Source organism: Streptomyces sp. HUAS TT11 (assembly GCF_051553595.1).
In the GTDB taxonomy this organism is placed as follows: Bacteria; Actinomycetota; Actinomycetes; order Streptomycetales; family Streptomycetaceae; genus Streptomyces.
Map to the genome: position 1 here is coordinate 4,962,906 of NZ_CP196184.1, position 54,689 is coordinate 5,017,594.

The window sequence follows — 54,689 nt, forward strand, 5'->3', positions numbered from 1 at the left end:
TGACCGACACCCCGGACGTGTCCATCAAGGGCTTCCCCTTCCTCACCCAGGTGGCCGGCGGGGAGCTGGACGACATCGAGGTCGGTATCAAGAACTACGAGGCTCCCGGCGGCGACGGCGGCGAGAAGATCCGTATAGACGACCTGAACGCCGACATGAAGGGCGTGAAGTTCACCGGCGACTACAGCTCCGCGACCGCGGCCACCGCCACCGGAACGGCGCTCATCTCCTACGACGAACTGCTCAGGACCGCCAAGGCCGAACCCACCCAGGTGGCGCCGGGTGTCACCGCCCGGGTCGTCGGCCTCTCGGACGGCGGCAACGGCAAGATCAAGGTCGCGGTCGAGGCGACGGTCCTCGGCAAGACGCTGCCGGACCCGGTCACCGTGCTCAGCTCGGTGACGGTGCAGGGCAAGACCGTGAAGGTGCACGCCGACACACTGCCGAAGTTCGGGGGCGTCCGGCCGGCCGAGGGCCGGGTGCGGGCCGTCACCGACTTCCAGCAGGCCGTCGACCAGCTGCCCGGCGGCATCCGGATCGACTCGGTGCAGGCGGCCGAGAAGGGCGTGGAGGTCACGGTGAAGGGTTCGGACGTCAGGCTGGCCGGGTAGGACGGAGTCCTCGGCACCGGGCGTCCGAAAGGCGAGACGTCTGGTCCGTACCGCAGATGCGACCGGGCGCCCGGAGACCCGGGGCCCCGCGTCGGCAGGCTCGGCGGCCCGTTCTTCTCAAAATGCGGACGGTCGTATCTCACCATTCGACACCCCGGTGACATGTCCGGCGATCCGTCCCTACGATCGACCCCATGCAGCGACAGGCGGATCTCACGAAGCGGCGGGCAGTAGACCTGTGCCGCGTCGCCGCCATGCTCTGTCGCACTTCCTGAGCGGGAGACCCGACTCCCGCATCGCCGGCCCTGGTCCTGACGCAGGGCCACCCGTGCGCCGTGTACGCCGGCCTGAAGCCGCACACCCGCACCCCACCCCGACTCGCAGACCCCGCCGCAACTGCCCCGGAGGAGATAGAGCATGAGCCGCAGCGACGTCCTGGTCGACGCCGACTGGCTGCAGGAGCGCCTGGACGACTCGACGATCGCCATCGTCGAGGTCGACGAGGACACCTCCGCCTACGACAAGAACCACATCAAGAACGCCATCCGGATCGACTGGACCAAGGACCTCCAGGACCCGGTCCGCCGTGACTTCATCGACCAGGCCGGCTTCGAGGAGCTCCTGTCGGGGAAGGGCATCGCCAACGACCACACGGTGGTCCTGTACGGCGGCAACAACAACTGGTTCGCCTCCTACGCCTACTGGTACTTCAAGCTGTACGGCCACGAGAACGTCAAGCTGCTCGACGGCGGCCGCAAGAAGTGGGAGCTGGACGCGCGCGAGCTGGTCGACGGCACCGAGGTTCCCGAGCGGGCGGCCACCGAGTACCGGGCCAAGGCGCAGAACACGGCCATCCGCGCGTTCCGCGACGACGTGGTCGACGCGATCGGCGTGCAGAACCTGGTCGACGTCCGTTCGCCCGACGAGTTCTCCGGCAAGCTCCTGGCCCCCGCGCATCTGCCGCAGGAGCAGTCGCAGCGTCCCGGTCACGTGCCGAGCGCCCGCAACATCCCCTGGTCGAAGAACGCCAACGACGACGGCACCTTCAAGTCGGACGACGAGCTGAAGGCGCTCTACGCCGAGGAGGACGTCGACCTGGCCAAGGACACCATCGCGTACTGCCGTATCGGTGAGCGCTCCGCGCTGACCTGGTTCGTCCTGCACGAGCTGCTCGAGGTCCCGAACGTCAAGAACTACGACGGTTCCTGGACCGAGTACGGCTCCCTCGTCGGCGTCCCGATCGAGCTCGGCGCCGCCAAGTAACCCCGGATCCCCGGACCTACCCCGAAGGAAGAGCCATGTGTGGAGCGAAGGCCGGCGGTCCCGACGCCTCGACGATCAAGCCCGGTGAGACCACGATCCAGGGTCAGGTGACCCGCGACGGCGAGCCCGTGGTGGGTTACGTGCGCCTGCTCGACGCGACCGGTGAGTTCACCGCCGAGGTCCCGACCTCGGCGACCGGACAGTTCCGCTTCTACGCGGCCGAGGGGACCTGGACCGTCCGGGCCCTGGTGCCGGGCGCCACCGCGGACCGCACGGTCGTCGCGCAGACGGGCGGCCTCGCGGAGGTCGCGATCGCCGTCTGACGATCACTCCACGACGGTCCGAGGGCCCGTACGTGCACGGCTGAAGGGCCGCATCCCGGGGCAGGACACCTGCCGGCAGGGGTGGGGCCCTTCGGCGTGTCCGGGCATAGCCTGGAGGTATGTACGCGCGGCGGCGGCACGTCTACTTCGCCATGATGGGGACCTGCATCGGTCTGTTCGTCCTGGCCTGGGGGGTCGTGCGGCTCTGGTCGATCCCCGCGGCCGTCGGGATGTGCCTGCTCGCCATGGTGATCCCGCCGCTGGCGGCCATGGTGGCGAACCGGCGGGGTCCCGAGGACCGCTGGTGGGACGACCCGTCCGGGGACCCCAAGTCCGACGAGTGGTGGGACGAGCTGGACGGGAAGAAGCGGCACTAGGTCCGCGTCCTCGCCGGGCACGCCTCAGTACACGAGTGCCTGGGTCTCGTCCGCCAGCGCCTCCTGGACGAACACCTGTGCGCCGGCGATCCGGATGCCGGCGATGACGTCCTGCTGCGTGATGTCCCGGCGGGCCGCGCACTGGGTGCACAGGGTGATCCGTCCGGCCGCCATGATCGCCTCGATCAGATCGGGCAGCGGCGCCGCGTGCGGCAGCTCGAACTCCGCGGCCCGGCCCGGCAGCGCGAACCACGAGGACTCACCGGTCAGCCAGAGCGAGACGTCGACTCCACTGGCAACGGCCACGGAAGCGACGGTGAACGCCTGAGAACAGCGCTCGGGGGCATCCGCACCGGCCGTCACCTTGATCACGAGCTTCTTCGACATGCTCGAATCGTAGTCCGAATCGTGATCAACTCCCGCGCAACTCCGTGCAGTAGCCATGTGTCTCCTGTGTGCGCGGATACGGAATCCGTGCTTCTCGTTCCGTGGGGGGACGTCTTGGAACTACCTGATGTGCCCGATGTGTCTGAAGAGCTCGAAGGCCCTGAAGCCCCTGAACCCCCTGGCTCACCCGAGCCGCCCGCACCCCGCGTGCGGCGCCGTGGACGTACGGTCCTGCTGCTGGCCACGGCCGCGGTGCTCGGGCTGGTCGCCGGCACCTGCACCGGCTACCTGATCCAGGCCGACCGTGAGCCCACCGCGCTGCCGCCGCTGTCGCAGCCGGTGGTCGCTCAGGCCAAGGGGCCGGCACCGGAGCCCCTGGCCGCCGCCCAGGACCGCGAGGTGAAGACCGACGGCGACCTGCGCAAGCTGCTGATCGAACGGCCGAAGGGGGCGCGGGAGCCCGACTACGTGCCCGGCAACGACGGCTGGTTGAACATGGCTGAGTACGCGGAGCAACTCAAGGACGCCGACAGGGAATTCGTCTCGCTCGCGACGGCCGAGTACCGCCGTGCGGCCGAGTCCGTCTGGACCGAACACGACACGGAGTCCGTCGATGTACGGCTCGTGCAGTACCACCAGGAGGAAAACCTGTCCGCGGCCGACCGGGCCGGCAACTGGGACGTCGACGGCACCCGGAGCTGGCCCATTCCGGGCACCGGCGACGGCATGGTCTACATCACCGCCAAGCCCGAGACGCAGGCGGGTTACCTGCCTGTCTACAAGGCGCAGGCGGCTGCCTGGCGAGGTGACATCGCCATGGAGATCTGGATCTTCGATACCAAGCCGATCTCCAAGTCGAAGATCATGGACCTGGCCGAGCGGCAGATGGAGCGGCTGTGACCGAGCAACCGAGAGACGAAGCGGCCGTGAGCGTGCAGCCCGGTGACGAAGCCACCGGGAGCGGCCGGCCGGCTGCCGGCGCCGAGCAGACGGCCCCCGGGACCGGGCAGCAGCCCGAGCCGAATGGCTCCACCGCCCCGCCGGAAGCCCCCGTGAAGAAGCGCGTGCGTCGCGGCCGTATCGCCGCCGTCGCCGCCTCCGTCGTGCTCGCCGGGGCCGTCGTCGGCCTCGTGACCACCACGGCCGTGATCGTCCAGGGCGCCGACCGTGACCCGGGCGCGCCCACCTGGAAGTTCCCTCCGGCCCCGAAGGACGAGGCGAAGCAGCCGAAGGCGGCCTCGCCGCTCGCCGCCATGCTCGTCCCGTACGGCACGGGCGACTGGGGCCGTGGGCCGGACATCGCCGAGTTCGGTTCCGACGCCGCCCTCAGCGGCAACGAGGCCGCGGCCCTGCGCAAGGAGGCGATCCGCGATCTGCCGCGCACCCAGCGGCGCCGGCTGGAGCAGCAGATCGACAAGCAGCACACCAAGGGCATGGCGATGCGCAGCTACATGAACACCTCTGCGGACGGGAGCGACAGCTTCACCGTGAGCGTCGAGCTCGTCCAGATCGAGGACAAGGCCGCGGTGCGGAACATTTCTCAATTCCAGAACGGGTTCCTGGAAGCGCTCCGGATCTTCCGCAAGGGACCGAAGATCAAGGGCTACAAGAACGCGGAGTGCTTCCTCCCGCCCGCGGAGAAGAAGGAGAAGCTCGACATGATGCTCTGCTCCGCCTACCGGGGCGACGTCCTGGTCACCGCCACCGCCTACGGGGTCAAGCCACTGCACACCGACACGGTCGCCGAGCTGCTGCGCGAGCAGCTCGACCGCGTCGCCGGGACGGGGGAGGCGGTATGACCGAGCAGAGAGCACCGGTCGGGTCGGTCGAGCGGGACGAGCGGACTGTGTCGCCGCCGCCGTCACCCGTGACGTCGTCCGAGCCCGCCGAAGCCCAGACGCTCCCAGGGGGGCTCCAGGAGCTTGCGGCACCGCAGGTGAAGAAGGACCGCCGGGTCCTGCGCGCCGTCCTGCGCTGGACCGCCGCCGTCGTGGTCTTCGGCGTCGTGGGCGCGTCCGCCGCGTACGGCGTCTCACGTATGGAGCGCACGGACGTACCGGGGCTGGCGACGGAGTCCGACGGGCGCTGGGACTACCCGACGATCACCAGGCCGCCGCTGCCGGTCGGCCGCCCGGCCCCGTTCGCCGGGGTCAACAAGGCCGGTGCCCACTACGCGGACCTGCGCCGACTGCTCCTGCCCGCCCCCAGAGGCGCCAAGGCCGACGCGGCGCTGCGGGGGAAGGACGGCTGGCTGGAGACGAAGACCTTCCTGGCGGAGTACGCCGTCAAGAAGGACCAGACGAAGATCCGGCAACTGCTGACCGACTACGGCCTGCGGCACACCGCCGCCCGCGGCTGGACCACGCCGGACGGCACCCACACGCGGATCTACCTGCTCCAGTTCAACACCGCCGTGGTCTCGGAGGAACTGGTCGCCACGGAGCTGACCACCTACGGCTCCCCGGTGTACCCGCTGCGCGGCACCACCGTGGCCGAAAGGGACGACGATTTCCCGGGCGACGCGGCGCTCGAGAATGCCACGAGCTTCACCTACACGGAGAGCAAGCCGTACGGCGCCGAGCAGGTCCGGCACGCGTACATCACGGCCGGGGACACCATCGGGCTCGTCGTCCAGTCCCGCAAGGGCACCGCGGACGCCATCCCGTTCCAGCAGACCGTGACGCTGGAGTGCCAGCTGCTCGACTGACGGCCGGGACGGAGTACCTCGAAGGGAGGGCCGGACCCCGGCCGCGTAAGCTGGGGTCCGGCCCTTACGTACGTACCTCCGCTCCCGAAGGCTCGAGCGGGGAGATCGCATCGCTCACCAAGGAGCACCCGTGGAGATCTTCTTCGAAACCCTGCTGGTCCTGGTCTGCGTCGGCGTGCTCGCCTTCGCCGGACTGACCGTGAAGAAGCTGTACCAGGGCCAGCGCTGAGCCCCGCACCCACCACGTACGCGACCGCCACGACTCCCGCGAGAAGCTGCTCATGATCGAGATCCCGTCCGACCTCCACAAGGACCTCGTGCCCCTGGTGTTCCTGCTCGGCGACTGGGCCGGCGCGGGCGTGCACGACTTCCCCGGTTCCGAGAAGTGCAACTTCGGCCAGGAGGTGTCCTTCACCCACGACGGGCGGGACTTCCTGGAGTACCGCTCGCACAGCTGGGTGCTGGACAGCGAGGGGAACAAGGTCAGGCCGCTGGAGACCGAGGCCGGGTTCTGGCGGATCGACGCCGACCGCAAGGTCGAGGTCACCATGGTCCGCAACGACGGGGTCGTCGAGGTCTGGTACGGCGAGCTGGCCCAGAAGAAGCCGCAGATCGAGCTGGCCACGGACGCCGTCGCCCGGACGGCCGCATCGGGTCCCTACAGCGGCGGCAAGCGGCTGTACGGGTACGTCAACAGCGACCTGATGTGGGTGGGTGAGAAGCAGACCCCCGAGGTGCCGCTGCGTCCCTACATGTCGGCGCACCTGAAGAAGGTCGTCACGCCGGAGGACGTGGAGCGCTGGGCGAAGGCTCTCCCGGACGACCTTCCGGACGACGGGATCGCATTCTTCAAGTAGTTCTAGACTTTCCGGTGTGGTGAGCACCGATTGGAAGAGCGATCTGCGGCAGCGCGGCTACCGGCTGACCCCGCAGCGGCAACTTGTGCTCGAAGCCGTGGACACCCTGGAGCACGCGACCCCGGACGACATCCTCTGCGAGGTGCGGAAGACGGCGTCGGGGGTCAACATCTCCACCGTCTACCGGACCCTGGAGCTTCTCGAGGAGCTCGGACTGGTCAGTCACGCCCACCTCGGGCACGGCGCGCCGACCTACCACCTCGCGGACCGGCACCACCACATCCATCTGGTGTGCCGTGACTGCACGAACGTCATCGAGGCCGATCTCGACGTGGCCGCCGAGTTCACCGCCAAGCTCCGCGACACGTTCGGCTTCGAGACGGACATGAAGCATTTCGCGATCTTCGGCCGCTGCCAGGACTGCTCGCTCAAGGGTTCAACTACCCCGTCGTAGGGTGGACACATGAAGAGTCCCCTGCTGGCCCTGCCCGGCGCCGTTCCCGCCGAAGGCGTGGACGAAGGCGTCGCCGCCCACTACGGCGACCTGTTCCGCGAGCAGCGTGCCCTTGCCGACGGCTCCGGGTTCGTGGACCTCTCGCACCGCGGCGTCGTCACCGTCAGCGGTGAGGACCGCCTGAGCTGGCTGCATCTGCTGCTCACCCAGCACGTCAGCGACCTGCCTCCGCACCAGGCCACCGAGGCGCTCGTCCTCTCCGCGCACGGCCACATCGAGCACGCGCTGTATCTGGTGGACGACGGCGAGACGGTCTGGGCCCATGTCGAGCCGGGCACCCAGGACGCGCTCGTCGCGTATCTGGAATCGATGAAGTTCTTCTACCGCGTCGAAGTCGCCGACCGGACGGAGGACGTCGCGGTGGTGCATCTGCCGGCCGGTTCGATCGCCGAGCCGCCCGAGGGCGTCGTGGTCCGCGAGACGCCGTACGGCCGTGACCTCTTCCTGCCGCGCGCGGACCTCGAGGCCTACGCGCACAAGAGCGGCCCCGCGGCAGGACTGCTGGCCTACGAGGCGCTGCGGGTCGAGCACCACCGCCCCCGCGTCGGCTTCGAGACCGACCACCGCACCATCCCGCACGAGCTGGGCTGGATCGGCACGGCCGTGCACCTTCAGAAGGGCTGCTACCGCGGCCAGGAGACGGTCGCCCGGGTGGAGAACCTGGGCAAGCCGCCGCGCCGGCTGGTCTTCCTCCACCTGGACGGCAGCGAGGTGCACCTGCCGCCGCACGGCACCGAACTGCGTCTGGCGGACGAAGGGCCCGACGGCCGCAAGATCGGCGTGGTGACGACCTCGGTGCGCCACCACGAGCTGGGTCCGGTGGCCCTCGCCCTGGTCAAGCGGAACGTGCCGCTCGACGCCCGTCTGGTCGCCGACACGACGGCGGCGGCCCAGGAAGTGATCGTGGCGCCGTAGGGCTCAGATCTCCAGCAGCACGGTGAACGGGCCGTCGTTCGTCAGCGATACGCGCATCTGCGCACCGAACCGGCCCGTCGCCACCGTCGCACCCAGCGAGCGGAGCCGGGCGACCACCTCGTCGACGAGGGGCTCGGCGACATCGCCCGGGGCCGCCGCGTTCCAGGTGGGGCGGCGGCCCTTGCGGGCGTCGCCGTAGAGCGTGAACTGGCTGATCACCAGCAGGGGCGCGTCGACGTCGGAGCACGACCTCTCGTCGTGCAGCATGCGGATCGACCAGAGCTTGCGGGCCAGTTGGGCCGCCTTCTCCTTGGTGTCCTCGTGGGTGACCCCGACGAGCACACACAGCCCCTCGCCGCTGATCTCGCCGACCGTCTCGCCGTCCACGACGACGCTCGCGCCGTCCACCCTCTGCACCACCGCACGCATGAGGACCATCATGCCGTGCCTCCCGGCGGCCCCGGGAAGGGGCCGACAGCGCCCGTTCGACCGGCCGTCCGGGGCATTGCGCGCCTCTGTTTGTCCTCTCTTACGAGAGCATTCTTATCGGCCCGTAACCCTCCATCCGGGGCAGATCAGGGGCACTCGGTCACATTGGGACCACTCCGGGTGGCACGATGCCTGTGTTGCGGCGCATCCGTGGGGGGTGCCGCGCCGGTCGAGGGGACGGTTGAGGACATGAGCACAGTGGGTACCGGGCGACGACCCGGGGTTGCGGCGCCCGCCCGATCGGGGAGCGCCGGGGAGTGCCGGGCTCCCGTGCAGCGCACGGACAGCCCGATGCCCGCGGACGGGGCCGGGCAGGACCTGTCCACGCTGCGGCTGACCGAACTGCGCGGACTGCGCCGTGACGCCCAGCGGGACGAAGCCGATCTCAGCTATGTACGACGGCTGCTCCAGGGCCGTATCGACATCCTCCGGGCGGAACTGGCCCGGCGCGGCGGACGGATGCCCGAGGAGGTCGTGACGCGGCTGCCGGAGATCCTCAGGGACGCACCCGCCCGCCACCGCTCCTCCGCCCGTCATGTGACGGTCGGCACACCGCAGAGCGAGGAGTTCCGGCGGCTGGCGGCGGAGATGCTCGCCGAGGTCGAGCTGTCGGACCTCCAGGCGCGTACGGACGACGAGTTGGGGGCGGGCATGAAGCGCCTCGTGCGGTACGAGCGGCAGGTCTCGCGGCGGCGGCAGCGGTTGCAGCGCACGGCGGACGATTGCAGCGCCGAGATCGCCCGCAGGTACCGTGAGGGAGAAGCACAAGTAGACGACCTGCTCATGTGACGCGGAGGGCCCCGGCGAACCCGGGGCCCCTGGGTGTGCGCGGCGGCCCCGGTACCCCGGTGGCATCCGGGCGAAGGGCGGGTCCCCGTCGCGAAGGCAAGCACCCATGTCGACTTCCGCCCAGACCGTCCTGCCCGCCGGATCCGACCACTGCGCCATTCCCCCGATACTCGCCGAGGTGGTGCGGTCCGGGTTCGTCGAGGGCCGGCACCGGGGGAACCTGGTCCTGCTCGGCGCGGACGGTTCGGTGGAGTTCGCGCTCGGAGACGTCTCGGCGCCGGTCTTCCCCCGCTCGTCCAACAAGCCCATGCAGGCGGCCGGTGTGCTGCGGGCGGGCCTGGACCTGGCCGGGGAGCGACTGGCGATCGCCGCAGCGAGCCACTCGGGCGAGGCGTTCCATCTGGATCTGGTGCGCACCATGCTGACCGAGCACGGCCTGAGCGCGGAGGACCTCCAGTGCCCGCCGGACCTGCCGCTGGACCCGGCCGAGGCGGAGGCCTACCTGGGGTCCGGTGCCGTGCGCGAGCGGGTGACGATGAACTGCTCGGGCAAGCACACGGCGATGCTGGCGGTGTGCGCGCTGCGGGGCTGGCCGCTCGACTCCTACCTCGACCCCGGCCACCCGCTGCAGCGGCTGATCCACTCGGTGGTGGAGGAGACGGCCGGTGAGCCGGTCGCGGCGGTCGGAACGGACGGCTGCGGCGCCCCGCTCATGGCGATCAGCCTCACCGGCCTGGCCCGTGCCTTCCGGTCCTTCGTGCTCGCCCAGCCGGGCACGGCGGAACGGCGCGTGGCCGACGCGATGCGGGCGCATCCGGAGTACGTGGCGGGCACCCGCCGTCCCGACACCTGGCTCATGCGGGAGATCCCCGGCGCCCTGTCGAAGATGGGCGCGGAGGCGGTCCAGGCGGTGGCACTCCCGGACGGCCGGGCCCTGGCGTTCAAGGTGGACGACGGCGCGACCCGGTCGCTCGGGCCGATACTGTCCCGCGCCCTGACCCTGATGGGTGTGGAGGCCCCGGTGGTGGACCGCATCGGCCGGGCGCCGCTGCTGGGCGGGGACCGCGAAGTGGGCGAGATACGCGCGGTGTTCTAGGGCGTTTCCTCTTCCTGCCGCCGACCGCCACGTCTCGGCGTTCGGTCCGGCAGCAACGGCTCGATCCGCGCCCACCCCGCGTCGGTCAGCGACACACGTCCCCCAAGGATCGGATGATCCCCCGGAGACGGCCCTGTGCCGCAGCTCGTCAGGCCGGCTCGAAGCCGCTCCGGAAGACGCCGTACTCCCCGCGAGTCTCCCAGCACGTGTAGTGGCGGCCGGGAAGATCGGGCAGGTCGATCCCCAGTTGCGCCGCCAGGCCGGCGGCACCGGTCCTGCGCGTCCGAGAGGGGTCATCGACAGCTTGATAGACGGCCAAGGCGCCGCGCAGTCCGATCACCACGTACTCCACACGCCTCCCCGCGCCGAGCACCGACTCCTCGTGGCGCTGCTCGTGCCGGGCATCCCCGACCTGCCCGCAGAGCCCGCATCGCAGGTCGTCCGGTGAGGTGTCCACGGCAGGCATCGTACGGTTCCCCCGAACACGGGCGGCCACCCGCCGGCCCCGCTTCGGAGCCTCCGGGCATCGGCTCGCCCGGCGGCCCTCCGGCCGGGGTCGGGCAGGGGGGCCGGGGAGGAGCGTCCCGGGGGGCGGCCTCGTGGCGGCGGGGCCGCGAAAATCCGCGCGACACCCGATTCGCCGTACCCCTAGCGTGGGGCCATGAGCCGCCGCGCCGAAGACATCGAGGTACGCCCGATCACCGAACCCGAGATCCGGGACTGGAGCCGTGCGCTGAGCACGGGCTTCCTGCGTTCCCCGGCCCTCTCGGACCACGACGTCGCCGACCTCGGCACGTACGTCGTTCCGTCCCGTACGCTCGCCGCCTTCGACCGCGGCCAGGCCCGCATCGTGGGTACCTTCCGCTCCTTCGCCCAGGAGCTCACCGCCGTCGGCGGGGCGGCCGTCCCCGCCGACGCCATCACCAACGTCACCGTCACGGCCACCCACCGCCGCCGCGGCATCCTCAGCCGCATGATGGCACTGGACCTCGCGGCGGCGAAGGAACGCGGCGACGTCGCCGCCACACTGATCGCCGCCGAGTACCCCATCTACGGCCGCTTCGGCTTCGGCCCCGCCACCCACACCGCCGAGTGGACTGTCGACCTCCCCCGCACCGGTCTCGACCGTCACCGCTCCATCCCGGACGACGGCGGCCGCATCGACCTGGTCGACGGCTCCGAGGTGCGCAAGCTCGGCCCGGAGCTCCACGAGCGCCTCCGGCTCGCCCAGCCGGGGGCGATCAACCGCAACGAGCGCTGGTGGCAGGTCACCACGGGCGCGGTCCGCCTGGACGCCCGGCCGTGGACCGAGCCCTTCCACGCCGTCTACCGGTCCCCGTCCGGGGAGGTCGAGGGACTGGCCGCCTACGCCTGCGACGACAACTGGGGCGACGACAAGCGGCCCGCGAACACCGTGAGCGTCAAGAACCTGATCACCACCAGCCCGGCGGCCGAGCGCGCCCTGTGGCACTACCTCTGCTCGATCGACTGGGTCACCACGGTGAAGTCGGGCCGCCGGGCCCCCGACGATCTGCTGCCGCACCTCCTGCCCGACCCGCGTGCGGCCCGTCTCACCACGTACGCGGACTGGCTGTGGGTGCGGATCCTGGACGTCGTACGGGCTCTGGAGGCGCGTACCTACGGCGGTAGCGGCGCGCTCGTCCTCGAGGTCGTGGACGAGGCAGGCTTGACCGGCGGCCGCTACCGGCTGGAGGCCGGCCCGGACGGCGCGGAGTGCAAGCCGACCGACCTGGAACCCCAGCTGACCCTTCCCGTGGCGGAACTGGCGACCCTGTGGCTGGGGGACGAGTCCGCCGTGCGTCTGGCGGCGCTCGGGCGGGTGCGGGAACAGCAAGAGGGCGCCGCCCTTGTCGCCGACGCCCTGCTGCGTACGTCCAGGCGACCGTGGTGCCCGGACATCTTCTGAGCCCTCGCGGGCTTGGCCGGTCTCTGCGGTGGCACTCCTTCCGTGCGGGCGGTGGCGCTTCGTGCTGTTCATCCGTAGCGATTCAGTTGTGGTGGTGCGCCTGGTGCGGACCGGCCGAGCTCCCGGCTCCCCTCCGGAAGGGAGTTCGGTCAGTCCTTGTGCTGGCCAAGAGCGCTCAAGCTCTCTCAACTTCCCGAAGTTGGCGACCAACTTCACCTTACTTATCTCCGATTGGAGACGTCTCATAACCACCTTTCTCTGAACTGCCGGAAGATGGCGTGAAGTTGTAGTGTTTGGTCGTGGAGCCGGAACATGCCTCCGTCAACGGACGGAAGAGGTCACAGCGGCCACAGAGGTCGCATCATGATGTGGCCGACGAGCTGCGCAGCCGGATCAGGTCCGGAGTGCTGCGGCCCGGCCAGCGCATGCCCACGCAGGCCGAGTTGGCCGACGAGTTCGGCGTGGAGCGGGCGGCGGTGCGTCAGGCGCTGCGCACCCTGCAGACGGAGCGTCTGCTCGTCAACGTGTCGAAGGGAAGCCCGGCGACCGTCGCACCGCACACCGGCGGTGCCGTGGCCGGCCCGGAGGTGCCGCCCCAGCCCACGATGGTGGCGCTCGCCCCCCGGATCTCGGCGGCCTTCGCCGCTCCGCACGTGGAGATAGACGCCCTGTGCCTGACATCGGTATCGCTCACGCTCGCGATGAGCGAGCCGTTGCGCGAGATTCACGCGGGGCGAATAAAACCGGCCAAGGTCGATGTGCGCCTGCTGCTGCCGAGCGGCCGGATCGAGCTCGCGTTCCCCAAACCGGTGGAGGACACGGACGACGGCCGGTTGCGCCGGCGCTGGCTGGCGCAGCGGAACGCCCAGGGCCAGGTCCTCAGACACAACCTGCTGGCGCTGCGCAGCACGCACGGCATCGACGTGCATGTCACCTTCCGGGCGCTGCCGTTCACTCCGCCGGTGAAGCTGTACCTGCTCAACGGGGCGGAGGCGCTTTTCGCGTACTACACGGTGACCCGCCGGGGCGCGGAGATCGACCACGAGTATCTGGAGATGTACGACGCCGAGGGCACGCGGTCCATGCTGTTCCCCTTCGCGCAGGGGGCGGGCCTGCGGGACACGACGTTCGTGGAGCAGTCGCATCTGTGGTTCAACGCCCTTTGGGAGACCATCAGCTCGGAACTGGAGCTCGGCGGCTAGCCGATGTCCTCCAGCGGTTCGGACGGTCTCCCGAAGGGCTGGTCAGAGGGCCGGCTGGGCGACCATCAGGGCGAGGACGACCGCCCCGACGGAGCTGCAGGTGGGGCTCTTGGCCTTGATGCCGACGGTCAGCAACAGCAGGCCGATGATGCCCATCGTCCCGTACTTCCACTGGACGAACTGGTCGAAGCCGACGACGAAGAGAGCGGAGAGAAGGGCTATGGCGGGCATGGTGGCACCTCTTTCCGTGCGGGTGGAAACCGGCGATCCGGAGGGTTGGGCAAGGGCGGGCGAACCGTCCGCAGGGGCGACGGCCTACGGCTGGTGCGCGAGAGGAGGCAATCCCTCCGCCAACTCTTTTGAGTTGGCAACCAACTCCCTTATAGTTATCCCCAGTTGGTCTATGCTTATAAACAACTATCAGACAACTCCACATAGATGGACGTAGGTTGTAGCGTTTGGTCGTGACCCAGGAGAACGTCGCAGTGAACGGCAGCAGAAGGCTCTCGCCCCAGGAGATCGCCGAGACGATGCGGGACCGCATCCGTGCCGGCGAGCTGAAGGCGGGCGACCGCCTGCCCACACAGGCCGAGCTGGCCGAGGAGTTCGGTGTGGAGCGGGGCACGGTCCGCCAGGCCCTGCGCCTTCTCCAGGAGGCCGGGCTGCTGAGCAACGTCAGCAAGGGGAGCCCGCCCAGGATCGCGCAGCCCCAGCAGGTCAGGGACGAGCCGCAGCCGACGATGGTCGGGCTGACCCCGAGGCTCGTGGAGGCGTTCGGGACACCGCACGTCCGCATCGACGCGGCCTGCCTCACCGCGGAGACGCTGATGCTGGCGCTCGGTGGGCCGTTGCGGCAGATCCACGAGGGCCGCATCCGCCCGGAGTCGATCGACGCCCGCATCCTGCTGCCGTCCCGGGACATCAATCTGGCCTTCCCGATCTCGGTCCAGAGCCCCGGTGACACCGACCCGGTCCACAAGCGCTGGCTGGACCAGCGCAATGCCCAGGGCCACGTCCTGCGCCACAATCTCCAGTCCCTGCGCTCGTCGCACGGCATCGACGTCCGTGTGACGTTCCGCGCCCTGCCGTTCACCCCGCCGGTGAAGCTCTATCTGCTGAACGGGTCGGAGGCCCTGATCGCCTACTACATGGTCACGAGGCGGGAGGAGGAGGTCTACAGCCAGACACTCGAGATGTACGACACCCTGGGCGCCGAGTCCCTGCTCTTCTCCTTCGAACGCCGGACGGGGCAACGGGACGCGGCTTTCGTCGATCAGTCGCAGAAGTGGTTCGACGCCCTCTGGGAAACCATCACCTCGGACCTGACACTCTCCTAGTGACTTCTGATACGACGCAGACTGATCTGGTGGCAGAAGAGACTGAGAATCTGCGGAAGTTGATCGCCAGGGCGCGTTTTATACTCTTTGACTTCGATGGGCCGATCTGTCGGCTCTTTGCGGGGCACACGGCGGAGGACGTCGCGCGCCGACTGGTCGATTGGCTCGAAAGCCGAGGGCTGCGCGGCCTGCTGACCGAGGAGGAACGGGTCCATCCGGACCCCCACTACGTCCTCGAGGCGATCCATCGACGACATCCGCAGAGCGATCTGGTGACCGAACTGGAGGAGCGGCTCACCCAGCAGGAGCTGAAGGCGGTGGCGTCCGCGATGCCGACACCGTACGCCGACCCGCTGATCCGCACCTGGAGCGCCCTCGGCGGTCAGCTTGCCGTGGCGACCAACAACTCCGCCCGGGTGGCGACCGCGTACCTCACGACACGCGACCTGGACTCCTGCTTCGCCCCCTATGTCTTCGGCCGCACACACGACCTCGACCTGCTGAAGCCGCATCCGCACTGCCTCAACCAGGCCCTCAACGCGATGGGCGCGGATCGCACCGCCTCCCTGATGATCGGGGACGCCCCCTCGGACTTCTACGCCGCTCAGAACGCCGGCGTCGCGTTCATCGGCTTCGCCCGCAACGAGGACAAGGAGAAACGTTTGAGGAGCGCGGGGGTCGAGGTCGTCGTGGAGTCACTCGAACCGGTGCTGCGGATGCTGCGCGGTCAGGCCTGAGACATCAGGATGGCGAACATGACCGCGGCTCCCACCGCGAGGCGGGTGTGGTGCGCGCGTACGCCCGCGAAGATCAGCGCGATGAGGATCGCCCCCAGCAGGCCGATCTTCGACTGGGCCAGCATCGACAGGACGAACTCCGCTGCGGCTACAAGCCCTTCTGACTGGATCACTTTCCCCACCCCATCCTTCCGCTTCCAGTCAACTACCCAACTTACAGACCAATTGGACTGGTTATCTTGATTGGCATGTGCCCTGCTTGCTTGATCCTGTAACCAGTAGGGCAGTTGGACTGTTTGGTTGGCCGGAAACGGTTTGCTGATCGGGTGAAGGCGGTACGGTCGGCGTGTGGATGCAGAGCGCGTGGGTGAAGGCGGCGGCACGGAGTTCGACCGCGTCGCGGGAGTCCTGCGTGCCCGGATAGCCGACGAGACCTATCCGTTGAATGGCACACTTCCCCCGCAGCGGGCTCTGGCCGACGAGTTCGGCGTCTCTCGTGACACCGTGCAGCGGGCGATCAGGGAGCTCACCAGCGAAGGCTGGATCCAGTCCAAGCGCGGCAGCGGATCGCGAGTGATCAAGACCCAGCGCATCGAGTCCTCGACGCCCCGGGGCGTGAAACCGGGCGCCCCCGTGACCGTGGGGTCATTCATCGAGCAGGCGTTCAATTTGCCGGAGGTCGACCTCGACGTCTACACGCTGACCTCGGAGTCGCTCAACATGCATCTCAAGATGTTGTACGACAAATGGGTCCGCGATCGGAGAGTCGAGTCGCATCCCACGCCCCCGCGGGTGAAGCTGCGCCTTCTGCTGCCGGCGGAGGATCTGGAGCTTCCGTATCCGAAGGCCCGGAACGCGAAGGACGACTCCGCGGTGGCGGAGCGGCACCTGGGAATCGCCCGGGAGCACACGTCCTCGCTGCGGCGCGTACTGGGCAACCTCCAGGCGGCGAAGCTCGTCGAGTCCTTCGACCTCGAGGTCCACCATGTCAGGCTGCCTCCGGCGTTCAAGGTGTACCTGTTCAACGAGACCGAAGCCCTGTTCGGCCCCTATGTGGTCGACGAGCGGCCCATCGTGTTGGACAGCGGCAAGGAGATCGAGGCGCTCGATGTGATCGGACTCGGTGCCACGCTCACGCACCATGTCAGGGACGACGATCCGAACTCGTCGGGCTCGACGTTCGTCGACAGTATGCAGTTGTGGTTCGACTCGCTGTGGGATCTGCTCTCGGTCTGACTTCTGCATCGGGTGACCGACTCGTCACCGTGGGGGCGCGCCGCCTTGCATCATCCCGACCCGTTACGTCGTTGAGACCAGTCCGGAGGGTGCGCCGTTCCGCTTGCCGCTACTGTTGCCGCAACTTCAGCAACAGGAGAGGCCCGTGGGCACACCTCCCGTTCCCCGACGTGCCTTACGGGAACGATGGGCCGCCGATGACGTCTACGACGAGTTCGTGGGCCAGGCGAAGCTGGGCGGGGTGATGACCGGGGGTCATCACAACCGTAACTATGTGTTGCCCCTCACCGAGGCCATGGCTCGTCGCGTGCGACGCGAGCCGGGCACGAATGTGACCGTACGTATCCGCAGACCCGAAGCGCTGCCTGTCGTCATCAGGACCTGGCGGGACGAAGCGGAGATCCTCGATGCCATCGAGGGGGAGCTGCCGCATGTCCCCACCTGCCTCGTCCGTGGCCGGGAGGCTTCCATCCACAGTTTTGTGGAAGGTGTCCCGCTGTCCACCGTCTGTCCCAACGGCAAGCCGGTCGACGGGTTGCTGATCGACGCACTGGCAGGACTGCTCGCCCAGATGTCGCAGGTACGCAGGGAGGCGCTGCCGCGACTGCCCGAAGGGTGGCCGCGCAACGACAAGGACAGCCAGGGCTTTCTGAGGAAGCTGGCGCTGTTGGCTGACCGGCAGATCCGCCAGCCCAATTGGACTGCCTTCGGCGGACTGTTCGCGGCACTCGGTATCCCCGAGGACGCGCTGATCCGGCTGGCCGAGCGAGTGCCGCTCATGGTCCGGAGGCCGTTCAGCCTGCTCCACGCGGATCTGCACCGGGACAATGTGATCGTCACCTACCGCGGTGAGCCGCCCCTGATCTGTGTGGACTGGGAGCTCGCGACCTACGGCGACCCCCTGCACGACCTCGCCACCCATCTGGTCCGGATGCAGTACCCGGCGTTCCAGTGGGGCGAGGTGATCGACGCGTGGGCGCACGCCATGCAGGCCATCAGACCGATGGCGGCCAACGGTCTGGCCAGGGATCTGCGTCACTACGTCGCATTCGAGCGTGCCCAGTCCATTTACCCCGATGTGATCCGCGCGGCGACGTCGCTGGAGGACTCGTTCGACCAGAAGCGCCTGGACACGGCGACCGCGAGCGTGAGCCGTGCTCTCCAGGCTGCGGCCGAACCGCTTCGGCTGGCTCACGTGCCGGACGTCGCCGAGATCGAGCGGGTTCTCGTTCGGTGGCGGACGTCTCGGGGCGAGCAGGCGAGGGGTGTCCGCCGGACGGTCACCGCACTGCGCTGGAAGCCGGACGAGCGGCTTCCCGAGCACCCTGATTTTCCGCGTTCGGCTGTTCGCGACGCCTTGCTGGCCGAGGGATCCGCGCCGGCCAACCGGGTGTTCAAAGGCACCGGCCATCTCAACTCGGTGGTGCGTGTGGCGGAGGTCGAGTTTCCCGTCGTGGTGCGCCGAAAGCTGGCATCCGCCTGCCGCCGCGAGCGGGGTTACCTGAGCGAACACGCGGTCCTCGCGGCCATCGAGCGGTCCGGTGTCGCGGTGATGGCGCCGAGGGTGCTGGCCCTCGGCGAGAGTCACGCCAACGACCCCTTCGCCATCCACACGTACGTCGGCCCCCCCGAGGGCGACCGGCCACCGAACCACCCGGTCAACGGTCTGCTGCCACACGAGGCGGACGGACTGGTCGACCAGCTGTGCGCCCTGACGCGGGTCGACTATGCCCCCCTTGATCCGACGTCCTGGGAGGTGGCCGACGGGGTCGGCTTCTACCGATGGCTGAGTGAGCAACTGGTCATGCTGGTGGGTGGCCTGCCCAAGGAGTCCCAGCAATTGGCCAGAGTCCTGGGCCTGCCTGATGCGCAACGCCTGCGGGAGATCCTTTCCCGGCACCGGGTGACCCCCCGCTCTCCGACCCTGCTGCACGGCGATCTGAACCCGTGGAATCTGGTGCGTCGGTCGGGCGGACTCACCCTCATCGACTGGGAGATGGCCATGGTGGGCGACCCGCTGTACGACCTGGTCCGCCATATGCATCTCACGCCCACACGCCCCGAGATCCGCGGGAGGATGTTCGCCCGTTGGTCGGGCTCTCTGCCGGAGGAATGCACAAAGGGCTGGCAGGAGGACTGGCGCGTCTATCGGTGGATGGAGGTCGTCCGCTCGGCCTACGTGGATCTCGACCGTCTCGTGACGGGCGACAGTCTGGATGCCCCCAATGTGCGCCGGGCCGTGGACACGTACGCGATGACCTTGGCCGAGGCCACGGCCGCACTCGGATTGCGCGTCAAGTCGATTGCGAATCCCCATCTTGTCCGTGCACTGCCACACAAGGACCATGGAGCCCAACGGGTAGGCGGGCTCTCGGCGGACAACTGAACACCGCTGGGCGTCTCGGTGCGGGGAGGGGCTGCGGATGTCCGTCGGTGGGAGGAGACCGGCCGAGGGCGATGTGATCGAGCGCCTGAAGAGGTTACGGGCCCGCTACGAGCCGGCGGTCACACGGATCCTGCTGCTGGGGTTCTTCATCACGGGGTTGATCGCACAGTTCGTGAAGCCGGTGGGGGACGCCCTGCAGGGCAAGGTGTTCCTTGGCGGCGCCCTGCTCAGCCTGGTCGGTTACGTGCTGTACGACTCTGTGAAGGACTTGACCGTGTCCCTGCGGATGCCACCGCGCCGGCAGGTCAATTCGCGGGAGCTGGGCGGCTTCGTCGGCGAGGCGTTCAGCGCACGCACCGTGGAGATCAGCTTTCTCGGCTACACCGGCGAAACCCTCTACAACGAGCTCTATCACCGCCTCGAAGGGCTCCTCGACGATCCCGGCCCGACCAGACACGTCACCATTCGTTTCCTGATCCCGGACTTCGGGCAGTCGATGACGGTGCCTTCGATGGTGGGACCGGGCGGGGTGCCACTGGACGACCCCGACTTCCGCAGGCGGCTCGAGCTGCGGTGCCAGGAGTACGACCGCACCCTGTCCATCATCGCCGAGAGGCTCACCGCCGTCGGCCGGGTGGCGGCTGAGTGCGAGTACCGCGTCTATCCCGGCATACCGAGGGACAAGATCTGCATCTTCAACAGGGAGTTGGTGCTGCACGGCCTCTACGACGTGGCCGCCCGGACGATGCTGCGCAGCACGGATCCCGAGTTCTACGACCCGAAGGGCTATCGCACGGACCTCAACGTCTGGTCGCAGGAGAGCGGTGACGAGGCCAGGACCGTGATCACCACATGGAACAAGCACTTCGACGACTTGTGGACCCTCGCCGCGAACCCGAGCTGGAGACAGGGAACGACGGCGTGAGGGGTGTCCCCTTGCGCAGTGGCCGACCGCACCGGCGCGGTCATGGGCGCTGACGGCAGGAGGGGCAGCCTAGACTCGCGCGCCATGGAAAAGATCTTCAGGCTCGGTGAGATCAGTTGCCCGTCGGGGACGCTGGTCGTCGTGGACGGCGGCAGTCTGGGGTTGTGGAGCGGTGAGCGGTCGCCGTCGGAGATCGATCCTGCTCTGCTCGGTGTTGAGGATCCGGCGATGGCTGCCGAATACCTCAACTCGGTCGACTTCGCTGCGGTCGGCTCGGACGCCTCGGCAGCGGTTCGCAGCTTCGACCGGCAGCCAGGTGCAATGCTCCATGACATTCCGGCCTCTCAGGCAGGCGAGTTCGAGAGGACATTCGAAGAGCACTGCCGAGCCGCCGGCCTGGACGCTCGTTTGGAGGCGTTGCCGGGCGGCGAACCGCATGCCCAACGTGTACGCCGCACTGTCGCTGAAGGCGGCGGTGGTTTCCTGATGTTCGGGGTGCCTGTTGTCGCAGTGGGCGGGGTGCCTCGCGATCGCCGTCTGCCGGCGCTGGCTTCCCGGGCTGACTTCGGTGACGGTGTCGGGCTGCGCTGGTCAGAGATATCCGTTCGGATGAGCGATGCCCCGGCGGAGTCGACCGTGCTGTTGGGTGATGTCGGCGTCGACTGGGCCAGGGTGCTCTTCGGCGACGGTGATGCCCTGAACGCCTGGCAGCACGACGAGCCTGTGGACGGCTTGGCTGATGTCGCGTTCTGGGGTGCTGACGCTGAGGAAGCCGCCGCGACGTTCTCGGCACCGGAACTGGGCGAACCCGGCGAGGACGGTGTGCGCGGGTGGACCGGGCTGGCCGTGGCGGAGGCGATGGAGAAGGCCCTTGCTGTGCAGAGCTGGAAGGAGGAGACCGGGCGCCGCATGATGGTGGACTTCCGGCCTCATTCCCATCACTGGCAGGTCATGCGACAGGTTCGCGCCTCTGAAGTCGAGGCCGGAACTGTGGATGTCGGTGACGCCCGACTGCTTTGCGCGATGACGAGTTGGGGGGACGGATATTTTCCCGTGTCGGCCGACCTGGATGCGTCGGGGGCGGTGGTCGCGGTGCGGGTGAGCTTCTCCGACGGGACCGCGTAGCCGTTCTGCCACCGCGGAAGCCACCTGCATGGGGGTGCGTCAGGCAGTGCGGCGCCGACCAGGCGGGACGACCGTAGGCGGCCGGGCACAGCGGTGGTCAGAAGGAACGAGACAGATCAGCGAGAGGCATCAGCCCGCACGGGGCGACACCCCGCCGGACGCGACACGGCGCACTTTTGCAAGCGGCCTGCTTGCAATTGTTAGCAAGGGTGCGGCAAGGTAGACGTATGGCATCGCTCAACGTCGGCAATCTCGGTGAGTACCTGCGCGAGCAGCGGCGCAATGCGCAGCTGTCGCTCAGGCAGCTCGCCGACGCCGCCGGGGTGTCCAATCCGTATCTGAGCCAGATCGAGCGCGGGCTGCGCAAGCCGAGCGCGGAGGTGCTGCAGCAGGTCGCCAAGGCACTGCGGATCTCCGCCGAGACGCTGTACGTGCGGGCCGGCATCCTCGACGCCGAGCGGGACCGGGACGAGGTGGAGACTCGTGCGGTCATCCTCGCCGATCCCACGCTCACCGAGCGGCAGAAGCAGGTGCTGCTGCAGATCTACGAGTCCTTCCGCAAGGAGAACGGGTTCGAGATCGCCCGCCCGGACACGGACGACGCCCAGGACACCGCAGCCCCCGGCCCCCGTACGGCCGACGACGGCGATGCCGGTCCGCGGAAGAGCGCGGGGTGACCTCGGGACCGTGACGACCAGCGAAACGCACGGGACGACTGGAAAGCGCCCCGCGGGCCACCCAAAACCCTCAGACGAAAAGCGATCCGGGAGGACCGTTCCCATGGCCATCAGCAACGACCTGCGCAAGACCCTCAGCGACCCGACCCCGCTCTACTTCGCCGCCGGTACCGCCGATCTGGCCCTGCAGCAGGCCAGGAAGGTGCCCGGCCTGGTGGAGCAGCTGCGCTCCGAGGCCCCGGCCCGCATCGAGGCCGTGCGCAACACCGACCCCAAGGCCGTCCAGGAGCGGGCCGCGGCCCGCGCCAAGGTGGCCGGAGCCCGCGTCAAGGAGACGCAGGAGACCCTCCAGGGCAAGTTCAACGAGTTCATCAACGGTCTGGACTCCGACATCAAGAAGTTCGGCACCAACCTCGACGCCGACCTGAAGAAGCTCGGTGAGACCGCCCAGGACCTCGCTCTGCGGAGTGTCGGCGTCGCCGCCGAGTACGCGGTCAAGGCCCGCGAGACCTACGAGAAGGTCGCCGAGCACGGCGAGCTGGCCGTGAAGACCTGGCGCGGCGAGGCCGCCGAGGAGATCGAGGAGCTGGCCGTCGCCGTCGAGGGCAAGCCGGAGCCCGTCGTCGTCAAGGACGAGCCGAAGCCCGTCGCGGCCGTGGCCGAGCCCGCCGCCCCGGCGAAGAAGCCGGTGGCGAAGAAGGCCCCGGCCGCCAAGAAGGCCCCGGCGAAGAAGACCACGCCGCCGGCGAAGTAAGTGGACGGATCATGTGACATCGGACGGACCGGGCACTTGCGGAGTGCCCGGTCCGTTCTCACGGATACACGGCTGCCGGACACGGGTACGGTGGCCGTACATAGGACTCGACCCGGGTGGTGGGCATAGTGCTGTTGACGGCATTCGGCGGCTTTCTCTCGCTGCTGTACCTCGCCATGCTGGTGCTCGCCGTGGTGGCACTGGTGATGGCCGCGCTGTACCGGAACGACGCGTACCGGGCGGCCGACAAGCAGAACAAGGGCTTCTGGCTGATCATCCTGGGTGTCGCGGTTGCGGTGAACCTGCTGGTACCGATGCTCTTCCTGCAGCTCGCGGGCCTGGTCGCGAGCATCGTCTTCTTCGTGGACGTCCGGCCCGCCCTCAAGCAGATCTCCGGAGGCGGCTGGGGCCGGCGTCGGCGTGGAAGCAGCAGCGACGGTCCCTACGGTCCGTACAACGGCGGGCGGTAGACGAGGACCACGGTTCTATCGATATGACGGCGGCGGCGGGCCATGGCCCGCCGCCGCCGTCATATCGCTTGTCGCCGTGCGTCACGGTCCGCGGTCGAGCAGGACGACCGCGACGTCGTCCGCCAGCTCACCGCCGTTGAGGTCGCGGACCTCGTTGACCGTGGTGCGCAGCAGTTCCTCGCCGGTCAGGCCGTCGGCCAGCCGGCGTTGCACCAGCTCCAGCATGCCCTCCTGGCCGAGCCGCTCCCGGCCCTCGCCGATTCGCCCCTCGATCAGCCCGTCCGTGTAGAGCATCAGGCTCCAGACGGGCCCCAGCTCGACCTGCAGGCGCGGCCAGCGGGCGTGCCGCAGCAGACCGAGTGCCGGGCCGTTGTTGTCGTACGGCAGCAGCTCGGCGGGCCGGTCCGGGCGGGCGATCAGCGGGGACGGGTGGCCGGCCAGACACAGTCCGGCGCGGCGGCCGTCCGGCGCGATGTCCACCGTGCACAGCGTCGCGAAGATCTCCTCGTTGCCGCGCTCGTGCTCCAGCACCTGCTGGAGGGTCGACAGCAGCTCGTCACCGCACAGGCCCGCGAGCGTCAGGGCACGCCAGGCTATGCGCAGCTCCACGCCGAGGGCCGCCTCGTCGGGGCCGTGTCCGCAGACGTCGCCGATCATCGCGTGCACCGTGCCGTCGGGCGTGCGGACGGTGTCGTAGAAGTCTCCGCCGAGCAGCGCGCGGGAGCGGCCGGGGCGGTAGCGGGCCGCGAAACGCAGCGAGGAGCCGTCGAGCAGCGGATTGGGCAGCAGACCCCGCTCGAGCCGGGCGTTCTCCTGGGCCCGCAGCTTGGACTCCGTCAGCCGGCGCTCGGCCGTCTCGGAGCGCTTGCGTTCGACCGCGTACCGTATCGCCCGGCTCAGCAGGCGTCCGTCCAGCTCGTCGCGGAACAGGTAGTCCTGGGCGCCGACGCGCACGGCCTCGGCGCCGCGCTCGGCGTCGCAGGACGCGGTGAGGGCGAGGACGGCGTGCCGGGGAGCGATCTGCAGCACGTGCCGCAGCGCGGCCAGCTCGTCGTCCTCGGCCGCGGCCCGGCCGGGGGCGGGCAGCGCGAGGTCCAGCAGGATGCAGTGGACGTCGTCCGTGAGCAGCCGCCCGGCCTCGGTGAGGTTGCGGGCGGTGCGCAGCCGAATGGGACGGCCCGCCGTGTCGAGCATTTCGGGCACGATCGGCGAACCGACCGGGTCGTCCTCGATCACCAGCAGGGTGAGCGTCTCGGTCGCGGTGGTGCCGCGGGCGGCCGGCTCCTGTGCGGCCTCGGTCACGGGCAGGGACTCGGCTTGAGCCTGACCACTCTCCGCGGCCGGGATCGCCCTCTGCCGCGGTACGGGTACGGGCATCGTCTTGGGTTCCTTCCCTCCCCCCGAGGGCACGGCGGGGCGAGGGACCTCGACCCACCGACGGGGACCATAGCGGTAGCCGAGGGGACAACGGAATGCCCGGCGGGGCGGGGTGGGGCAAGCGGCCGCCGTCATATGCCGCATCACGTACCGCAGTTGGACACGGCGGGCCCCACCGGGGATGACGAATGTCACGTGTGGTTGAGGTTTTGGGCGGGGGCCGTCGTGTGTCATGTCACGTGGGGCACATCACGCGTCCGGGCGAACGACCCCCAGGATGGGCATCGAGCCCGCGCCCGCGATGGTCACCGTCCGGCCCGGGCGCGGGGCGTGGATGATCGCCCCGTGGCCGATGTACATCGCGACATGGGTGGCGTCATGGAAGTAGATGATCAGGTCGCCGGGGCGCATGTCCTTGACGTCGACGTGCCGGAGCTGCTTCCACTGCTCCTGGGAGGTGCGGGGGATCGGCGTGCCGGCCGCGATCCAGGCCTGGGAGGTCAGGCCCGAGCAGTCGTACGACGTGGGGCCCTCTGCGCCCCATACGTACGGTTTGCCGATCTGGCGCGTGGCGAACCGTACGGCCTTCCTGCCCTCTTGGGAGGCCTTGGCCTTGATCTCCTTCAGTATTCCGGAGTCGAGCCAGGCGGTCTGGGCCTTGTGTGCGGCCTCCTCCTCGAGCTTGCGCAGCCGCTCCCGTTCCTTCTCCTGCAGCTGTGACTGGAGCTTCTCCGCCGCGGCGATCTGCTTCTCGATCTTCTTCTTGGCCTCGGCCCTGACCTTGCGGTTGGCGTCGAGTTCCTTCCAGCGGTCGGAGGCGTCGCGTGCGTACTGCTCCAAGTCGTGCTGTGTGCGCGTCAAGTCGGCGAGCAGGCCCTGGGTCGCGCGCTCGCCCTGGCGGACGGTGCCCGCGTCGTCGAGGAACCCCTGCGGATCGCTGCTCAGCCAGAGGCGCACCTCGGGCGGCAGACCCCCGCCGCGGTACTGGGCGCGGGCCGCGGCGCCGGCGCGGTCCTTCAACTCGGCGAGCTTGTCCTGCCCCTTGACGATCTCCCGGGCCAGCTGGACGATCTGCGCCGACTGGTCCTTGCTCTTCTCCTCGGCCGCGTTGTAGGCGTCGGTGGCGACCGCGGCGTCGTGGTACAGCGCGTCCAGCTTCTCGCGGACGGCTTCGAGATCCCCGACGGACGCCGTCACCGACCGGTCGGACGGCGTGGGCGTCGGGCGGCCAGGGCTGGCGTACGCCTCTGCGGGCACGCCCAGCACGGTGACTGCGCAGACCAGAACGATGGCCGACGTGGTGAGGGTCCGCTTCCCGGATCCCATAACTTCGCCCCCAAAGCTGATTAACTGTCAGTAACTCCCAGACGCCTGGGGGATCGTGTCACGGCAGCGTGCAAAGTGACAGAGGCAGGACTTAGGGGCGCAAAAAACTCCCTCTCCTGCCGCACCTCGTACGACGATCTCCCTCCCCCACAGGCCGTCTTCGTACGACGATCTCCCGCGAATGTGACGAAGGACTCAGGAAGATCGTTCCCCGCAGATCGGACGGGTTCAGTCGCGGGGTGCCAACGCCCCCCAGGTCACAGTGACTTCCCCCTGGCGCCAGCGCGCCGGGCCGTCGGTGACCGGCCAGTCCGCCGTCAGCCGGCGGACGGTGCGTATCCAGCGCTGGCGCGCGCCGTACGAGGCGTAGGGCGCGGCGGCGGCCCAGGCGCGGTCGAAGTCGCGCAGGAAGGCGTGTACCGGTTCACCGGGGACATTGCGGTGGATGAGCGCCTTCGGCAGGCGTTCGGCCAGGTCGGAGGGGCGGTCCAGCGAGCCGAGCCGGGTCGCGAACGTGACCGTGCGCGGGCCCTCGGGACCGAGTGCGACCCACACATGGCGGCGTCCGATCTCGTCGCACGTCCCTTCGACGAGCAGCCCGCCGCGGAAGCCGGCCCCGGGGTCGGCGGGGGCGAGCCGGGCGCGCAGCCGCTCCCACACGGCGGCGACCTCGCGCTCCTCGTACTGCCGCAGGACGTTCGCGGCACGGATGAGGGCCGGGCGGCCCTGGACGGGTACCTCGAAGCCGCCGTGCCGGAAGACCAGGCCCTCCCGGGCGTACGGCTGCGCGGCCGCGACCCGGACGGGCTCGATCTCCACGCCCACCACCCGGGTCCGCGGTGCGGCGGCGCGCAGTCGGTGCAGCAGCTCGACCGCGGTCCACGGCGCGGCGCCGTACCCGAGGTCGACGGCCACGGGGTCCGCCGCGCGGCGCAGCTCCGCGCCGTGGACCGCGGTGATCCAGCGGTCCATCCGGCGCAGCCGGTTCGGATTGGTGGTCCCGCGCGTCACCGTACCCACGGGGCGGGACGCGGCGCGGGTTGACATGCGTACGAGGGTAAGCGGCCGGGAGGCGGAGCCGGCCGGCCTGTGGACAACTCTCCCAGTGGCCTGTGGACAACCTCTGGAGTGGGCGAGTGCGCCGCGTCGGACGGCGACCTCGACGGGGTCGGCGGCGGGGGCGATCGTGGCCCGTGGGGCCGACGCGTGATCCCGCCACGCCGACCGGCCTCGAACGGTTGAGCGACAGTAGGTAATGATTGGGCAAAGCCATCCGTGCTGGAAATGGAGCGTCGTCCTCCGGCGTTCGCACCTTGGAGGGGGTCCTGCGCCCTCCGCGAAGGCATGCCCGGAACAAGGAGGAAACGCCACGTGAGCCAGTACATCAGCAGGCTCGGGCGTCGCTCCCCGACGGCTTCCCCGCGGCTGCGGCTGCCGCATCGCCGGCCACGCCGTGTGGCCATGCTCTCCGTGCACACCTCGCCCCTCCACCAGCCCGGCACGGGCGACGCCGGCGGCATGAACGTCTACATCGTGGAGCTGGCGCAGCGTCTGGCGGAGATCAACATCGAGGTCGAGGTCTTCACCCGGGCCACCACGGCCGCCCTCCCCCCGGTCGTCGAGCTCGCCCCGGGCGTCCTCGTCCGGCACATCGACGCCGGACCCTACGAGGGGCTCGCCAAGGAGGAGCTCCCCGCCCAGCTCTGCGCCTTCACGCACGGCGTGATGCAGGCCTGGGCGGGCCACCGCCCCGGCTACTACGACCTCGTGCACTCCCACTACTGGCTCTCCGGCCATGTCGGCTGGCTCGCCGCCCAGCGCTGGGGCGCCCCCCTGGTGCACGCCATGCACACCATGGCCAAGGTCAAGAACGCCTCGCTCGCCGAGGGCGACACCCCGGAGCCCGCGGCCCGGGTCATCGGCGAGACCCAGATCGTCTCCGCCGCCGACCGGCTCATCGCCAACACCGCCGAAGAGGCCGCCGAACTCGTACGGCACTACGCGGCCGACGCCGGCAAGGTGGCCGTCGTCCATCCGGGGGTGAACCTGGACCGGTTCTGCCCGGCGGACGGGCGGGCCGCCGCCCGGGCCCGGCTCGGTCTGCCGCAGGATGCGCTGATCCCCTTGTTCGCGGGTCGCATTCAGCCCCTCAAGGCGCCCGACGTGCTGCTGCGCGCCGTCGCCGTCCTGCTCGACGAGTGCCCCGAGTTGCGCTCCCGCATCGTGGTGCCGGTCGTGGGCGGTCCGAGCGGCAGCGGCCTCGCGAAGCCGGAGGGGCTGCAGAAGCTCGCCGCGCGGCTGGGCATTGCCGATGTCGTGCACTTCCGGCCGCCCGTCGAGCAGGCCCGGCTCGCCGACTGGTTCCGTGCCGCGTCCGTTCTGGTCATGCCGTCGTACAGCGAGTCGTTCGGGCTTGTGGCCATCGAGGCGCAGGCGGCCGGTACGCCCGTGATCGCCGCCTCGGTCGGCGGGCTGCCCGTCGCCGTCCAGGACGGACGGACCGGATTCCTCGTACCGGGACACGACCCCGCCGCCTACGCGCATGTGCTGCGCGAGTTCGCCGCCAACCCCCATCTGTGCGCCAGCATGGGCGAGGCCGCGGCCCGGCACGCCAAGTCGTTCGGCTGGGACACGGCGGCCGCGACGACGGCCGGCGTCTACACGGAGGCGATGCAGGCGCACCGGCGCCGGGCGTGAGCACCGTGGCCGACCCCGTCACGTACGCTGCCCGCATGTCCGACGAACACAAGGCGGCACAGGTCATCGAAGGGGCGCTCGAGGACGCCGAACTGGAGTGGGAGAGCCCGCAGGCGGGCTCGTACGTCGTGAAGCTCCCGGGGACGCGCAAGCTGTCGACGACCGTGTCGCTGATCGTCGGCAGGCACTCCCTCTCTCTCAACGCCTTCGTGATCCGGCACCCCGACGAGAACGAGCCCGCCGTGCATCGCTGGCTGCTCGAGCGCAACCTCAAGCTGTACGGGGTGGGTTACGCCGTCGACCCGCTCGGCGACATCTACCTGACCGGCCGGCTCCCGCTGGGCGCGGTCACCGCGGACGAGGTGGACCGGCTGCTCGGGTCGGTGCTCGAGGCGGCGGACGGCAGTTTCAACACCCTGCTGGAGCTCGGTTTCGCGTCCGCGATCCGCAAGGAGTACGCCTGGCGGGTGTCGCGCGGCGAGTCGACCCGCAATCTGGCGGCGTTCAGTCACTTGACCGAACGGTCCGAAAGCTGACGCTCCGGTCCGTACCGATCAACCCCTGCAGGACCCTTTCCCCGCCCGGGGACGCCGTGGCATGCTCACCGCCAACGCAGACATGAACAGCGTTCACATCCATGGAAATTCACGTCGTGGAGCCCTCGAGTCCTCGACATCCTTGGAAGGCGGTTCGGACATGGGCATGGGGCACGCGGACATCACCAGACGGAGCCTGCTCGGCAGCGCCATCGCCGTGGCGGCCGTCGCCGTGACCGGAACGCCGGCGACGGCCGCCGCCTCCACGCGCGACAAGGGCCCGGTGCCCCTCCTGTGGCGCGAGTTCGTCCGCAGCCCCTTCACCCATCCGCAGATCCCGTACGTCGGCCGGGCCGGCTACGGCCGCGGCGCCAGAAGCTTCCCGCGCCGTCATGTGGTGGCCGATGTGACCGCGTACGGAGCCGTGCCGGACGGCACCACCGACTGCGCCCCCGCGATCAACCGTGCCGTCGCCGACGCCGGGAGGGCCGGCGGCGGCACGGTGCTCATCCCGCCGGGCACGTACCGCATCGACGACCTCATCCGCATCGGATACGACAACGTCGTCCTCAAGGGTGCGGGCAGCGGCCGTACGACCCTGTACGCGACGAAGAACCTCACCGAGCTGATCGGTGCCTACGGCTCGCGATACGGCGGCGACAAGTCCTCCTGGTCCTGGGCGGGCGGCCTCATCTGGCTGGCGCCGAAGTCACGTTGGGACTCGCTGGTCGCGGCGATCCGGGACCGGGCGTGGCCGTTCGAGGGCTGGACGGGCAACAAGCGCGACGAATGGGAGACGCTGACCACGGTGTCCCCGGCCGAGCAGGGCTCCTGGACGGTGACGGTCGCCGACGCCCGGCGGCTGAGGCCGGGGCAACTTGTCCTGCTGCGCCTCGCGGACGACGCCGGGCACACCCTCCTGGAGCACATGTCCGGAGGCGGCCCGGGCCCCGAGGCGTACTACTGGGACGACAAGACGAAGCTGACCTCGTACGTTCCCTACGAGTGGCCGGTGCGCATCGCGCGCGTGGCGGGCCGGAAGGTCACGTTCGAGCGACCCCTTCCGCTGGACGTGCGCCCGGAGTGGGACCCGCGTCTGACGACACACGTGCCTGCGCTGACCGGCGCCGGGGTGGAGGGACTGACCCTCCGGGCGGTCGAGACGCCGCAGTCCCCGCACCTGCTGGACAAGGGCTACAACGGGGTCGCGTTCCAGTGCACGTACGACTGCTGGGCGGACGACGTCGTGGTGCGCGACGTCGACAACGGCTTCGGCCTGGTCGCCGCCTCCTCCTGCACGCTGCGTCGCACCCGGGTGGCCGGCCGGGGCTCGCACCACCCGTACTTCTGCCGGGAGGGCTCGCACGACAACCTGATCGAGGACTTCACCGTCGAGGAGCGCACGGTCCCCGCCCCGCCGAACACCCAACTCCACGGCATCAATGTGGAGGGACTGTCCTCCTACAACGTCTGGTCGCGCGGCGAGATGCGGATGGGCACCTTCGACTCGCACCGCGGGCTGCCCTTCGCGAACGTCCGGACGGACATCACGGTGAACAACAACGGCCGCCACGGCGGGGACGCGTCCGCAGGTCCCCTCTTCGGCGCCCGCTTCACCCATTGGAACGTCCGTGTGACGAACGGACGCGCGGGACTGATGAGGATCGACGGCCTGGCGCCGTACTCGGCCACCGTGGGACTGAACGAGGTCACGGAGTTCGACCAGATCGACGTCCCCGACTTCACGGGTGATCTGCACACCCGCCTGGAGCTGTACGGCACGACGGACACCGTGCGTCCGCGCAACCTCTACGAGGCGCAGCGGGAGTTGTAGCCCGTCACCCCGCCCGAGCCGGGCAGAAGCGGTCGATCAGGAGGGCCGGCCGGCGGTCGTGCTGTTTCACGGGGCAGCCGGCCGCTGTGCATCAGGGTGAGCAGTCCGTGCGGGCCCGCCCAGAGGGTCTCGGTGACGACGCCGGGATCCTCTTCTGCGGCGAGCGGTGCCACGGCCGGGCGCGGTTCGGCGAAGGCGGCGCGCCGTGGGGCGGGCGCCTCGGCCGTCGCGAACGGCACGTCCACGGCGTGCGTGAACATCACCTCGCACAGTGCCGGACGCCGCCCGCGGAAGTCGGCGTACGCGCCCGGCCGACCGCCGTGAGCGCCGCGCGCGGTGAGGACGCCGAGGTGCGCGCCGTGCGCAGAGTTCGCATGCCATGTCCTCGAAGTCCCGGACGGCGACGGCGGCCATGTCCTTGAAGCCCTGGACACGACGGCGGCCATGTCCTTGAAGCCCTGGACACGACGGCGGCCGTGATCGCGTCCTTGCCCCTGAAGTGGCTGTAGGGGACGGGCCGGCTGTATTCGATCTCGGCGGCGAGGCGGCGCGTGGTCACCGCGTCCCAGCTCTCGGCCTCCGCGCGTTCCCGTGCGGCCGTGACGCATGAGCCGCTCTCGTTCCGAATTCTAGCGCTGCTAGACCTTCTGTCGACGCTATGTTAGCGTCGCTTCAACATCTAGCGATGCTAGCGAGGGGATCGACATGCTCACACCGACCGCCTACGGCCTTGCCTTTGTGCTCGACCTGTTCGTCCTCGTGATCGGGGCGCGCTTCCTGCTGCAGCCCCGAGCCGCGGCCACCGGCTACGGCGTGCCGGCCAAGCCGGGCGGCGACGCCGCGTATCTGGAGATCAAGGGTCTGCGCGACGCCTCCACCGGCATACTGGGGCTCGCTCTGCTCGCCTTCGCCGGCGCGCACGCCGAGGGGTGGTTCATGGTGGCCGCCGCCCTGGTCCCGCTCGGCGACACGCTCATCGTCCTGCGCCACGGCGGCACCCGGGCCGCCGCCTTCGGCATCCACTTCGCCACGGCGGCGGCGGTGCTCGTCTCCGCCGCGCTGCTCTTCCTCGCCTGATCCGCCGACGCGCCTACCGAGGAGTTCTGAAATGTCGCTGATCGTGCCGCACTTCGACTCGTCCGTGATCGTCCGCTCCGCCGACGCGGAAGTCGTCGGCCGGGCCCCCACGACCGTACGGCTGCTGGCCGACAGCAGCGCTACCGGCGGGGCCCTGTCCACACAGCGCGTCACCCTCGCCGGGGGCGCGGACGGGGCGCGGCCGCACTTCCACACCCGCTCGGCCGAGATGTTCTACATCCTCGACGGCACGGCCCAGTTGCTCTCCGGCGACCGGGTCGTCACGGCGGAGCAGGGCGATCTGGTCGTCGTGCCTCCGGGGGCGGCGCACGCCTTCGCCGCCGCGCCCGGGCAGGACGCCGACATCCTGATCGTGATCACTCCGGGCGTGGAGCGCTTCGAGTACTTCCGCCATCTGGAGCGCGTCGGCCTCGGGAAGGTGCCGCCGGAGACGCTCCTCGAAGTACAGGAGCTCTACGACAACCACTTCCTGGCGAGCGAGGCCTGGGAGGGGCGCCGGAACTGAGCGCGCGCCGGGCCGGGGTCGCCCGCTCAGGCCGTACTGGCCTCCGCCTCGGGCGCCCCCACCCGGGCCCCCGTCGTCGTCACCTCCGCGGGCAGGCGGCGCATCAGCGCCGCGTACCCGGCCGCGGCGCCCGTGCCGACCACCGCGCACAGCCCCCACAGCCACTCCGCGCCGAACCGGTCGATGACGACACCGGACATCAGCGGGGCGACCAGGGCCGCCACCGCCCAGGACAGGGTGTACATGCCCTGGTAGCGGCCGCGCCCGTGCACGGGGGAGAGGCGGACCACGAGGCCGGTCTGGGTGGGGGCGTTGACGATCTCCGCCAGGGTCCACACGCAGACCGTCAGCATGAAGACCCCGACCGAGCCGGCGAAGGCGGTGAGCCCGAAGCCGTACCCCGCCAGCATGGAGGAGACGACCAGCAACCGGCGCGGGTCGCGGTGCTCGATGAAACGGGTGACCGGGATCTGCAGCGCCACGATCAGCGCGCCGTTGACGGCGATGGCCATGCCGTAGTCCGCGGGTGTGAAACCTGCCCGGCCCATCGCCACCGGCAGGCCCACCGCCCCCTGCTGGAAGACGACCGCCACGAGGAAGGACAGCCCGACCACGCTCATGAAGCGCCCGTCGCGCAGGACGGCCGCCAGCCCGACGTCCTTCCCGGCCGCCTCCTTGGCGGTGACCACGGGCCGTGACTCGGGGAGCTTGGCGAACACCACGATCGCGCAGATCACCGTCATCCCCGCCTCGATCAGGAACCCGGCGAGGTAGCTGAACTCGGCGATGAACCCGGCGGTCATCGAGGAGACGGCGAAGCCCAGGTTGATCGCCCAGTAGTTGAGGGAGAAGGCGCGGACCCGGTCCTCGGGCCGGACGATGTCCGCCATCATCGCCTGCACCGCGGGACGGGAGGCGTTGCTCGCCATACCGACCAGGAAGGCCACGGCGGCGATCGCGACCGGGTCGTGCATGAAACCGAGCAGGGCGACGGAGACGGCCGTGGACAGCTGGGCGACGAGGAGGGTCGGCCGCCGGCCGAGCCGGTCCGTCATCACGCCCGAGCCGACGGAGGAGATCACCCCTCCGAGTCCGTGCAGCGAGGCGACGAGTCCGGCGTAGGAGGCGGAGTAGCCGCGGTCCAGGGTGAGGTAGAGCGCCATGAACGTGGCGACGAAGGCGCCCAGCCGGTTGACGAGCGTGCTGATCCACAGCCACCAGAACGCGCGGGGAAGGCCGGAGACCGTCTCGCGGGCGGCACGTCTGACGGCGGCGAGCGGCATGAGAGGTCCCCCACGGATGTAAGCGGTACGAGCGGTGAGCACAACTTACGAGCGTGCGGGCCGGAGGGGCTACTCAATTAACAGATGCCGTCAACTGACGGACGCCCGAGAGGACGGCCGTCCGCCTGGCGAGCGGGTGCGCAACCGGTCGGAGGCTTCGATTACGCTCGGGGCCATGGCCGACGCACCGTACAAGCTGATCCTCCTCCGCCACGGCGAGAGCGAGTGGAACGCGAAGAACCTGTTCACCGGCTGGGTGGACGTCAACCTGAACGAGAAGGGCGAGAAGGAGGCGGTCCGCGGCGGTGAGCTGCTGAAGGACGCCGGCCTGCTGCCCGACGTGGTCCACACCTCCGTCCAGAAGCGCGCGATCCGCACCGCGCAGCTCGCGCTGGAGGCGGCCGACCGCCACTGGATCCCGGTCCACCGCAGCTGGCGTCTGAACGAGCGCCACTACGGTGCCCTGCAGGGCAAGGACAAGGCGCAGACGCTGGAGGAGTTCGGCGAGGAGCAGTTCATGCTGTGGCGCCGCTCCTACGACGTGCCGCCGCCGCCGCTCGAGGACGGGGCCGAGTTCTCCCAGTCGGACGACGCGCGTTACGCGTCGATCCCGCCGGAGCTGCGGCCGAAGACGGAGTGCCTGAAGGACGTCGTCTTCCGCATGCTCCCCTACTGGTACGACGGCATCGTCCCCGACCTGCTGACCGGCCGCACGGTCCTGGTCGCCGCCCACGGCAACAGCCTGCGCGCCCTGGTCAAGCACCTGGACGGCATCTCGGACGCCGACATCGCGGGCCTGAACATCCCGACGGGCATCCCGCTCTACTACGAGCTCGACGCCGACTTCAAGCCGGTCAACCCCGGCGGCACGTACCTCGACCCGGAGGCGGCCGCGGCGGCGATCGAGGCGGTCAAGAACCAGGGCAAGAAGAAGTAGAGAACGTGAAAGTGCCTCCGACCTGCTCCTATGCGGCAGGTCGGAGGCATTTTCGCGGCCTGGGCCTGCTGTGGGCCCTTGAGGAGATCTCCACAGGTCGAGGGGATTGACGGACAAGACCTCCCCTCGACCCGACAACGCGACCTGCCCCGCTGCTCAACTGCCGTGCCGCCCAGTACTCGCTGCCGCCCGAGATGTCGCTCCCCCCACGGAGACGGCGCACGCGATGCGCGAGCCGGCCGCCTGACCGTGTGACGCACACCACGGGAACCTGCCCCACTGCTCGGACAAAGCTTGACGTGGACTACTCATTGCACACCCGGATACGGGCAGGCGACCCCGAGGCGTTCCGCGAGCTCTTCCGTGACCATGCCCGACTGGTCCACCGGCACGCGGTGCGCGTGACCGGGGACTGGACCGTCGCCGAGGACATCGTCTCGCTGACCTTCTTGGAGGCGTGGCGGCTGCGCGCCAAGCTGCGGGACGAGGGCGACAGCCCGCGGCCCTGGCTGATGGGCATCGCCGTGAACGTACTGCGCAACACCACCCGCGCTTCGCGCCGTCATCGGCGGGCCCTGGAGCGTCTGCCGGCCAAGGAAACGGTGCCGGACTTCGCCGACGAACTCGTCGGCCGCATGGCCGATGGCGACCAGTTGGCTGCCGCCTGGCGGGTGCTGGAGAAGCTGAACCGAAGCGATCGCGAGGTCTTCACGCTCTGTGTGTGGTCCGGGCTCAGCTACGAGGAGGCGGCGGCCGTGCTCGGAGTCCCGGTCGGGACCGTGCGCTCGCGGCTGTCCCGCGCCCGCAGACGGCTGAGCGAGCTGGCAGACGAGGAGCTGAGGAAACGCAGGGAACCGGAACCGCGCAACGGACAAGTACAGGGCGGCCGCACTACTGCGGCCCGGTCACACGAGTCGTACGAGGAGAGGTCCGAATGATCCGCAAGAAGTCCCGGCGTGAAGAGCCGCTGGATCACGCGGAGCTGGCCCGTTTGCTGCCGGCGCCGGGAGACCCGCACCTGTCGCTCGACCGTCACCTGCTTCTCGAGGAACACCTGATGAACGAGATCCAGTCCTCTGCGCCCGCCCCTGCGCCGCCCCGGCGCGCGGCACGCCGTGTCCTGCTGATCGGTGTCCCGGTCACCGCCGCCGCCCTGGCCGGTGCATTCGCCGTCACCATGCTGACCGGTTCCGGGGACAGCGGAACGACCGCGGCCACCCCGCCCCCGGTCGAAGCGCCGGTCGTCCGCATCGAGCCCGGAAGCACCGCCCAGCTCGCCTCCACCGTCGAGCACATCGCCGCCGCCGCGTCGGCCCGCAAGACGCCCGAACCCGACCCGGGCCAGTACATCTACGTCAAGAGCAAGGTCTCCTACCTCGCCGTCTCGCACACCGACGCGTACAAGTCCAAGACCTTCGTCCAGCCCCTGCATATCCGTGAAGTCTGGAATTCCCCCGACGGCAAGCAGGGCTGGGTGGACGAGCCCGGCTACCGGCCCAAGGGCGGCATCACCCTCGACAGCGACGTCACGAGCAACTTGAACGCCCCCTCCTACGACTACCTCAGGACGCTGCCCACCGACCCGGACACCCTGCTGAAGAAGATCTACAAGGAGACCGAGGGCCAGGGGAACTCCCCGGACCAGGAGGCATTCACCACTGTCGGCGACCTGCTCGGGGAGCAGCTCGCACCGGCGAAGCTGAACGCGGCGCTGTACCGGGCCGCGGCCAAGATCCCTGGGGTTGTGGTGGTGGAACACGTCAAGGACGCCGTGGGACGCGAGGGCATCGCCCTGGCCCACGTCGACCGGCAGAGCGGCGATCGCACCGAGTGGATCTTCGACCCCAAGACGTACACCTATCTCGGCAGCCGCGCTGTCCAGGTCGAGCAGGCCGACGACATCAAGCCCGGCACAGTCCTCGAATACACCGCCGTGCTGGAACGGGCCGTCGTCGACGCCCAGAAGCAACGCCCCGGCGCGCAAGGCACCGATGCGTGAGAAGTAGGTTTGTGATCACGTCCCCGACCTCCACTTGTAGTGCGAACCGGGGGCGTTTTCCCGGCCCGGGCCCAGTGCGGTCCCTCAGCGGTCCGAGTCTTGCGGCCGGAGCGCTGGCCCGAGAGCCTTCCGGGCCCGGTCTCGGCTGCTCGGCATGAGGTGCGCGTAGACCCGAAAGGGGCCCCCGCCAGGCGGCTCGTTTGATGCGTGCATCCTGGGCCGCATGACGAATGCCGACGGCCCGTACGTGAAGGTGCACTTCCGGCTTGAGATAGAGGACGACTGGCCTCCGGCGTCGGTGGAGAGCCTGTGGGCCGTCGACCAGGGGGACGGCACCGCACGGCTCGACAACATCCCCTGGTTCGTCCGAGGTATCGCCTGCGGGGACGTCGTGGCCATGGAGCCCGACGAGGACGGCGTGCGATGGGCCGGCGAGGTGGTTCGGAGTTCAGAGAACTGCACCATCCGCCTCATCGTGTTCCGTGACGGCGGCTCGGGACCGGCACGGCAGAGCGTGATCAACGCGTTTCAGCAACTTGGCGTCGACGGCGAGGGCATAGAGCGGTTCGGCATGGTGGCCCTGGACGTTCCGCCCACCGCTGATCTCGCCAAGGTGCAAAGGCTGCTCAACCATGGCGCAGCCGAGGAGTGGTGGGACATGGAAGAGGGGTGCATCACGGCGCGGTGGCGGGCCGCTTCCGCCGGCTGACGCCGATCATGTGGGCCAGGGCTGGGCCGTCCGAGGCCGATCGACAGCGGCCGACAACGACCGATGACGACCTCTGCGCCACGGCGGACCAGCGTCCCGACCTGCAAAGTCCCAGCGTCTCGGGATCCCCGGCAAGTTGGGGTGCTTCTTGCCATACGACGGGAGTCGGCGTGCCCAGTACGGTGCCGAGCATGACCACTTCTCCTGATCACGTCGGCAGCAGAGAAGACCTGACCGCCTTCGTGCGTTCCCTGCATCGCAGCCTCGCCGAGGACGGCAGCTCGTGGGAGAGCGCGGACCTCGCGAGCTTCCTTGAGGCCTTGGCGGCATGGATCGACGACGCGAACGGCTGGTACAGCAATGCCGGCCGGGAGTTGCCCGCCAACGGTGACTGGGGCTTTTTCGCACGGGCCTTGGGAGCTGCGGCCGTCTACGAGTAATCGGGGGTCGTGTCGAATGCGTGTCGAAGTTGACGCATGAGAAATGGGCGAGGAACCCCCGGCTCCTTGCGTCAGCAACAGAAGGTGCGGCCTGCGGCCGCGCAAACCTTGGCAGCTCGCTGCGCTCGCGCGCGAAGGCGTTCGGGAGCCCCGCTCGCCGCGTGGTTCCGGGCCGACTCGGGCCTGGCGTGCCGGACGGGTCGGCACAGTCCCTGCGACTCTCCCGGCTGCACGCGCCGCGGGAGCGCCCCGCGGCGCGTGGCTGCGGGGCGCCTTGTGGGGTCAGTCGATCTGCTCCCCGTCGTGGGTACCGCCCTTGCAGAGGTTGTCCCCCAGATCGGGCGTTCCGCCGCCCTGCCTGCACTCAGAAGGGGTGACATAGGATGGGGCACCCCGTGCGGTGGCGGCGGCCGCGGTGGCGGCGCCTGTGAGGCCGAGTCCGGCGAGGGCTGCCGTGGCGACGACGGCGGCGAGGATGCGTCGAATGCGCATGTGGTTCCCCTTTCACGGATTGCCTCGGTTGGGGCACTAGTCAGCTTGATTTTCACCCATGTGGGTGGCACGTCATGGTGCGCCATTCGGGTGACAGTCCCGTCGGGTGCGGGGTCGGTGACGCGACCCGTCGGACAGGCCCTGGAACGGGGCGGCATCCGCAACCCGCCCCCTGCCAAGAGCTGCGTTGACCTGCGGAAACGTGCCCTTGGCGGCTTCCCCGGGCACGCCGTCGAGAATCACTGCGGGAACCCGCGTTGCCAGAGTCTTGCAGTGCCGGAGGCTCAGCTCCGTCAGCCGGCGCACGACCGGAGCGACGTCCGGCACGCCGACGCCCGGATCAGTGAGCATGGGCGGGCGTTCGGCGGCTTGACCTGGGTGGTGGGCGGGGTGATTCTGTTGCTCGCTGTGGGAGGGAACGATTCTCTGCGGGGGGCGTATGGCCTGGCGGCGTTCGATCGGGTCCGGACTCTGGGCGCCCATCGCGTTTGTGGTGGGGTGGACGGTGCTTGTCGTGGGCGAGTTCACCGGCCGATCGCTCTGGCCGGCGCTCGTGGCGCTCTTCTTCCTGGTGCCGAGTCGCGTCGTGGTGTGGAGCCAGGACCGGAAACGCCGGCTCCGACTGCACATGCCTCGTCGCCGTCCGTGGCGCGGACGTTCGCCGGCGTCCCTGCCGTCGTCGCCCCCGGCGCGCGGTCGACGGGGCGCGCGCCGGGAGGACAGGTGACGGCGCCGCTCACGACCGGGATCGTCTGCTGTCGCCGACGTCGTACGTGAACTCGGCCTTCTGGGATGACGCCGAGGTGAGCGGTGTCTGAACATGCCCTCGGCCTGCCGTTTCCCGGGCGGTGGGAGGGCCTTTCACGGGACGGGTGCCCTTAGCATGGCGGCGCTCGTGCCGAACGGGGCGCGATGGGGATGATCCTGTGCCGGGGGCGCCATGGAAGAGGGCCGGAGATCGAGTGCGGACATGGAGGGTGACTCGTCCTGGGTGGCGATCGTCCACAATGAGCCCGTCACCCTCATGACATACGTGGTCCATGTGTTCCGGGTCTATTTCGGCTGGTCCGAGGCCGAGGCCCGCGACTCGATGATGGACGTGCACCGCAAGGGCGAGGTCGTGGTCGCCGTCGGCAGCCGCGAGGAGATGGAACGGCACGTCCAGGCGCTGCACGGCTACGGCCTGTTGGCCACCCTCCAGCGCTCCCCGTGAGCGGTGAGCGCTCGGTTCGTCCCCCGGCGCCGGTTCGTGCCGCAGCCGGGACCGATGCGGGCCCCGCTCCACGGTGTTGCGGTCACTGCCTTCCGGCGCGGTTCAGGGCCTCCTCGGCCTGACGCGCCAGACTGTCGACGAGGTCGGCCGCGGGCGGCAGGTCGGTGATCAGGTCGACGGCCTCGCCCGCCCAGACCGGTAGCGGCGGCACCTCGCCTCGGGCCACGTCCTCCTGATAGGCCCGCTGCGCTTCGGTGTTCGCGGCGAGTTCCGCCTCCCGGCCCCGCCATCGGTCGAGGTAGGGATGGCCCAGGGTGCGGGCGGTGTACCGGGAGGGCCACGGGGAGCTGCGGGCGATGTCGAGCACGCGGCTGCGTTCGGTGTCCTGCCCGCGTCCCGCGACGAGCGCGGCGCTGATGGCCGGGTGCACCAGGGCCTCGGCCGTGGCCTGGAAGCGGGTGCCGATGACGGCGCCCGCGGCCCCCAGGGCGAGGGCGGCCGCCAGGCCCCTGCCGTCGGCGATGCCGCCGGCCGCGAGCACCGGTACCGGTGCCGCGAGGTCCACCACCGTCGGCACGAAGGGAAGGGTGGACCGCCCGTGCCGGGCCCCGTGTCCTCCGCTCTCGGTGCCCTGCGCCACGATGACGTCGGCGCCCAGGTCCACCGCCTGCCTGGCCTCTTCCAGGTCGGTGACCTGGATGGCGAGAACCGCACCCGCCCGGCGGATGCGTTCGGTGAAGGCGCTCGGGTCCCCGAAGGAGAGCATCACGGCACGGGGCCGGTGCTCCAGCGCGCGCTCGACCGCGCGGACATCGAGCGCCCAGGTCAGAAAGCCGATGCCCCACGGCCGGTCGGTGCCCTGTGCGACGAGGGGCAGTTCACGGGCCAGCCACTTCGGATCGCCGCCCCCGGCGCCCAGCAGTCCGAGCCCGCCGCCGCGCGAGACGGCCGCGGCCAGCGCACCGCCGGCGGAACCGCCCATCGGCGCCAGCGCGATCGGATGCCGTACACCGAACAACTTCGTGAACGCCGTCGACAACGCCATGGCCCGCATCATCGCACTCCTCGGAGCGCGGCACACGGTGTACGGCGTGCGGAAGGAGGGGTGAACGACCATGCCCCCTGCCGGCGCAGAATGCGCCGGCAGGGGGCATGGTGGCGTGGTCGTGGCACCGACTACCGCAGATCACGTCCTACTTGAGGTAGACGAGTCCGTCGGTCGTGACGGTGGGACGGCCGCTGGTGCCGACCAGGACGATCTTCACGGTGTGCTTGGCGCTGGTGGACCAGGACTTGGTCCAGATCGCCTGCCGGTACAGCGTGCTGGACGACTTCAGGTCGACGGTGCTGACCTTCGTGCCGTCGACGTAGACGTAGACCTGGCCGGAGGTGGAGGCGCGGGAGACCACCCATGCCGCCGAGCGACCCGTGAACGTCCAGGTGAGGCTCGCGCCCTTCGAGGCACTCGAGTACGACTTGCCGCCGAGGTAGCTGCTGGAGGAGCGGGTGCTCCAGCTGCCGGACTTCGTGGCGGAACTCTCCTGCAGGATCACGGGGGTGAAAGCGGGGGAGGACGTGCGGTAGTTGCCCGCGTAGTCGTAGGCGCGCATCGACCAGGTGGTGGCGGCGCCGGACTTGGCGGTGCTGCTGGCGCTGGTGGTGGTCGCGCCGTAGGTGGCCGCGGTCGGGGACAGCAGCTTCACGTAGCGCAGGGCCTTGTCGTCCGCCGCCTTCCAGCCGAGGGTGACCGGGACGGCGGTGGTGTTGACGGTGCCGGAGCGCAGGGAGAGCCGCGGGGTGGTGGAGAAGGTCGGCGCGGTCGTCTCCGCCACGACGCTCAGCCCGGCGCTGGTGGAGGTCTTGCCGGACTGGTGCACGGCCCGTACGGCGACGGTGTGGCTGCCGAGGGCCACGGTCGCGGCGGCGGAGGTGGCGGTGCCCGAGGTGGTGGCCACGGTCTTGCCGTCGACCAGCAGCTGGAAGTTCTTGATGAGCGACGACGGCGTGGTGGCCGTCCAGTGCACGGTGATGGCGCCCTTGGTGTAGTACGTCGAGCCGGAGAGGCCCGCGCCGTCGACCGTCGTGGCCTTCAGACCCTGCACCGGTCCGGCCGCCCACGTCCGGATGGTGGGCAGCTGGGCGTAGAGGGAGCCGCCGGGGCACTGGGTGTTGTAGCCGTCGCGGTGGCCGGAGATCCGCTGGAAGGTGTACTTGGTCCCCGTGGTGAAGCTGGTGCCGAAGTAGTTCTTCTGGGCGGCACCCGCGGTGAGCTGGGTGGTTCCGGCGGGGTCGGCACCGTACTGGCCGAGCTTCCAGGCGGCGACGCGGGCGATCGAGGCCAGCGCGGCGTTGGAGGCGCTGGTCGTGGTGTAGTCACCGAGCACCGCGATGCCTGTGGACTCCCGGTTCCAGCCGTAGGTGTGGGCGCCGAGCACCGGCAGGTCGACCCCGCCCTTGCGGCCCTCGAAGACGGTGCCGCACTTGTCGACGAGGAAGTTGTAGCCGATGTCCTTCCAGCCCTCGACCTGCACGTGGTACGCGTAGATGCCCCGCACGATCGACGCGGACTGGGTGCAGGAGTAGTCGTTGGCCCCGTCGGTGTGGTGGACGAACACGGCCTTGACGTCCGGGTTGTACTCCGGCGCCTCGGGACTGATCGACTCGTCGGCGCCCCAGCCGGCGCGCGCGACGATGGGCGGCTCGGGCACGGTGGACGGCCGCGCGACCGGCACGGTGGCCGACGGGCTCGCCGAGGGGGAGGCGGGCACGGAGTTGCTGGGGGTGACCGCGGGCGTGGAGTCGGCCGGAGCGGGAGGCGTGGTGGTCTGGGCGTCCGTCGGCGCGACGGTGGTGCCGTCACCCGGTGTGGCGGAGTCCGTGGGCATCGTGGAGTCCGTGGGCGCGGTGGAGTCCGAGGGTGTGGCGCCGGGACTCGTCTCGGCGACGAACGCGGCCGGCTCGGCGGCGGCGGACTTCGTCTCCGCGGCGGTCACCACACCCGGGTCCACCATGTTGACCTCGAGCCCCTTGGGCAGCGAGCCGGTGGTGCCGTTCTTGTGGACGACCTGCACCTGGACGCCGTCGGAGGAGCCGACCCACAGCGGTTCGGAGGCGCCGCGCACATGGGGGCCGGGCTTCTCCAGCGGGTCGATGTTCAGTTCGAGGTCCTGCCAGGAGCTCCACTCGCCGCTGTCGAGGCTGTGGGTGCGCACCTGCACCGTGCCGTCGAGCCGCTTGGCGGCACCCGTCCACGAGACGCCGACCATCGAGAACTGCTGGGTGTCCGTGCGGGGCAGTTCCCGCCTGCCGGCCTCGCTGCCCTTCAGCGCGAGGTCGTAGACCTTCACCGGCCGCTTGGCCCGGCCCGTCGCTCCGTGGTCCCCCGAGGGGCTGGCGACCGCGTAGGTCACGATGCCCCCGCCGCCCAGGACGACCGCGCCCAGCGTCAGCCACGCGCGCCGTTTGAGGCTCAGCGGTCTGTATGCATGCGAACGACGACCACTCACGACGTATCCCACCCCTAGAAGGCCGGTGAAGGCCACAGACGAAAGTCACATGAGGCACGCCCGGCACAGGGGTGACTCGCTCTCTCAGCGCGTACCGGCCCGTGAACGTCACGGGGTAGGAGGCCGGAGTGACGGAGATCACTACGGTGGGAGGTGTGGCCGGAGTCCCGGAAGGCCATGGCGTTCGGCCCGCGCCTGCCGGCCGACACGGCGTCAGGCGCCGGTCGTCATGGCGTCATCGTCTGTCCGAGGCGGGCGCCGGCGGGTGTGCCGAGGGAGGCTCTGCGGAGCGCGACGGTCTGGGCGAGGCCGAAGCCCGTGCTGCGGACCGGTGTGTACAGGACGATGCCGTCGCCCGCGTCCTCGCCGTCCGCTCCGAGGACGAGGCCCGCATGTCCGGAGCCGGACAGGTCCGCGAGCGACACGGAGGAGCCGAAGCGGTCGCCGGTCTCGGTCGAGTCGAGGACTCCGGGGGTGTCCTGGTTGAGGGTGAAGGAACCGCTCGTCGTCAGACCGGAGGCGGAGCCCTGGAACAGGGTGGCCTGGCCGGCGTCGAGACGTTCCACGCCGTCGCGGGTGAGGTCTTCGCCCGGGGTGCCGACGAGCGCGTCCGCACGGCCGTCGGCGTTGTAGTCGCCGACCGCGACGGAGGCGCCGAAGGCGTCACCGGGCCGGTCGGCGCCGACCACGCCGACGGCGTCCTGGTGGACGACCTTGCGGCCGGCGGGCCTGAAGCCCGTCGCCGCCCCGGGGACCACCGTGATCTGACCGCCCGCCCTGCCGCCGGACTCGGCGGCACAGGGCTGACCGACCACGAGGTCGTCGTGGCCGTCGCCGTCGAAGTCGCCCGCGGCGATCGACCGGGCACCCCGCACCGGGACGGCTCCCGCCCGGGTCGGTCCGGACGCCGAGCCCGCGAACCACACCACGCGCCCGATGCCGTCGGCGCCACGGTGGACGAGGGCGACGTCCGCGAAGCCGTCCCCGTCGAAGTCGCCTGTCGCGGCGCGGAGTCGCGCGTCCGGGCCGGTGGCGCCGCCGAGCCTGCCGGACGTGGTGGCGCCGCCGGTCAGGCGGACGTTCCAGGTGCCGCCCCGGCCCGCGCCCGCCGCGAACACGTCCGCCCTGCCGTCGCCGTCGAAGTCACCGACGGCGACCGCGGAACCGAGCCGCGCCCCGGTGGCCGGGACGCCGGAGGTCGTGTAGGAGAACCCGGAACGCAGACCTGGGCCGTACAGGACGGTGACGGACCCGCGGTCGGCGTGGCCGCTCGTGTCGTCCTCGCCGGGGGCGCCGATCACGAGGTCGGCACGGCCGTCCCCGTTCACGTCGCCCCACGCCGTCGCGGCACCGAAACCGTCACCCGGTTCGGCCGACCCGGGCACCCCCGGGCTGTCCTGGGTGAGTGTCACCTTCGAGGCGACGGCGGGCCCGTCGGGGCCGCCGGGGACGACGGTCACGCTCCCGGCGGCGCCCGACGCCTTCGGGGTGCCGAAGACCAGGGCGGTGATGCCGGCGCGGTTGCGGCCGGCGGCCGAGGTGTGCTGGGCACCCGTCGTGTCCCGGGCGGGCAGCGCTCCGCCGAAGCGGTCCGCACCCCGGTGCGGTGACGGCGTGTGCCCCCTTCGCCCGTTCGTCGCATGCACGGGGTGCCCCGCAGGTTCCCGCCCGTGCACCTGTGGCTGCGCGGGCGGAAGGCCGACGGCGCAGACGACGATGCCCGCTCCGCTCAGCAGGACGGCTCCGGCCGTGAGCCACGCCGGCCGTCTCCGGCTCCATGGCATGTGCGCACCGGTCGTACGGAGACTCACATGTCCCACCCCCCCCGATTTCCGACTGCCCCACCCGCCCCCGGGCGGTACTCACCAAGCGAACGGGCCCGGCCGGACGTCACAGGGCGAGCCGCCCGACCGGGTCGTTCCGACAGGAGAACGCGCGGGCGGCCCCCGAGGAGACGGCCCGTGGCGCAGTGGTGGAGGCAGGCACGACGCGGCAGGGCGCACGGCTGTGGCACCCGGCGCGGGAGTGACGCCTCGGCGCCCCCGTGCGCTGTAGGAGTGGACCGTCGGTCCCGGCAGCGTTCGTCACGCCCGTGCGGGTGTGCTCACGCGCCGGTCGGGCGGAGGCGACCCCTTCGTTCGCCTGCCCCGGCGGGCCCGTCGCCGGGGCAGGCGTGTCGTCGGCCCGTCGGCACCGGGGACGTGGGCCCCTTGCGGCTCACGACGTGATGGACCGTGAGAAGCGGCGTCACAGTGGACGAGTGTTGTCGATGTGGGGTGGGGGCACGGGTGCTGCTGGAGGACCGCTATCAGCTGGAGGAACCGCTGGGGCGCGGCGCGATGGGCGAGGTGTGGCGTGCCGCCGACCACGTTCTCAACCGCACCGTCGCGGTGAAGGTGCTGCACGGCGACGACGCCGCCGCGCTCGAGCGGTTCCGGATGGAGGCGCAGACCGCGGGCCGGCTCAGTCACCCCAACGTGGTGGGGGTGTACGACTTCGGCTCCCATGACGGTCGGCCCTACCTGGTGATGGAACTCGTCGACGGCTGGAACCTCTCCCAGGAGCATTCCGTGTACGGCGTGCTGGCCCCGCGTGAGGCGGCCAGCATCGCGGCCCAGATGGCCGCCGGACTGGCCGCCGCCCACCGGCACGGGGTGATCCACCGGGACGTCAAGCCCGCGAACGTCATGCTCACGATCGACCGGAACGTGAAACTCACCGATTTCGGGATCGCCCGCTTCGCCGACGCGGCCGCCGGCGCACTGACCGCCACCGGAAAGATCGTCGGCAGCGCCGCCTACCTCGCCCCCGAACGCGCCATGGGGCACTCCGCCCTGCCCGCCTCCGACGTCTACTCGCTCGGCTGCGTTCTGTACGAACTGCTCACCGGTCATCCCCCCTTCCGCGGCACCAATTCGCTGGCCGTGGTGCAGCAGCACGTCGAGGCCCGGCCGGCACCGCCCACCCATCTGCGGCCGGACATACCGCCGGCGCTGGCCGACTACGTGATGTGCATGCTCTCCAAGGACGCGGACGGCCGCCCCACCGCCGACCAGGCGGCCGCCTGGCTCGAGGCCTGGCACCAGTCGCCGGATCCGGCGGCACCGGAACAGGACCGTCCGGAGGATGTCCCCCGCACGGCAGCCCTGCCGGTCGCCGCGGAAGCGGAGGCGGCGGAGACGTCCCCACGCGTCCAGCGGCGGGGCCGGCGCAAGCCGCCGTCAAAAGCCGTACTGGGTGCCGTCGGTGTGGCCCTCTTCGCGGGGGCCGTCGCCCTCGGCGCCACCTGGAACGGCGATTCCGGCCGCGACACCCCCACTGCGCCGGCCTCCTCGGTGCCGGGGACGGGACCCTCCGCGTCCGCCGACCGGACCTCTGCGACGGGGCCCTCCGCCGGTGCTCCCCCCGACACCGCCGCACCACAGGACGATCAGGGCGACGACGGCCACGGCGGCGACGGCCACGGGGGCGGGCACGGCCGGAAGGGCAAGGGCAAGGGGTCCGACGACTGAACTGCCGGCCGTATGGACACGTCGTACGGAGGATGTGGCCGGACGAGGGACCCGACGGCACAGTTGTGCCGATCTTGCGACAGTGGCCGCGCACCCGTGACACCTGGTGCGCCCGGTGCGCTGGAGGTAGTGACCCCGGGCGGGGTCCGGTCGCCTGCTCTCCGGGGGGAGGTACGCGGGCGGCATCGCGACAGGGGCGGGCCGGTTCACCTTCCGTGACCGGCCCGCCCCTGCTCACGTCGTCGTGCCCCGGCCCACCGGGACGAGCAGGGCACCGGCGCGGGACCGCACCTCTTCCCGCTCCCGCTCGCGGACCTTGCCGTGGTCCGGGGGCGGCGCGGTGCGGGTCACCAGATGGACAGCGGGACGGGGTGGACCTCGTCGGGTGCGTGCCCGGCGCGTTCGTGGACGCGGCGGACCGCTTCGGCGGAGGGGGCCTCCGAGAGGCAGTACAGCGTGCCGGTCCCGGGGTCCGCCCAGGCCCGTTCGAAGTGCACGCCCTCCTCCTTCTCCACGGCGAGATCGGCCCGGTGGATCTGCTTCAGCCGGTCGTCGGTGATGTCCTTCATCCCGTGGTGGACGTCCATGAACTGAGTCATCGCCGCGTACCTCCTTCCGGACGGGCTCGCCTGCTCCGCTTCCCATGCTGCGCCCGTCGGGCGGCACCTGCCACGGACACGAGGGGCCCCGGCGCAGTGCCGGGGCCCCTCTGGTCCTGCTCGATGTCCGGTCGTCCCCGTGGGATCGTCCTTGTCGTCCGGCGTCAGCCGCACTGGCACGGAGCGCCCGACTGGCATCCGCACCCGCAGCCGGAGCCGCAGCCGCACGCGCCCACCAGCGGGAGGCTCGTGATCTCGACGGGTTGTTGGGTCTCGCGCTCCTGCGTGGGGTCCTGCGTGCTGGGGGTCTCGGCCATGGGTCCCTCCTCGAGACTGGTGCCTGTGCTCATTTCATGCCCCCGTCGACAGGCGCATCAACGGCGCACAGAGGCTTGTGCACAGCCGGCCGGGCCCCTTCGAGCCCCCCGAGAGGAGGGTGCCGGTCCGAGCGTCCGCCGTCGAGCGCGGACCGCGGGCCTCTCCCCGTCGGACGTCTCTCAGGCGCCCTCGACGCCCGTCACCGGCTGGATGTCGGGCTGGAGTTCGTCCGCGTGCTCGCCCGTCACCAGGTAGACCACGCGCTTCGCCACCGCAACCGCGTGGTCGGCGTAGCGCTCGTAGTAGCGGCCCAGCAGGGTGACGTCCACGGCCGTCTCTATGCCGTGCTGCCAGCGGTCGTCGATCAGGTGCTGGAAGAGCGTGCGGTGCAGGAGGTCCATCTCGTCGTCGTCCTGCTCCAGTTGCATCGCCAGGTCGACGTCCTTGGTGACGATCACCTCGGCGGCCTTGGCCATCAGGCGCTGGGCGAGCTGGCCCATCTCCAGGATGGTCGCGTGCAGGTCCAGCGGGACGGCACGTTCCGGGAAGCGGAGCCGGGCCAGCTTCGCGACATGCTGCGCCAGATCGCCCGAGCGCTCGAGGTCGGCGCTCATCCGCAGCGACGTGACGACGATGCGAAGGTCCGTCGCCACCGGCTGCTGGCGGGCGAGGAGGGCGATCGCGCGCGCCTCCAGGTCGTGCTGGAGCTCGTCGACCTTCTTGTCGCCCTCGATGACGGTCTCCGCCAGCTTCAGGTCACCGTCGAGGATCGCCGTCGTGGCGCGTCCGATCGCCGACCCCACGAGCCGGGCCATCTCGACCAGACCTTCACCGATCGAGTCAAGTTCCTCGTGGTACGCGTCCCGCATCAGGGTGTCCCTCTCTTACGTCTTTTCGGGGGGCCGGGGGCCCGGGCCCGTCGTCACCATGGTGAACACGGCCGTCACGGCGCCCTTTGCACCCCACGCTCCCACGTTCTGGTCCGTACGCGACTGTTTCAGTCATCTCAAATGAACCGATACTGGCTCCAAGGTGAACTCTGGGCGACGAGTGTCCGAGGTCGCACTCGGATGGCTGTGGTCCGGCGTCCCGACGTGCCTAACCTGGGTGCATGGACGTGAACGCGGCGGTCGCCGCAGCGGCAGCGATCGCCGGGGTGCTCACCGGCGTGATCGCCATGCTGGCGTTCCGCTGGAGCGAGCGCGACCAGAAGCGCCCTACCCGCACTTCCCTGCACACCGACCCCGTGCTTCCGCCGGGCGTCGACACCGTGCTGTCCGTGCTGCGCTCGTCGGCGGTTGTGCTGGACGAGGCCGACGCCGTGGTGAAGGCCAGCTCGGCAGCGTACGCCCTGGGACTCGTCAGGGGCGGCAAACTCGCCGTCGAGCCGATGCTCCAGATGGCACGTGACACCAGGCGGGACGGGGAGATACGCCAGGTCGAGCTGGACCTGCCGCGCCGCGGCACCGGACGGGGCGAGGCCCTGGCCGTGTCGGCACGCGTGGCGCCCCTCGGCTCGCGGCTGGTGCTGCTGCTCGTCGAGGATCTCACCGAGGCCCGCCGGATAGAGGCGGTGCGCCGCGACTTCGTGGCCAACGTCAGTCATGAACTGAAGACACCGGTCGGCGCCCTGTCGCTGCTCTCCGAGGCCGTGATGGACGCCTCCGACGACCCCGAGGCCGTGGAGCGCTTCGCGGGCCGTATGCAGATCGAGGCCACGAGGCTGACCAACCTCGTGCAGGAGCTCATCGACCTCTCGCGGGTGCAGAACGACGACCCCCTCGAGGACGCCGAGCCCGTGCGCGTGGACGAACTGGTCGCCGAGGCCATCGACCGCTGCCGCCACCAGGCCGGCACCAAGCAGATCACCATGGCCGCCGGTGGCACCGCCGATCTGCATGTGTGGGGCAACCGCGGCCAGCTGGCCGCCGCTCTCGGCAATCTCGTCGAGAACGCCGTGAACTACTCGCCCGCCCGCACCCGCGTCGGCATCGCCGCGCGCAGGATGTCGGCCTCGGGCGGGGATCTGATCGAGGTGTCGGTGACCGACCAGGGCATCGGCATCTCCGACAAGGACAAGGAGCGCATCTTCGAGCGCTTCTACCGCGTCGACCCGGCTCGCTCCCGTGCCACGGGCGGTACGGGGCTGGGTCTCGCGATCGTCAAGCACGTGGCCGCCTCGCACGGCGGGGAGGTCACCGTGTGGAGCTCCGAGGGTCAGGGCTCCACTTTCACCCTGCGGCTGCCGGAGGCGGGTGCGGCCCGTGACCGTGCGACCGATCACCCGTCCGGCCTCGACGACGAGGACGGCCGGCCCGACGGGACGACCACCGTCACATCCCCGTACGAACCGCTTCCCGCCCCGGAGGTCCTTCCGTGACCCGAGTACTCGTCGTCGAGGACGAGGAGTCCTTCAGCGACGCCCTGTCCTACATGCTCCGCAAGGAGGGCTTCGAGGTCGCCATCGCGACCACCGGGCCCGACGGTCTCGACGAGTTCGAGCGCAACGGCGCCGATCTCGTCCTGCTCGACCTGATGCTGCCCGGCCTGCCGGGCACGGAGGTCTGCCGCCAGCTGCGCGGCCGTTCCAATGTCCCGGTCATCATGGTGACCGCCAAGGACAGCGAGATCGACAAGGTCGTCGGCCTGGAGATAGGGGCCGACGACTACGTCACCAAGCCGTTCTCCTCGCGTGAGCTGGTCGCCCGCATCCGGGCCGTCCTGCGTCGCCGCGGGGAGCCCGAGGAGGTCACCCCGGCCGCGCTGGAGGCCGGTCCGGTCCGTATGGACGTCGACCGCCACGTGGTCACGGTCTCCGGCTCCAAGGTCGACCTGCCGCTGAAGGAGTTCGACCTCCTGGAGATGCTGCTGCGCAACGCGGGCCGCGTCCTGACCCGTATGCAGCTCATCGACCGTGTCTGGGGCGCCGACTACGTGGGCGACACCAAGACCCTCGATGTTCACGTCAAGCGCCTGCGCGCGAAGATCGAGCCGGACCCGGGCGCCCCGCGCTACCTGGTCACGGTCCGCGGCCTCGGCTACAAGTTCGAGCCGTGAGCCGGCCGGCGCGCGTCGGCCGGAAACGGCCCCTGAGCGGGGCCTGAACAGCCCTCACGCGCCCGCACGGAACGACCAAGGGCGGCACCCCCAGGAGGGGGTACCGCCCTTCGTGCGTTCCGGGTCCGCGGTCCTCGCTCGCCTCCGCCGCCGTGATGCGCCGCCACGCGGGCACCACGGCGATGGGGCGGTCACCGGATGCCGGCGTCCCGGCCCGGTGTCACTGCCCGGACGAGCTCGACTCCGTCGTCGTGCCGCCTCCCGGCTCCTCGCCCGCGGGCGTACCGGGCGCGCCCGAGGCGGGCGTACCCGTGGCCGACCCGGACGGGGTGGTGTGCCCGGCCGGCGAGCCGGTGGGGGACGGCGTCGAGGGGATGTTGCTCGGTCCCCACTTGGTGAAGTAGCTCTCGGCGGGGACGACGAACGCCCGCAGGTTGACGTCGCCGGTCTTGCTGAACGAGAAGGTGATCTTCTGCGCGTTGCCGTTCTGCACGGCGGCGTCCATGTTGTTCAGCGTGGCCGTGGCGTTGTCCTTGCCGCCGAGCACCAGGGAGCCGCCCGCCGGGACGGTCACGCTGCCGCCGCCCTTGGCCGGCGAGATCTCGGCGGTGCCGTCGCCCTCCACGCTGATCGAGTCCAGCGTCTGGGACGTGGTGCCGGTGTTGAAGATGGTCGCCGAGACCACGGCCGGGCCACTGGCCTTCGGGTCGGGCTGGGTGATGACCATCGCGTTCTGGACCTTGATGTCGCCGACGCTGGTCGCCGCGTTGTCGGGCTTGACCTCGAGCGTCTGGGCGTTGTTGCCGGCGCCGCACGCGGCGAGCGAGGTGATCGAGAACGCGATGGCGGCGGCGGCGAGGGCGCCGCGTCGAATGCTGCTGCTCACGGCGGCGGCAACTCCTTGAACGTGGGCGGTGCAGGGCGACTCCCTGATAAAGCCGCCCTAAGTGTCTGTCAGCGGCCTTAGGTTACCGAGCCGTTCCACGGCCGCCGCACCCGACCCGCCCCAAGGCATGCGGGGCCTCCTGGTGGTACCTGGCGAAGTCGCTTCCGTCACACTGATCCCAGACATCTCCTCAGCCACTTTGACCTCACGTCGTCCAGTATTCACATAAGCGTCTCCAGCCCCGTGGTGGTTTTCCGCAGGGAAATGCACGGAGGGGCCGAAAATCGATCAACCGATCAACAGCGGGATCACCGTGCGCCGTGATCAATTCCGGATTCGCCCCGCAGCGGCCATGAGGCGCCGAACGGAGTAGCGGAAGTCGATCGCTTGAGGGAGGACATAAAGGGGCGTTCCGGACCTAGTCAGGTGCCTTCGATGTGTGTAACGTGCGCGTTTCTCTTCACCCGCAGAGCGGCTCCGACCTGCGAATACCGTCTTCCGTCGCCCCCTCGAAGCACGTTCCTGTTGCGGTTGTCAAGCCCCGAGATATGCCCTGACCTGCGAAAACGCCATTCAGAAGACGCCGTTTCCGTGTTACCCTGGATAGCCACGGAAGGGGTACCTGTCACATGACGTTCAAGGTTGGCGACACCGTGGTCTATCCCCATCACGGGGCCGCGCTGATCGAGGCCATCGAAACTCGCCAGATCAAAGGCGTGGACAAGACCTACTTGGTGCTGAAGGTCGCCCAGGGCGACCTGACGGTGCGTGTGCCAGCGGACAATGCGGAGTTCGTCGGCGTGCGTGATGTGGTCGGTCAGGACGGGCTGGACCGGGTCTTCGAGGTGCTGCGTGCGCCGTACGCCGAGGAGCCCACGAACTGGTCGCGTCGATACAAGGCAAACCTGGAGAAGCTCGCCTCCGGCGATGTCATCAAGGTCGCGGAGGTCGTCCGTGATCTGTGGCGTCGTGAGCGCGAGCGCGGACTGTCCGCCGGTGAGAAGCGGATGCTCGCCAAGGCCCGGCAGATCCTGGTGAGCGAACTCGCCCTCGCGGAGAACACGAACGAGGACAAGGCCGAGGCTCTGCTCGACGAGGTCCTCGCGTCCTGACGCCCATCCCGCCCCACTCGCTCCCGCGGCCGGGAGCGTGACGGACGGATCAGCGCGCAGCACGTCTGCACATGCCGCGGTGCCCGATGACGCAGTAGCTGTCGCCGGGCGCTGCGGCATGCTCGTACCCGGACGCCTCGACGTCAAGCTCTGCCGAACTGGTGAAGCCCTGCCCTCGTTCCGTACCCCGGCGGGACACCCCCCGGACACGGGAACCCCCCGATACTTTGGCGTGCCGGGCCCGGGCAGTCGGCTCGACCGGGGTCACGGAAGGGTCCGGTCAAGGCCTCGCGCCCGGCACGCTGTGGCCATACCCATCCCGGCCGAGCACACAAACCTGACAGGAACCGATGTCTGACGATTCGCGCCCTTCGCTCACCGGAACCCTGCCGGAAACCCCGGACTCCGCCCGGGCAGGGACCCCCATCGCGGCAGTGATCCCGGCGGCGGGCCGAGGTGTGCGCCTCGGTCCGGGCGCCCCCAAGGCGCTGCGCGCGCTGAACGGCACGCCCATGCTCGTCCACGCCGTGCGCGCGATGGCCGCGTCCCGTGCCGTCTCCCTCGTGATCGTCGTGGCGCCGCCGGACGGCGCCGCGGAGGTCAAGTCGCTGCTCGACGCGCACGCGCTGCCCGAGCGGACCGATTTCCTGGTCGTACCGGGCGGCGAGACGCGTCAGGAGTCCGTGAAGCTGGGCCTCGACGCGCTGCCGCCGGAGTACGAGATCGTCCTGGTGCACGACGCGGCCCGCCCGCTGGTCCCGGTGGAGACGGTGGACGCGGTGATCGAGGCGGTGCGCGAGGGCGCGCCGGCCGTGGTGCCCGCCCTGCCGCTCGCGGACACGGTCAAGGAGGTGGAGCCGGCGGCCGGGCCCGACCAGCCGGAGCCTGTCGTCGCCACGCCCGACCGTGCGCGGCTGCGCGCCGTGCAGACCCCGCAGGGCTTCGACCGCGGGACGCTGATCCGCGCCCACGAGACCGTGACGGACGACGTCACGGACGACGCGAGCATGGTGGAGCAGCTCGGGCTGCGGGTCGTGGTGGTCCCCGGTCACGCGGAGGCGTTCAAGGTCACCCGCCCCCTGGACCTCGTCCTGGCCGAGGCGGTCCTGGCGCGCAGGAGGCTGACCGATGGCTTCTGAGGCGCCGCTGCTGCCCCGGGTGGGCATCGGGACCGACATCCACGCCTTCGAAGAGGGGCGGGAGCTGTGGTGCGCGGGTCTGAAGTGGGAGGGCGAGGGGCCGGGGCTCGCCGGCCACTCGGACGCGGACGTGGTCGCGCATGCCGCGTGCAACGCGCTGTTCTCCGCGGCCGCCCTCGGCGACCTGGGGCAGCACTTCGGCACCGGACGGCCCGAGTGGTCCGGTGCGTCCGGGGTCACGCTGCTGACGGAGGCCGCGCGGATCGTGCGCGAGGCGGGCTTCACCATCGGCAACATCGCCGTCCAGGTGGTCGGCCCCCGCCCGAAGATCGGCAAGCGCCGCGACGAGGCCCAGAAGATCCTCTCGGACGCGGCGGGCGCGCCGGTCTCGGTGTCCGGCGCGACGACGGACGGTCTCGGCTTCCCCGGACGCGACGAGGGACTGATGGCGATCGCCACCGCGCTCGTGGTGCGGGCGGACTGAGGGCGCACGGACGCAACCGGAGCGTCACCGGGGACCGAGGGTCCGAAGGCGCTCCGGGACGGCCGGCCAGGCTCCCGACACCACGGCGGCACGGATGCCGAGAGGCGACCGGACCGCGGCCCCGGGCGGCCGTCGCGGCCCGGGACGCCGGTCGCCCCGGAGGGTGGGCGGGGGGGAAACCTGCGGGCGAACCGTTTGTCACGAATGCATGGCCCTTGACCGCAAGGGGCGTGAGGCACTCCTTCCGGCCCACTACCCTGGACTCGTGACCATTCGCCTGTACGACACCAGCGCCCGGCAGATCCGTGACTTCACCCCGCTCAAGCCGGGTTGTGTCTCGATCTACCTGTGTGGCGCCACCGTGCAGGCACCGCCGCACATCGGGCACATCCGCTCCGGGCTCAACTTCGACATCCTGCGCCGCTGGTTCGCGTACCGCGGCCTGGACGTGACGTTCATCCGCAATGTCACGGACATCGACGACAAGATCATCCGGAAGGCCCACGAGCAGAACCGCTCATGGTGG

General features: G+C 70.2%; 58 protein-coding genes and 1 pseudogene (2 of these 59 cut by a window edge). 42 read left to right on the top strand and 17 right to left on the bottom strand.

The window, feature by feature from the left end:
* From ACSHXN_RS22205 to ACSHXN_RS22225, 5 genes are all read left to right on the top strand, one after another.
* Positions 1-611, top strand: the 3' portion of a protein-coding gene (locus ACSHXN_RS22205; protein ID WP_355139277.1) for an LmeA family phospholipid-binding protein. The gene continues 127 nt to the left of window position 1, outside the view; only the last 611 of its 738 coding nucleotides appear in the window; its start codon lies off the left edge, out of view; it ends in the stop codon at positions 609-611.
* A 194-nt stretch (positions 612-805) separates the two neighbouring features.
* Positions 806-886 (top strand): putative leader peptide, encoded by an 81-nt coding sequence (locus tag ACSHXN_RS22210; RefSeq protein WP_355139345.1) that lies wholly within the window; start codon positions 806-808, stop codon positions 884-886.
* Positions 887-1,028: 142 nt separating this feature from the next.
* Positions 1,029-1,874, top strand: a complete 846-nt coding sequence (locus ACSHXN_RS22215) for a sulfurtransferase (RefSeq protein WP_355139275.1) — start codon at positions 1,029-1,031, stop codon at positions 1,872-1,874.
* Between the two features lie 35 nt (positions 1,875-1,909).
* On the top strand, positions 1,910-2,197 hold the full coding sequence (locus ACSHXN_RS22220) for a DUF1416 domain-containing protein (protein WP_331266352.1): 288 nt from the start codon (positions 1,910-1,912) through the stop codon (positions 2,195-2,197).
* A gap of 119 nt (positions 2,198-2,316) precedes the next feature.
* Positions 2,317-2,574, top strand: coding sequence for a DUF3099 domain-containing protein (locus ACSHXN_RS22225; RefSeq protein ID WP_355139273.1), 258 nt, complete (start codon positions 2,317-2,319; stop codon positions 2,572-2,574).
* Between the two features lie 24 nt (positions 2,575-2,598).
* Here the strand turns inward: ACSHXN_RS22225 and ACSHXN_RS22230 are convergent, their stop codons facing one another.
* Complete coding sequence (locus ACSHXN_RS22230) at positions 2,599-2,961, bottom strand: DsrE family protein (RefSeq protein ID WP_355139271.1); 363 nt, start codon at positions 2,959-2,961, stop codon at positions 2,599-2,601.
* A 207-nt stretch (positions 2,962-3,168) separates the two neighbouring features.
* Here ACSHXN_RS22230 and ACSHXN_RS22235 point away from each other — a divergent pair, with 207 nt between their 5' ends.
* The 6 genes from ACSHXN_RS22235 (at position 3,169) to ygfZ (ending at position 7,954) form a co-directional block, all read left to right on the top strand.
* On the top strand, positions 3,169-3,861 hold the full coding sequence (locus tag ACSHXN_RS22235) for a hypothetical protein (RefSeq protein ID WP_356291239.1): 693 nt from the start codon (positions 3,169-3,171) through the stop codon (positions 3,859-3,861).
* Positions 3,858-4,760: a hypothetical protein gene (locus ACSHXN_RS22240; RefSeq protein ID WP_356114431.1), complete on the top strand. Its 903-nt coding sequence runs from the start codon at positions 3,858-3,860 to the stop codon at positions 4,758-4,760. Before ACSHXN_RS22235 ends, ACSHXN_RS22240 begins: the two co-directional genes overlap by 4 nt.
* Positions 4,757-5,668: a hypothetical protein gene (locus ACSHXN_RS22245; RefSeq protein ID WP_355139265.1), complete on the top strand. Its 912-nt coding sequence runs from the start codon at positions 4,757-4,759 to the stop codon at positions 5,666-5,668. Before ACSHXN_RS22240 ends, ACSHXN_RS22245 begins: the two co-directional genes overlap by 4 nt.
* 281 nt (positions 5,669-5,949) lie before the next feature.
* Positions 5,950-6,525 (top strand): FABP family protein, encoded by a 576-nt coding sequence (locus ACSHXN_RS22250; RefSeq protein ID WP_355139263.1) that lies wholly within the window; start codon positions 5,950-5,952, stop codon positions 6,523-6,525.
* 16 nt (positions 6,526-6,541) lie between these two features.
* On the top strand, positions 6,542-6,979 hold the full coding sequence (locus ACSHXN_RS22255) for a Fur family transcriptional regulator (RefSeq protein WP_355139261.1): 438 nt from the start codon (positions 6,542-6,544) through the stop codon (positions 6,977-6,979).
* A gap of 9 nt (positions 6,980-6,988) precedes the next feature.
* Entirely contained in the window at positions 6,989-7,954 is a 966-nt protein-coding gene (ygfZ, locus tag ACSHXN_RS22260) for a CAF17-like 4Fe-4S cluster assembly/insertion protein YgfZ (RefSeq protein ID WP_438303583.1), read from the top strand.
* A 3-nt stretch (positions 7,955-7,957) separates the two neighbouring features.
* On the opposite strand, the gene dtd is transcribed toward ygfZ, so the two are convergent.
* Positions 7,958-8,383, bottom strand: a complete 426-nt coding sequence (gene dtd, locus ACSHXN_RS22265; RefSeq protein ID WP_059127110.1) for a D-aminoacyl-tRNA deacylase — start codon at positions 8,381-8,383, stop codon at positions 7,958-7,960.
* Between the two features lie 249 nt (positions 8,384-8,632).
* Between dtd and ACSHXN_RS22270 the strand changes: the two genes are divergently transcribed.
* Both ACSHXN_RS22270 and ACSHXN_RS22275 read left to right on the top strand, forming a co-directional pair.
* Positions 8,633-9,232 carry an RsiG family protein gene (locus tag ACSHXN_RS22270; protein ID WP_355139257.1) on the top strand — a complete coding sequence of 200 codons (600 nt, stop codon included), beginning with the start codon at positions 8,633-8,635 and terminating at the stop codon, positions 9,230-9,232.
* Between the two features lie 106 nt (positions 9,233-9,338).
* Positions 9,339-10,328 carry an asparaginase gene (locus ACSHXN_RS22275; protein ID WP_355139255.1) on the top strand — a complete coding sequence of 330 codons (990 nt, stop codon included), beginning with the start codon at positions 9,339-9,341 and terminating at the stop codon, positions 10,326-10,328.
* Positions 10,329-10,476: 148 nt separating this feature from the next.
* Here the strand turns inward: ACSHXN_RS22275 and ACSHXN_RS22280 are convergent, their stop codons facing one another.
* On the bottom strand, positions 10,477-10,785 hold the full coding sequence (locus ACSHXN_RS22280) for a hypothetical protein (RefSeq protein WP_356291245.1): 309 nt from the start codon (positions 10,783-10,785) through the stop codon (positions 10,477-10,479).
* A 204-nt stretch (positions 10,786-10,989) separates the two neighbouring features.
* Between ACSHXN_RS22280 and ACSHXN_RS22285 the strand changes: the two genes are divergently transcribed.
* Both ACSHXN_RS22285 and ACSHXN_RS22290 read left to right on the top strand, forming a co-directional pair.
* Positions 10,990-12,255: a GNAT family N-acetyltransferase gene (locus ACSHXN_RS22285; protein ID WP_356291247.1), complete on the top strand. Its 1,266-nt coding sequence runs from the start codon at positions 10,990-10,992 to the stop codon at positions 12,253-12,255.
* 293 nt (positions 12,256-12,548) lie between these two features.
* On the top strand, positions 12,549-13,457 hold the full coding sequence (locus tag ACSHXN_RS22290) for a winged helix-turn-helix domain-containing protein (protein ID WP_356291249.1): 909 nt from the start codon (positions 12,549-12,551) through the stop codon (positions 13,455-13,457).
* Positions 13,458-13,499: 42 nt separating this feature from the next.
* On the opposite strand, the gene ACSHXN_RS22295 is transcribed toward ACSHXN_RS22290, so the two are convergent.
* Entirely contained in the window at positions 13,500-13,688 is a 189-nt protein-coding gene (locus tag ACSHXN_RS22295; RefSeq protein WP_220293578.1) for a hypothetical protein, read from the bottom strand.
* A 227-nt stretch (positions 13,689-13,915) separates the two neighbouring features.
* Here ACSHXN_RS22295 and ACSHXN_RS22300 point away from each other — a divergent pair, with 227 nt between their 5' ends.
* Entirely contained in the window at positions 13,916-14,794 is an 879-nt protein-coding gene (locus tag ACSHXN_RS22300) for a GntR family transcriptional regulator (protein ID WP_383358719.1), read from the top strand.
* Positions 14,743-15,531 (top strand): HAD family hydrolase, encoded by a 789-nt coding sequence (locus ACSHXN_RS22305; protein WP_438303584.1) that lies wholly within the window; start codon positions 14,743-14,745, stop codon positions 15,529-15,531. Before ACSHXN_RS22300 ends, ACSHXN_RS22305 begins: the two co-directional genes overlap by 52 nt.
* On the opposite strand, the gene ACSHXN_RS22310 is transcribed toward ACSHXN_RS22305, so the two are convergent.
* Entirely contained in the window at positions 15,522-15,704 is a 183-nt protein-coding gene (locus tag ACSHXN_RS22310; protein ID WP_356114434.1) for a hypothetical protein, read from the bottom strand. The two genes, ACSHXN_RS22305 and ACSHXN_RS22310, sit on opposite strands and share 10 nt — an antisense overlap.
* A 175-nt stretch (positions 15,705-15,879) precedes the next feature.
* On the opposite strand from ACSHXN_RS22310, the gene ACSHXN_RS22315 reads away from it, so the two are divergent.
* The 7 genes from ACSHXN_RS22315 to ACSHXN_RS22345 all read left to right on the top strand — a co-directional run bounded on the left by ACSHXN_RS22315 (position 15,880) and on the right by ACSHXN_RS22345 (position 23,104).
* Positions 15,880-16,767, top strand: coding sequence for a GntR family transcriptional regulator (locus ACSHXN_RS22315; protein WP_356114435.1), 888 nt, complete (start codon positions 15,880-15,882; stop codon positions 16,765-16,767).
* 145 nt (positions 16,768-16,912) lie between these two features.
* Positions 16,913-19,153, top strand: a complete 2,241-nt coding sequence (locus ACSHXN_RS22320) for a phosphotransferase family protein (protein WP_438303585.1) — start codon at positions 16,913-16,915, stop codon at positions 19,151-19,153.
* A 37-nt stretch (positions 19,154-19,190) separates the two neighbouring features.
* Positions 19,191-20,078 carry a hypothetical protein gene (locus tag ACSHXN_RS22325; protein ID WP_438303587.1) on the top strand — a complete coding sequence of 296 codons (888 nt, stop codon included), beginning with the start codon at positions 19,191-19,193 and terminating at the stop codon, positions 20,076-20,078.
* 84 nt (positions 20,079-20,162) lie between these two features.
* The gene (locus tag ACSHXN_RS22330; RefSeq protein WP_438303588.1) at positions 20,163-21,203 is read left to right on the top strand and encodes a hypothetical protein; all 1,041 of its coding nucleotides are present in this window, start codon (positions 20,163-20,165) and stop codon (positions 21,201-21,203) included.
* 227 nt (positions 21,204-21,430) lie between these two features.
* Positions 21,431-21,880 carry a helix-turn-helix domain-containing protein gene (locus tag ACSHXN_RS22335; protein ID WP_355139231.1) on the top strand — a complete coding sequence of 150 codons (450 nt, stop codon included), beginning with the start codon at positions 21,431-21,433 and terminating at the stop codon, positions 21,878-21,880.
* Between the two features lie 103 nt (positions 21,881-21,983).
* Positions 21,984-22,634: a hypothetical protein gene (locus ACSHXN_RS22340; protein ID WP_355139229.1), complete on the top strand. Its 651-nt coding sequence runs from the start codon at positions 21,984-21,986 to the stop codon at positions 22,632-22,634.
* Positions 22,635-22,762: 128 nt separating this feature from the next.
* Entirely contained in the window at positions 22,763-23,104 is a 342-nt protein-coding gene (locus ACSHXN_RS22345; RefSeq protein WP_355139341.1) for a DUF2516 family protein, read from the top strand.
* Between the two features lie 81 nt (positions 23,105-23,185).
* Here the strand turns inward: ACSHXN_RS22345 and ACSHXN_RS22350 are convergent, their stop codons facing one another.
* The 3 genes from ACSHXN_RS22350 to ACSHXN_RS22360 form a co-directional block, all read right to left on the bottom strand.
* Entirely contained in the window at positions 23,186-24,481 is a 1,296-nt protein-coding gene (locus ACSHXN_RS22350) for a PP2C family protein-serine/threonine phosphatase (protein WP_355132079.1), read from the bottom strand.
* 249 nt (positions 24,482-24,730) lie between these two features.
* A complete protein-coding gene (locus ACSHXN_RS22355) occupies positions 24,731-25,807 on the bottom strand; it encodes a C40 family peptidase (protein ID WP_355797709.1) in 1,077 nt (358 codons plus the stop codon).
* 228 nt (positions 25,808-26,035) lie between these two features.
* On the bottom strand, positions 26,036-26,854 hold the full coding sequence (locus ACSHXN_RS22360; RefSeq protein ID WP_438303590.1) for a class I SAM-dependent methyltransferase: 819 nt from the start codon (positions 26,852-26,854) through the stop codon (positions 26,036-26,038).
* A 324-nt stretch (positions 26,855-27,178) separates the two neighbouring features.
* Between ACSHXN_RS22360 and mshA the strand changes: the two genes are divergently transcribed.
* The 3 genes from mshA to ACSHXN_RS22375 all read left to right on the top strand — a co-directional run bounded on the left by mshA (position 27,179) and on the right by ACSHXN_RS22375 (position 30,874).
* Complete coding sequence (mshA, locus tag ACSHXN_RS22365) at positions 27,179-28,504, top strand: D-inositol-3-phosphate glycosyltransferase (protein WP_355132076.1); 1,326 nt, start codon at positions 27,179-27,181, stop codon at positions 28,502-28,504.
* 35 nt (positions 28,505-28,539) lie between these two features.
* A complete protein-coding gene (locus tag ACSHXN_RS22370) occupies positions 28,540-29,040 on the top strand; it encodes a YbjN domain-containing protein (RefSeq protein WP_355132075.1) in 501 nt (166 codons plus the stop codon).
* A gap of 160 nt (positions 29,041-29,200) precedes the next feature.
* On the top strand, positions 29,201-30,874 hold the full coding sequence (locus tag ACSHXN_RS22375) for a glycoside hydrolase family 55 protein (RefSeq protein ID WP_438303591.1): 1,674 nt from the start codon (positions 29,201-29,203) through the stop codon (positions 30,872-30,874).
* 4 nt (positions 30,875-30,878) lie between these two features.
* On the opposite strand, the pseudogene ACSHXN_RS22380 reads toward ACSHXN_RS22375, so the two are convergent.
* Positions 30,879-31,482, bottom strand: a pseudogene (locus ACSHXN_RS22380) (TetR/AcrR family transcriptional regulator).
* Between the two features lie 97 nt (positions 31,483-31,579).
* On the opposite strand from ACSHXN_RS22380, the gene ACSHXN_RS22385 reads away from it, so the two are divergent.
* Entirely contained in the window at positions 31,580-31,951 is a 372-nt protein-coding gene (locus tag ACSHXN_RS22385; protein ID WP_438303592.1) for a DUF4267 domain-containing protein, read from the top strand.
* A gap of 31 nt (positions 31,952-31,982) precedes the next feature.
* The gene (locus tag ACSHXN_RS22390) at positions 31,983-32,477 is read left to right on the top strand and encodes a cupin domain-containing protein (protein ID WP_383351240.1); all 495 of its coding nucleotides are present in this window, start codon (positions 31,983-31,985) and stop codon (positions 32,475-32,477) included.
* A gap of 26 nt (positions 32,478-32,503) precedes the next feature.
* Here ACSHXN_RS22390 and ACSHXN_RS22395 read toward each other — a convergent pair whose 3' ends face one another.
* Positions 32,504-33,760: an MDR family MFS transporter gene (locus tag ACSHXN_RS22395; protein ID WP_355797697.1), complete on the bottom strand. Its 1,257-nt coding sequence runs from the start codon at positions 33,758-33,760 to the stop codon at positions 32,504-32,506.
* A gap of 175 nt (positions 33,761-33,935) precedes the next feature.
* Between ACSHXN_RS22395 and ACSHXN_RS22400 the strand changes: the two genes are divergently transcribed.
* The 5 genes from ACSHXN_RS22400 to ACSHXN_RS22420 all read left to right on the top strand — a co-directional run bounded on the left by ACSHXN_RS22400 (position 33,936) and on the right by ACSHXN_RS22420 (position 37,845).
* Positions 33,936-34,697 carry a phosphoglyceromutase gene (locus ACSHXN_RS22400; RefSeq protein WP_355132069.1) on the top strand — a complete coding sequence of 254 codons (762 nt, stop codon included), beginning with the start codon at positions 33,936-33,938 and terminating at the stop codon, positions 34,695-34,697.
* Positions 34,698-34,996: 299 nt separating this feature from the next.
* On the top strand, positions 34,997-35,635 hold the full coding sequence (locus ACSHXN_RS22405) for an RNA polymerase sigma factor (RefSeq protein WP_438303594.1): 639 nt from the start codon (positions 34,997-34,999) through the stop codon (positions 35,633-35,635).
* A complete protein-coding gene (locus ACSHXN_RS22410) occupies positions 35,632-36,696 on the top strand; it encodes a CU044_5270 family protein (RefSeq protein ID WP_356291262.1) in 1,065 nt (354 codons plus the stop codon). The genes ACSHXN_RS22405 and ACSHXN_RS22410 overlap by 4 nt, the downstream gene beginning before the upstream one ends.
* A gap of 223 nt (positions 36,697-36,919) precedes the next feature.
* On the top strand, positions 36,920-37,405 hold the full coding sequence (locus ACSHXN_RS22415; RefSeq protein ID WP_355132066.1) for a DUF4265 domain-containing protein: 486 nt from the start codon (positions 36,920-36,922) through the stop codon (positions 37,403-37,405).
* A 191-nt stretch (positions 37,406-37,596) separates the two neighbouring features.
* On the top strand, positions 37,597-37,845 hold the full coding sequence (locus ACSHXN_RS22420) for a DUF7660 family protein (RefSeq protein WP_355132065.1): 249 nt from the start codon (positions 37,597-37,599) through the stop codon (positions 37,843-37,845).
* Between the two features lie 282 nt (positions 37,846-38,127).
* Here ACSHXN_RS22420 and ACSHXN_RS22425 read toward each other — a convergent pair whose 3' ends face one another.
* Complete coding sequence (locus ACSHXN_RS22425; RefSeq protein WP_355132064.1) at positions 38,128-38,337, bottom strand: hypothetical protein; 210 nt, start codon at positions 38,335-38,337, stop codon at positions 38,128-38,130.
* Positions 38,338-39,277: 940 nt separating this feature from the next.
* Between ACSHXN_RS22425 and clpS the strand changes: the two genes are divergently transcribed.
* Positions 39,278-39,550, top strand: coding sequence for an ATP-dependent Clp protease adapter ClpS (clpS, locus tag ACSHXN_RS22430; protein ID WP_355132063.1), 273 nt, complete (start codon positions 39,278-39,280; stop codon positions 39,548-39,550).
* Between the two features lie 82 nt (positions 39,551-39,632).
* Here the strand turns inward: clpS and ACSHXN_RS22435 are convergent, their stop codons facing one another.
* The 3 genes from ACSHXN_RS22435 to ACSHXN_RS22445 form a co-directional block, all read right to left on the bottom strand.
* Positions 39,633-40,595, bottom strand: a complete 963-nt coding sequence (locus ACSHXN_RS22435) for an NAD(P)H-dependent flavin oxidoreductase (RefSeq protein WP_438303596.1) — start codon at positions 40,593-40,595, stop codon at positions 39,633-39,635.
* Between the two features lie 148 nt (positions 40,596-40,743).
* The gene (locus ACSHXN_RS22440; protein ID WP_438306489.1) at positions 40,744-42,816 is read right to left on the bottom strand and encodes an N-acetylmuramoyl-L-alanine amidase; all 2,073 of its coding nucleotides are present in this window, start codon (positions 42,814-42,816) and stop codon (positions 40,744-40,746) included.
* 467 nt (positions 42,817-43,283) lie between these two features.
* Complete coding sequence (locus ACSHXN_RS22445; RefSeq protein ID WP_438303597.1) at positions 43,284-44,867, bottom strand: FG-GAP and VCBS repeat-containing protein; 1,584 nt, start codon at positions 44,865-44,867, stop codon at positions 43,284-43,286.
* Between the two features lie 465 nt (positions 44,868-45,332).
* Here ACSHXN_RS22445 and ACSHXN_RS22450 point away from each other — a divergent pair, with 465 nt between their 5' ends.
* Positions 45,333-46,568 carry a serine/threonine-protein kinase gene (locus tag ACSHXN_RS22450; protein WP_438303598.1) on the top strand — a complete coding sequence of 412 codons (1,236 nt, stop codon included), beginning with the start codon at positions 45,333-45,335 and terminating at the stop codon, positions 46,566-46,568.
* 347 nt (positions 46,569-46,915) lie between these two features.
* Here ACSHXN_RS22450 and ACSHXN_RS22455 read toward each other — a convergent pair whose 3' ends face one another.
* Together ACSHXN_RS22455 and phoU are read right to left on the bottom strand one after the other, a co-directional pair.
* On the bottom strand, positions 46,916-47,167 hold the full coding sequence (locus ACSHXN_RS22455; RefSeq protein WP_355132059.1) for an SCO4226 family nickel-binding protein: 252 nt from the start codon (positions 47,165-47,167) through the stop codon (positions 46,916-46,918).
* 497 nt (positions 47,168-47,664) lie between these two features.
* Positions 47,665-48,354: a phosphate signaling complex protein PhoU gene (phoU, locus tag ACSHXN_RS22460; protein WP_355132058.1), complete on the bottom strand. Its 690-nt coding sequence runs from the start codon at positions 48,352-48,354 to the stop codon at positions 47,665-47,667.
* A 242-nt stretch (positions 48,355-48,596) separates the two neighbouring features.
* On the opposite strand from phoU, the gene ACSHXN_RS22465 reads away from it, so the two are divergent.
* Together ACSHXN_RS22465 and ACSHXN_RS22470 are read left to right on the top strand one after the other, a co-directional pair.
* Positions 48,597-49,865 carry a sensor histidine kinase gene (locus ACSHXN_RS22465; RefSeq protein WP_059126979.1) on the top strand — a complete coding sequence of 423 codons (1,269 nt, stop codon included), beginning with the start codon at positions 48,597-48,599 and terminating at the stop codon, positions 49,863-49,865.
* The gene (locus ACSHXN_RS22470) at positions 49,862-50,542 is read left to right on the top strand and encodes a response regulator transcription factor (RefSeq protein ID WP_009340348.1); all 681 of its coding nucleotides are present in this window, start codon (positions 49,862-49,864) and stop codon (positions 50,540-50,542) included. The genes ACSHXN_RS22465 and ACSHXN_RS22470 overlap by 4 nt, the downstream gene beginning before the upstream one ends.
* Before the next feature lie 220 nt (positions 50,543-50,762).
* Here the strand turns inward: ACSHXN_RS22470 and ACSHXN_RS22475 are convergent, their stop codons facing one another.
* Positions 50,763-51,428, bottom strand: coding sequence for a DUF461 domain-containing protein (locus ACSHXN_RS22475; protein WP_355132057.1), 666 nt, complete (start codon positions 51,426-51,428; stop codon positions 50,763-50,765).
* Between the two features lie 629 nt (positions 51,429-52,057).
* On the opposite strand from ACSHXN_RS22475, the gene ACSHXN_RS22480 reads away from it, so the two are divergent.
* The 4 genes from ACSHXN_RS22480 to cysS all read left to right on the top strand — a co-directional run.
* Positions 52,058-52,540 carry a CarD family transcriptional regulator gene (locus tag ACSHXN_RS22480; protein ID WP_003953493.1) on the top strand — a complete coding sequence of 161 codons (483 nt, stop codon included), beginning with the start codon at positions 52,058-52,060 and terminating at the stop codon, positions 52,538-52,540.
* Positions 52,541-52,890: 350 nt separating this feature from the next.
* The gene (gene ispD / locus ACSHXN_RS22485) at positions 52,891-53,679 is read left to right on the top strand and encodes a 2-C-methyl-D-erythritol 4-phosphate cytidylyltransferase (protein WP_355132056.1); all 789 of its coding nucleotides are present in this window, start codon (positions 52,891-52,893) and stop codon (positions 53,677-53,679) included.
* Positions 53,669-54,163: a 2-C-methyl-D-erythritol 2,4-cyclodiphosphate synthase gene (gene ispF, locus ACSHXN_RS22490; RefSeq protein ID WP_355132055.1), complete on the top strand. Its 495-nt coding sequence runs from the start codon at positions 53,669-53,671 to the stop codon at positions 54,161-54,163. Before ispD ends, ispF begins: the two co-directional genes overlap by 11 nt.
* Positions 54,164-54,428: 265 nt before the next feature.
* Positions 54,429-54,689: the start of a cysteine--tRNA ligase gene (cysS, locus tag ACSHXN_RS22495; RefSeq protein ID WP_355132054.1), read on the top strand. It continues 1,140 nt past the right edge of the window; only the first 261 of its 1,401 coding nucleotides appear in the window; it begins with the start codon at positions 54,429-54,431; its stop codon lies off the right edge, out of view.

What these genes read in the sequence shown, in the direction of transcription:
- ACSHXN_RS22210 (WP_355139345.1), top strand. Translation starts at nt 806, where the DNA reads ATGCAGCGACAGGCGGATCTCACGAAGCGGCGGGCAGTAGACCTGTGC.
- ACSHXN_RS22215 (WP_355139275.1), top strand. Translation starts at nt 1,029, where the DNA reads ATGAGCCGCAGCGACGTCCTGGTCGACGCCGACTGGCTGCAGGAGCGC.
- ACSHXN_RS22220 (WP_331266352.1), top strand. Translation starts at nt 1,910, where the DNA reads ATGTGTGGAGCGAAGGCCGGCGGTCCCGACGCCTCGACGATCAAGCCC.
- ACSHXN_RS22225 (WP_355139273.1), top strand. Translation starts at nt 2,317, where the DNA reads ATGTACGCGCGGCGGCGGCACGTCTACTTCGCCATGATGGGGACCTGC.
- ACSHXN_RS22230 (WP_355139271.1), bottom strand. Translation starts at nt 2,961, where the DNA reads ATGTCGAAGAAGCTCGTGATCAAGGTGACGGCCGGTGCGGATGCCCCC.
- ACSHXN_RS22245 (WP_355139265.1), top strand. Translation starts at nt 4,757, where the DNA reads ATGACCGAGCAGAGAGCACCGGTCGGGTCGGTCGAGCGGGACGAGCGG.
- ACSHXN_RS22250 (WP_355139263.1), top strand. Translation starts at nt 5,950, where the DNA reads ATGATCGAGATCCCGTCCGACCTCCACAAGGACCTCGTGCCCCTGGTG.
- ygfZ (WP_438303583.1), top strand. Translation starts at nt 6,989, where the DNA reads ATGAAGAGTCCCCTGCTGGCCCTGCCCGGCGCCGTTCCCGCCGAAGGC.
- dtd (WP_059127110.1), bottom strand. Translation starts at nt 8,383, where the DNA reads ATGCGTGCGGTGGTGCAGAGGGTGGACGGCGCGAGCGTCGTCGTGGAC.
- ACSHXN_RS22270 (WP_355139257.1), top strand. Translation starts at nt 8,633, where the DNA reads ATGAGCACAGTGGGTACCGGGCGACGACCCGGGGTTGCGGCGCCCGCC.
- ACSHXN_RS22275 (WP_355139255.1), top strand. Translation starts at nt 9,339, where the DNA reads ATGTCGACTTCCGCCCAGACCGTCCTGCCCGCCGGATCCGACCACTGC.
- ACSHXN_RS22285 (WP_356291247.1), top strand. Translation starts at nt 10,990, where the DNA reads ATGAGCCGCCGCGCCGAAGACATCGAGGTACGCCCGATCACCGAACCC.
- ACSHXN_RS22295 (WP_220293578.1), bottom strand. Translation starts at nt 13,688, where the DNA reads ATGCCCGCCATAGCCCTTCTCTCCGCTCTCTTCGTCGTCGGCTTCGAC.
- ACSHXN_RS22325 (WP_438303587.1), top strand. Translation starts at nt 19,191, where the DNA reads ATGTCCGTCGGTGGGAGGAGACCGGCCGAGGGCGATGTGATCGAGCGC.
- ACSHXN_RS22330 (WP_438303588.1), top strand. Translation starts at nt 20,163, where the DNA reads ATGGAAAAGATCTTCAGGCTCGGTGAGATCAGTTGCCCGTCGGGGACG.
- ACSHXN_RS22335 (WP_355139231.1), top strand. Translation starts at nt 21,431, where the DNA reads ATGGCATCGCTCAACGTCGGCAATCTCGGTGAGTACCTGCGCGAGCAG.
- ACSHXN_RS22340 (WP_355139229.1), top strand. Translation starts at nt 21,984, where the DNA reads ATGGCCATCAGCAACGACCTGCGCAAGACCCTCAGCGACCCGACCCCG.
- ACSHXN_RS22350 (WP_355132079.1), bottom strand. Translation starts at nt 24,481, where the DNA reads ATGCCCGTACCCGTACCGCGGCAGAGGGCGATCCCGGCCGCGGAGAGT.
- ACSHXN_RS22355 (WP_355797709.1), bottom strand. Translation starts at nt 25,807, where the DNA reads ATGGGATCCGGGAAGCGGACCCTCACCACGTCGGCCATCGTTCTGGTC.
- ACSHXN_RS22360 (WP_438303590.1), bottom strand. Translation starts at nt 26,854, where the DNA reads ATGTCAACCCGCGCCGCGTCCCGCCCCGTGGGTACGGTGACGCGCGGG.
- ACSHXN_RS22370 (WP_355132075.1), top strand. Translation starts at nt 28,540, where the DNA reads ATGTCCGACGAACACAAGGCGGCACAGGTCATCGAAGGGGCGCTCGAG.
- ACSHXN_RS22375 (WP_438303591.1), top strand. Translation starts at nt 29,201, where the DNA reads ATGGGCATGGGGCACGCGGACATCACCAGACGGAGCCTGCTCGGCAGC.
- ACSHXN_RS22385 (WP_438303592.1), top strand. Translation starts at nt 31,580, where the DNA reads ATGCTCACACCGACCGCCTACGGCCTTGCCTTTGTGCTCGACCTGTTC.
- ACSHXN_RS22390 (WP_383351240.1), top strand. Translation starts at nt 31,983, where the DNA reads ATGTCGCTGATCGTGCCGCACTTCGACTCGTCCGTGATCGTCCGCTCC.
- ACSHXN_RS22395 (WP_355797697.1), bottom strand. Translation starts at nt 33,760, where the DNA reads ATGCCGCTCGCCGCCGTCAGACGTGCCGCCCGCGAGACGGTCTCCGGC.
- ACSHXN_RS22400 (WP_355132069.1), top strand. Translation starts at nt 33,936, where the DNA reads ATGGCCGACGCACCGTACAAGCTGATCCTCCTCCGCCACGGCGAGAGC.
- ACSHXN_RS22410 (WP_356291262.1), top strand. Translation starts at nt 35,632, where the DNA reads ATGATCCGCAAGAAGTCCCGGCGTGAAGAGCCGCTGGATCACGCGGAG.
- ACSHXN_RS22415 (WP_355132066.1), top strand. Translation starts at nt 36,920, where the DNA reads ATGACGAATGCCGACGGCCCGTACGTGAAGGTGCACTTCCGGCTTGAG.
- ACSHXN_RS22420 (WP_355132065.1), top strand. Translation starts at nt 37,597, where the DNA reads ATGACCACTTCTCCTGATCACGTCGGCAGCAGAGAAGACCTGACCGCC.
- ACSHXN_RS22425 (WP_355132064.1), bottom strand. Translation starts at nt 38,337, where the DNA reads ATGCGCATTCGACGCATCCTCGCCGCCGTCGTCGCCACGGCAGCCCTC.
- clpS (WP_355132063.1), top strand. Translation starts at nt 39,278, where the DNA reads ATGGAAGAGGGCCGGAGATCGAGTGCGGACATGGAGGGTGACTCGTCC.
- ACSHXN_RS22435 (WP_438303596.1), bottom strand. Translation starts at nt 40,595, where the DNA reads ATGGCGTTGTCGACGGCGTTCACGAAGTTGTTCGGTGTACGGCATCCG.
- ACSHXN_RS22440 (WP_438306489.1), bottom strand. Translation starts at nt 42,816, where the DNA reads ATGGTCGGCGTCTCGTGGACGGGTGCCGCCAAGCGGCTCGACGGCACG.
- ACSHXN_RS22455 (WP_355132059.1), bottom strand. Translation starts at nt 47,167, where the DNA reads ATGACTCAGTTCATGGACGTCCACCACGGGATGAAGGACATCACCGAC.
- phoU (WP_355132058.1), bottom strand. Translation starts at nt 48,354, where the DNA reads ATGCGGGACGCGTACCACGAGGAACTTGACTCGATCGGTGAAGGTCTG.
- ACSHXN_RS22465 (WP_059126979.1), top strand. Translation starts at nt 48,597, where the DNA reads ATGGACGTGAACGCGGCGGTCGCCGCAGCGGCAGCGATCGCCGGGGTG.
- ACSHXN_RS22480 (WP_003953493.1), top strand. Translation starts at nt 52,058, where the DNA reads ATGACGTTCAAGGTTGGCGACACCGTGGTCTATCCCCATCACGGGGCC.
- ispD (WP_355132056.1), top strand. Translation starts at nt 52,891, where the DNA reads ATGTCTGACGATTCGCGCCCTTCGCTCACCGGAACCCTGCCGGAAACC.
- ispF (WP_355132055.1), top strand. Translation starts at nt 53,669, where the DNA reads ATGGCTTCTGAGGCGCCGCTGCTGCCCCGGGTGGGCATCGGGACCGAC.